This window comes from Streptomyces sp. NPDC020845 (assembly GCF_044334165.1).
GTDB lineage: Bacteria > Actinomycetota > Actinomycetes > Streptomycetales > Streptomycetaceae > Streptomyces.
This window is the reverse complement of the sequence record NZ_JBIRSJ010000025.1, coordinates 1-57671: the sequence shown is the minus strand read 5'-3', so window position 1 is coordinate 57671 and position 57671 is coordinate 1. Positions and strand designations below refer to the sequence as shown.

Genomic DNA, 57671 nt, shown 5'->3' with positions numbered 1-57671 from the left:
CGACCACGGCGCCAACCAAGCCTCCCTCGACGCGGTCAACGCCCCTGCCGGAACCGACGGCTACCCGCTGGGCGGTGACAAGAGCGGGCGTGACATCTTCGCCCGGCTGCTGGCCTCCATCAACACCAGCGTGGTCGCCGCCCTCATCGGCACCAGCATCGCCCTGGCCATCGGCGTCACCTTCGGGCTCGTCGGCGGCTACTACGGCCGCCGCGTCCGGGGCGTCACCGAATGGGTCTTCAGCCTCGTCATGACCTTCCCCGGGCTGCTGCTGCTCATCGTGCTGCTGCCGGTGACGGGCGGCGACTACCGCGCCACGATGCTGATCTTCGGGGTGCTGCTCTCGCCCGGGATCTACCGCCTCGTACGCAACCTCGTCCTCGGCGTGAAGAACGAGCTCTACGTGGACGCCGCCCGCGTCTCGGGCCTGTCCGACCGGCGCATTCTGTGGCGCCATGTGTTCTCCGTGGTCCGGGGCCCCGTCGTCATCGCCACCGCCTTCCTCGCCGGATCCTCCATTTCCGTCCAGTCGGGCCTCGCCTTCCTCGGCGTCGGATCGAGCACGGTCCCCAGCTTCGGCGCGATGATCTCCGAGCGCTTCAGCAACCTGTACGAGGAACCACTGCAGTTCCTCTGGCCGAGTCTGGCGCTCGGCATCATCACCGCGTCTCTGGTGCTGCTCGGCAACTCGCTCAGGGACGCGCTGGACGGCGGTCGGCCGGTGCCGTCTCGGATCGCCCCACCCGAGCGCCGGCCGACCGCGCAGCCGGCGCACACCGGGCCGGGCTCGACACCGACCGGGGCCCCTACGGGGACGGCTCCGGGCCTGCTCACCGTCGAGGACCTGGCCATCGCCTACCCGACACCGACGGGCGAGCTGAAGGAGGTCGTCAGCGGCGTCACCCTGACCCTGGAAGCGGGGCAGACCCTCGGTCTCGTCGGCGAGTCGGGGTCTGGGAAGACCCAGACCGCGTTCGCCGTCCTCGGTGTGCTGCCCGCCGAGGCGGTCGTCACCCGCGGTTCGATCCGGCTCGACGGACGCGAACTCCTCGGCCTGGACGAGCGCGCACTGCGCGCCGTACGCGGGACCTCCATCGCGTACGTGCCGCAGGAGCCCATGTCCAATCTCGACCCCAACTTCACGGTGGGAGCACAGCTCGTCGAGGGGCTGCGCGCGTCGTCGCCGATGACCCGGCGCGAAGCGCGGACACGCGTCCTCGCTCTGCTGGACCGGGTCGGCATCCCGGATCCGCGGGGCACCTTCTCCTCCTATCCGCACCAGATCTCCGGCGGCATGGCCCAGCGCGTGCTCATCGCCGGCGCGATCGCGAGCCGCCCGCTGCTGCTCATCGCCGACGAGCCGACGACGGCGCTCGACGTCACCGTGCAGGCGGAAATCCTCGACCTGCTGCGCGACCTGCAGACGGAAACGAACATGGCCGTGCTGCTGGTGACCCACAACTTCGGTGTGGTCGCCGACAGCTGCGACCGCGTCGCGGTCATGCGGACGGGCCGGATCGTCGAGACCGGTGACGCGCTCGACATCTTCAGCGCGCCGCGACAGGACTACACCCGGATGCTGCTGGATTCCATCCTCGACGAGCACACCCTGCGCGCCGATGGGCCCGGCGTGGACACGCGTAAGACGGACACGTTCGAGACGGAGGCGCGATGACGACGGCCCGGGCCCTGCTCGACGTGAGCGATCTGCGCGTGGCATACCCGGGGCGCGGAGTCCGCGCCCGCCCGCGGGAGGTGCTGCACGGGGTGTCCCTGGCGGTGGACGAGGGCGAGACGCTGGGCATCGTCGGCGAGTCCGGATCCGGCAAGACGACCATCGGCCGGGCGGTGCTCGGCCTGGTGAAGCCCAGTGGCGGACACATCGGCTTTCTCGGCCAGGACATCACCCACCGCACGGCGAAGGAGCGCCGCGCCCTCGCCCGCCACATCCAGGTCGTCTTCCAGGACCCCTACTCCTCGCTCAACCCGTCCCTCACGATCGGCGACACCCTCGCCGAGCCCCTGGTGGCGCAGGGCGCGCGCCCACGCAACGCCCGGACGCGCGTGCGCGAACTGCTGGACCACGTGGGGCTGCCGGCCGACGCCACCGAACGGCTGCCGCGCGAGTTCAGCGGCGGCCAGCGCCAGCGCGTCGCGATCGCCCGGGCCCTGGCCCCCGGGCCCAAACTGATCGTCTGCGACGAGCCGGTCTCCGCGCTCGACCTGTCGACGCAGGCACGCGTACTCGACCTCTTCGTGGACATCCAGCGGCGCACCGGCGTCGCGTATCTCTTCGTCTCGCACGACCTCGCGGTCATCCGGCGGGTGAGCCACCGGGTGAGCGTGGTCTACCGCGGCGACGTCATCGAGACCGGCCCGGCCGGCCGTGTCACCTCCACCCCCGAACACCCATACACCCGGCGCCTGTTGCTCGCCGCCCCGGTCGCGAACCCCGTCGAGCAGCGGGAGCGGCGCGAGGAGCGGCAACGGCGGAAGGCGGCGGAGCGCCCGGTCTCCAGCTCTACGGAAGAAGGAAAGTGACCATGACGACTCGACTCGTGCCCGGTTTTCTCTGGGGTGCGTCGACCGCCCCCCACCAGGTGGAGGGGAACAACCTCAACAGCGACTGGTGGGCCAGCGAGCAGCTGCTGCCCGGCATGGAACTCAGCGGCGACGCGATCGACAGCTATCACCGCTACGCGGAGGACATGCGGCTGCTGGCCGACGCGGGTCTGACCTCGTACCGCTTCGGTATCGAGTGGGCGCGTATCGAGCCCATTCCCGGCAAGTTCTCCCGCGCCGAACTGGCCCACTACCGCCGGATGATCGACACGGCCCGTCAGCTCGGCCTCGAACCGGTGGTCACGCTGCACCACTTCACCAACCCCAAGTGGTTCGTGGACGAAGGGGGCTGGGCGGGGGAGCGGGCCGTCGAGCGCTTCCAGGCGTATATCCGGGCGGCCACCAGCATCCTCGACGACGTCAAGTGGGTCTGCACCATGAACGAGCCCAACATGCTCGCCATCATGGTGACGATGAGCCGCCTCGTGCAGGCATCCGACGCGCCCGCGTCGACCAAGGAGTGGATGAGCCCGACGGTCGAGGGCGCCGCGCGACCGGTCCTGCCGAACCCCGACCCGCAGATCGGCCGGCGACTCGCCGAGGCGCACCATGCGGCCCGCGACATCCTGAAGAAGCACACCGATGCCGCCGTCGGCTGGACGGTGGCCTGCCAGGCCCTGACCCCGACCCCCGGCAACGAGGAAATACTCCGCGAGCTGCGGTACGTCCGCGAGGACCTGTACCTCGAAGCCGCCCGTGAGGACGACTTCATCGGGGTGCAGTCGTACTCCAGCCAGCCCGTCGACGAGAACGGCATCGTCCCGCATCCGCAGGGCCCGGACACCACGCTCACCGGCAACGCGTACCGGCCCGACGCGATCGGCATCGCGGTGCGGCACGTATGGGAGGCCACGGGCGGCATCCCGATCCTGGTCACCGAGAACGGGATCGCCACCGCCGACGACGAGCGGCGGATCGCCTACACCAAGGAGGCGATCGGACATCTCCTCGCGGCCGTCGACGACGGCATCGACATCCGCGGCTACCTCCACTGGAGCGCCCTGGACAACTTCGAGTGGGGCCACTGGGAGCCCACGTTCGGCCTCATCGCCGTCGACCGCGAGACGTATCAGCGCCACCCCAAGCCGAGCCTGGCATGGCTGGGCGAGGTCGCGCGCCGCGGGCGCCTGTGACGATCCGCCGCCACCCGTTTCCCCACCGGAGAGGAACCCCATGCTGAAGCCCCGTCCGACCGCCACCCGCGAACTGGTGAGTCTCGACGGAGTCTGGAAGTTCGCCGTCGAGGGGACCGTGGGCGACACCCCGTGGAACGGCCCGCTCGACACCTCGCTGGAGGCCGCGGTCCCGGCCAGCTACAACGACCTGTTCACCGACAGCGCCATCCGCGACCACGTCGGCTGGGTCTGGTACCAGCGCCAGGTGCGGGTGCCGCGCGGCTGGGAGGGCGACCGCGCCATCCTGCGGGTGGACGCCGCCACACACCGGGGGCGGGTCTACGTCGACGGCGCGCTGGTCGCCGAACACATCGGCGGCTACACCCCGTTCGAGGCCGACATCACCGACCACGTACGCCCCGGCCAGGAGTTCCGGCTCACCATCGGCGTCAACAACGAGCTGACCAACACCACCATCCCGCCCGGCAGGATCACCGTGAGTCAGGACGGCCGCCGGACCCAGACCTATCTGCACGACTTCTACAACTACGCCGGCCTCGCCCGCTCCGTATGGCTGTACAGCGTGCCCGCCGCGCACATCGCCGACATCACCGTGGTGACCGGCCTCGACGGCACCACCGGCACGGTCGATTACGAGGTCACCACCAGCACGACCGCCCCCGTACGCGTCCGTGTCCTGGACCCGTCGGGAGACGAGGTCGCGGTGTCCGACGGGGCGAGCGGAGCCCTGCGCATCGAGAACGTGACACCGTGGCGGCCGGGTGCGGCCCATCTGTACGACCTCGTCGCCGAGGTCATGGACGCCGGCGACGTGGTGGACACCTACGCCCAGCCCTTCGGCGTGCGCACGGTCGAGGTCCGCGGAGCGCGGTTCCTCATCAACGGCGAGCCGTTCTACTTCACCGGCTTCGGCAAGCACGAGGACACCCCGGTGCGCGGCAAGGGCCACGACGACGCCTATCTCGTTCATGACTTCCAGCTGATGGAGTGGGTCGGCGCCAACTCCTTCCGCACCTCGCACTACCCGTACGCCGAGGAGGTGCTGGACTTCGCCGACCGGCACGGCATCGTCGTCATCGACGAGACGGCGGCCGTCGGCCTCAACCTGGCCGTCGAAGGCGGACTGACCGGCGCACCGGTGCGCCCCACCTTCTCGCCCGACACCATCAACGACGACACCCGCGCCGCCCACGCCCAGGCCATCAGGGAGCTCATCGCCCGCGACAAGAACCATCCCAGCGTCGTGATGTGGTGCATCGCGAACGAGCCGTCCTCCAACGAGGAGGGCGCGCGCGAATACTTCGAACCGCTCCTCGAACTCACCCGCGAGCTCGACCCCACCCGTCCCGTCTGCTACGCGGCCGTGATGTTCGCGACCTCCGACAACGACCGCATCGCCGACCTGTTCGACGTCCTGTGCATCAACCGCTACTACGGCTGGTACATCGCGACGGGCGACCTGACCACCGCCGAGAGATACCTGGAAGGCGATCTGCGCGGCTGGGCCGCCAGGTTCGGCAAGCCGATCATCATGAGCGAGTACGGCGCCGACACCCTCCAGGGCCTGCACTCCGTATGGGACCAGCCGTGGACGGAGGAGTACCAGACCGCCTACCTGGCCGCGTACCACCGGACCTTCGACCGGATCGAGGAGGTCGTCGGCGAACACATCTGGAACTTCGCCGACTTCCAGACCGCGAACGGCATCCACCGGGTCGACGGCAACAGGAAGGGTGTCTTCACCCGCGACCGACGGCCCAAGGCGGCGGCCCGCGCGCTACGGGCGCGGTGGCGCGGGCTCGGCGGCGCCAAGCCGTCGAGCGAAGCATGACCCCGGTGTCCGGTCCGGACCGCCCGCCGAGCACAGTCCCCACCTGCCCGAGGAGAGGAATACCGGTTCCATGAGTGTGCAGTTGCGCGACGCCGTAGCGGTGGTCACCGGAGGAGGCAGCGGGATCGGCCGCGCCACCGCGCATTCGCTCGCCCGGCGCGGCGCCCGGGTCGTGGTCACCGACCGCGACGGCGACCGGGCCGACACCGTCGCCGGCGAACTCGGCGAGCGGGGCATCGCCGCGGTCTGCGACGTGACCCGCCTGGAAGACCTTCAGGCGGTCCGCGACCTGGCGCTGGAGCGGTTCGGCCGCGTGGACATCGTCATGAACAACGTGGGGATCCTCGCCGTCGGTCCCGTCCAGGACATCCCCCTCGACGCCTGGCAGCGTGTCATCGACGTCAACCTGCTGGGCATCGTGCGCAGCAACCTGGTCTTCCTGCCCGTACTCGTCGAGCAGGGGGCCGGCCATGTGGTGAACACCGCCTCCACGGCGGGACTGCTGCCCTACGGATATGAGCAGATGCCGTACACCGCGACCAAACACGCGGTGGTCGGGCTGTCCGAAGCGCTCGCCCTGTATCTGCGGCCACGGGGCATCGGGGTCTCCTGTCTGTGCCCCGGGATCGTGGCCACGAACATCGTGGAGCAGGTCACCTTCTACGGCGAGGCCTCGCCGCCGCGCGGACCGAACTCCCCGGTGCTCGACGCCGGCACGGTCGGCGAACTCGTCGCCGACGGCATCGCCGACGACCGCTTCCTCATTCTCACGGTGCCGGAAGTCGCCGACGAACTGCGCGAACGCGGGGCCGACATGGACGCCTATCTGTCGCGTCTGATCGCCGACGTCATGTGATCGAGCCGGGCCGCCGAAAATGCCGAAACGTCGCAGCACCTGAATCGCCGCAGAACCCGAAACATCGCACAACCTTGAAAGGAACTGAGCCGTGCCCGAGGAGAACAGAAGCGCGCTGAGCCGTCGACACATGCTCGGCATCGTGACGGCGGCGGCAGCCGGAGCCTCCCTCCCGCTCGCCACCGCACCCAGCGCCCGGGCGGCGAGCGCGACGACAACCGGCGGACACGGCTCCGCGCCCGTGGATCTGCAGATCAACTCCCGGATCCAGCCCCTGGGGACACAGACCGCGCCGACGTTCGGCTGGGTGCCCCCGGTGGACCGGCAGACCGCGTACGAGATCCAGGTCGGGACCGCACCCGGCCGGGCGGACGTCTGGCACAGCGGCAAGGTCGCAAGCCCACACAGCGTCGACGTGGCCTACGGCGGTGGCGCGCTGCGGTCGGAGCAGCCGTACTTCTGGCGGGTGCGGACCTGGGACGAGAAGGGCGCCCCCGGCCGCTGGAGCGAGCCCGCGAGGTGGGAAACCGGCCTGCTGAAGGGCGAGAAGGACTGGTCGGGCGCGCTGTGGATCGGCGGACGCCAGCCGCAGGACCACGACTGGAAGGACCTGACCGCCACCGTCGTCTTCCGCGGCGGCACGGACCCGACGAGCGGGCTGTCCCTGCTGCTGCGCGCCGAACCCATCGGCAAGACCTGGGGCGAAGGGCTCGACTGGACCATCCGCCAGAGTGGCGACGATATGCAGCTGACCATGAAGACCAGCCACTACGCCGGCAACACCTGGGTGGACGACGGCACATCCGAGCCCAACTGGGGCGTCGACTTCTACGACCCGCAGAGCGAGACCAACCCCACCACCGCCGGCACCCGCGGCGTCCCGGTCGGCACGGTCACCCTCCCCGCCTCGACCGGGCTGACGAAGGACACCTGGGCCTCCCGCGACCACACCGTGAAGGTCACGGCCCGCGGGCTCACCGTGACCACGGAGGTGGGCGGCGTCGAGGTGGACCGCCGCACGCTCACGAAGGACCAGATCCGTCGCCATGGCAGCTTCGGCTTCGGCGGAGCCACCTCCGCCACCGTCCGCAGCGTCACGGTGACGGGCACCGGCGCCCCCGACTTCTCCGCCGACCTCACCACCGGCGCCAACCCGTTCGAGAGCGGCATCGGCACCCTCGACGGCCTGACCTTCCCGCCCAAGAACCCCTACATCCCGGCCAAGAACGCCATGCTGCCCATCGCCAACCCGGCACCGGTGCTGCGCCGCGCGTTCACCCTGCCCCGCGGCCGGCGCATCGCCATGGCACGCCTCCACCTGAGCGCCGCGGGCAATGTCACCTTCACCGTCAACGGCGACCCGATCACCGTGGACGGCAAGCAGCCGGCCGGGGACCGGACCAACGTCCCCCGGCTGCTCACCGACCAGAGCACCTACGACCGTACGGTGCTCTACGACACCTTCGACGTCACCGCGCTGCTCCGGGCCGGCCGGGACAACGTCCTCGCCGCCGAACTCGGCCGCGGCTGGTACGGAGTGACCACGCCGCAGGAGTGGTACTGGCAGCTCGCCCCCTACGCCGGCCCGCCGCGCCTGCGGGCGAAGCTCGTCGTGTCGTACACGGACGGCTCGGCCACCACGCTCGTCACCGACCGGGACTGGCTCACCGCGGACGGGCCCACGACGTTCGACTCCGTTTACTCGGGTGAGAAGTACGACGCCCGGCGCGCGGACCAGCTCGGTGACTGGCGCTCCGTCGGCTACCGCGCCGGCGGTCAGTGGCGTCCGGCCACCGCGCTGATCCCGCCAGGCAGCTGCTCCGGCCCCGCACCGAAGCACCACGGAGCACTGCCTGCCACCACTGTCCCCGAGGGCTTCGAACCGGCCGTCCTACGGGCCCACGAGGCGGAACCGGTCCTGGTCAACCAGACGCTGCGCCCGGTCTCGCTCACCGAGACCGCGCCCGGCTCGGGCGTCTGGGTCCTGGACTACGGCCAGATCCTGACGGGCTTCGTCCGGCTGTCCCTCACCGATGTACACCCCGACAAGGAGGGCGTCACCCTGCGGATCCGCGGGGGCAACCGCATCTCGGGCGGCGACGGCAGCACCGGCTCCCCGCTGTCGGTCGAGGAGGAGAACTTCCAGCACGACGCCAACCTCCAGACGCATTACTACACCGTCGGCAGGCGGCCGGCGCAGATCTGGGAACAGCGGTTCAGCCACTTCGGCTTCCGCTACCTGGAAGTGCGGAACCTGGAAACCGTCCTCGGCCGGACACCCGACCTCAAGCGGGACGCGGACGTACTGACCGTCGGCGTCGCCCGCTCCGGCTTCGCCCGCACCGGCACGTTCACCACGGACAACGCCCTGCTCAACCGCCTCCAGCGCAATCTGGAGTGGGCCGAGCAGAACAACCTGGTCCAAAAGCCCACCGACACCCCCTCACGGGAGAAGAACGGCTGGACCGGCGACGCCATGGCCAGCTCCGAATCGCAGTCCCTCACCTGGGACGTGAACGCCGTCCTCACCAACTATCTGCGCCACTTCCCCGACACCCAGATCTCCACCGGCCAGCTGCCCATGTTCGTGCCCGTCGCCAAGGGCGGCTACGGCTACGACCACACCCCCGGCTGGAGCGCCGCGTGGAAGGCGGTGCCGGCCTGGGACTCGGCGTACTTCGTCATCCCGAGGGAGCTGTACGCGTACTACGGCAACAGCAGCCTGTTCGCCGAGCTCTACGACCACCAGGACACCCTTCTCAAGTACTACGAGACGCTGTTCACCGCCGAGAACCACTACATATTCGAAGCCTCCCTCGGCGCCTACTCCGGCGCCGAGCCCCCCGGCAGCAACGCCGTCATCAGCCTCGCCTTCTACATCCACTTCTGCGACTACATGGACGAGGTGGGCACCCGGCTCGGCCGCACCGAGCGCGCCGCACACTACGCGAAGCTGGCGCGCACCCTGCGCAGAGCGTTCATCGCCAACTACTGGGACACCTCCTCGGGACACTTCACCCAAGGCAGCATCTCCAGCGAGAACGCCCTGGCCATCGCCTTCGACCTGGTGCCCGGCTCCGACCTGGACCCCGATGACCCGCGCTATCTGGCCGGTACGAAGACGCTCGCCGAGAACAAGAAGGCCCTCGCGAAACTGCTCGCCGACCGCATCGTGGCAGCGGACCACCACATCCAGAACGACATGTACGGATCGCGCTACGAGTTCAACATCCTCAGCGAGTACGGCTACACGGACATCGCGCTGGGGGCCGTCACCCAGACCGGTACGCCCGGCTACGTCCACCAGATCGCCAAGGGCGCCACCTCGCTGTGGGAACAGTGGACCGACCGGCTCTCGGTCAACCACCACTACCGCTCCAACGTGGCCACCTGGTTCTACCAGAGCCTGGCCGGTATCAAGCCGACCGCCACCGCCTACGCGTCGCTGCGCATCCGCCCGTACATACCGTCAGTCGCGGTCAACAGCCGCGTCCCCAAGGACACGCAGGACACCGATCTGGCGCCCGCGACGCTCGATCACGTCAGCGCCTCCATCGACACCGTACGCGGAACGGCGTCCTCGCGGTGGCGGCGCCTGCCGGACGGCAGGATCGACCTCGCGGTCACCATCCCGTACAACACCGACGCCGAGATCTGGGTCCCCACCCGGAACAAGCCCGTCACCGCGCCCCGGGGTGTCGCCTTCGTCCGCGACGACACCTCGGGGGGAGCCCCCTACAAGGTCTACCGGGCCCGGGCCGGCTCGTATCGCTTCAACGCCGGATGACCGTGCGGTGATCAGCCCCCGGCCGGACACTCGGGGCGCTTGGCGGTCAGGACCACATAGCCGAGCTTGAGCGACGAGTTCATCCGCGCCCACTCCGCCACGAGCGTGTCGAACCGCTCGGTGTCGACGCCGAAGGCCGCCGCGTAGGCGGCGGAGTTGGCGGCGGCGGCACCGCCCAGGGCATCCATGGACGGGCGGATGATGTCGTCGCCCAGGTCGGCCAGCTCCTCCAGCCGCAGGCCCGCGCCGAGGATCAGCCGGGGGTACTCCACCAACTCGATATGGGCCGGGACCGCGAACATCGAACGGCCGCGCTCGACGGCGCCGCGATCTCGCCTCGCGACCGGCTCCCGCAGCACGACGTCCATGACGGCGAGCCGTCCGCCGGGGCGGAGCACCCGAGCGATCTCCCCCAGCACCTGTGCCGGGCTGGGCATATGGAACATGCACTCCAGCGCCCATACGGCATCGAACGAGGCGTCGGGGAACGGCAGCGTCATGGCGTCGGCGCGGACGAAACGCACCCGATCGGCCACTCCCTCCCGCTCGGCGAGCGCCGTCGCCCGCTCGATCTGTACGGGGCTGACGGTGACGCCGACGACCTCGGCCGGCCCGCTCCGCGCCAGTCGTACGGTCGGCCTGCCGGAGCCGCAGCCCACGTCCAGGACCCGGCGGCCCGCGATGTCGCCGAGTTTGCCGATGAGGTGGTCGGTCAGTCGGTCGGCGGCGACCCCGAGGGAGCTTCCGTCGTGCGGATGCGGCCAGTAGCCGAAGTGGAGGTTGCCGCCCGCCGCCTCGCCGATCAGGTCGGTGAGACGGTCGTAGTAGTCGGCCACGTGGTCGGGGGAGATGTTCTGCGATGCGATGGTCATGGCACTCCAGTCGTTCGTCCCTGGCTTCGAGCGTGTCGTCGTTCAGGAGAGGCCGAGGTCGTTTCTGATGAAATCCAGCACCTCGGCGGCCGTGGCGGACGCCAGCCTGCCCTCGCCCTCGCCGTCACCGCCCGCCGCCGGACCGTCGGACTCGTTCCACTTCAGGAGAAGGGCCTGCAACCGGGCCGTCACCCGTGCCCGGACCGCATCGTCCCCGTACACCCGGGACAGCGCCGCTTCCAGCCTGTCGAGTTCGGCCAGCACCGGGGCCACCCGCGCCGCTTCGCCGCCGCCCAGCACCTGCTCCCCGACGTGACGGGCGAGTTCGTCGGGCGTGGGGTGGTCGAAGACGAGTGTGGTGGACAGCCGGAGACCGGTGGCGGCGTTGAGCCGGTTGCGGAGCTCCACTGCGGTCAGGGAGTCGAAGCCCAGGCCGCGGAAGTGCGCGCCGGGATGGACGGTGTCCGGATCGTCGCGGCCCAGCACGAGGGCGGCGTGAGAGCGGACCAGCGAGAGCAGGATCTCGTGCTGCTCGGCCGGGCCGTGACCGTCGAGGCGGGTATGCAGGGGGGACGGCCCGGTGGTGGCGGACACGGGGCGTGTTCGCCGTGTCCTGGATCCGACCAGGCCCCGGTACAGGGGCGGCACGGTCGACGAACCGGGGTGCGGATCCGGGGTGTCGAGGCGGGCGGGGACGAGGACGGGGCGGTGGTGGCCGAGGGCGGCGTCGAAGAGGTCGAGCGCCTGCCCGGTCGTGAGGGGGCTGATACCGAGCCGGGCCAGCCGGGCGCGGTCGGCCTGGTCCAGGTGCTCGGTCATGCCGCTGCTCTGCTCCCACAGCCCCCACGCCAGCGACACCGCCGGAAGGCCCGAATCGCGGCGGTGGTGGGCGAGCGCGTCCAAGAAGGCGTTGGCCGCGGCGTAGTTGCCCTGCCCGGGCGAGCCGAGCAGACCGGCGACCGAGGAGAAGAGGACGAACGCGGCCACGTCGGCGTGGCGGGTGAGGGTGTGCAGATGCCAGGCGGCGTCGGCCTTGGCGGCCAGGGCGGCGTCCAGGTGGCGGGGGGTGAGGGACCCGAGGGTGGCATCGTCGACGACACCCGCCGCGTGAATGACGGCGGTCAGCGGTCGCTCGGCCGGGATCGCCCCCAGCAGCCGGGCGACCGCCGCCCGGTCGCCGAGATCGCAGGCGGCGATGGTGACCCGCACGCCCAGCTCGGTCAGCTCCCGCCGCAGCTCCTCGGCGCCCGGGGCGTCGGGGCCGCGCCGACCCGCCAGCAGCAGATGGCGGGCGCGTCCGGTGCCCGCCAGGTGGCGGGCGAGGGCTCCACCCAGGGTGCCCGTACCGCCGGTGATCAGCACGGTGCCCTCGGCATTCCAGCCGGCCGGGACGGTGAGCACGTTCTTTCCGATGTGGCGGCCCTGTTGCAGATGGCGGAAGGCGTGTTCCGCCTGCCGAATGTCCCAGCAGGTCATCGGCGGCGGCGCCAGGACACCGCGCTCGAACAGGTCCAGTACGGTGCGCAGGATCTGCCCGACCCGCTCCGGCCCGGCCTCCAGCAGGTCGAACGCCCGGTAGAGCACGCCCGGATGGTCCAGCGCCACCTGCCGCGGGTCACGGATATCGCTCTTGCCCATCTCCAGGAACCTGCCGCCGTCACGCGCCACCAGGCGCAGCGAGGCATCGACGAACTCATGGGCGAGGCAGTCCAGGACGACATCGATCCCGCGCCCGCCGTGGGTCGCCGCGAAGTGTTGCTCGAACTCCAGCGTGCGCGACGAGGCCAGATGGGCGTCGTCGATGCCCTGGGCGCGCAGGATGTGCCACTTGCCGGGGCCGGCGGTGGCGTACACCTCGGCACCCAGATGGCGCGCCAGTTGTACGGCGGCCATGCCCACCCCGCCGGCCGCGGCATGGATCAGCACCGATTCCCCCGGCTGCAACTGCGCCAGATCGACCAGGCCGTGGTACGCGGTGGCGAACACGATCGGGACCGACGCGGCCTGGGCGAACGACCAGCCGTCGGGGACCCGCGCCAGGGTCGCCCGCTCGGCCACGGCCACCGGGCCGAACGCCTCGGGGAAGATGCCCATCACCCGGTCCCCGGGCGCGAGATCGCGGACCTCCGCCCCGACCTCGAGGACGATCCCCGCCCCCTCACTGCCCAGCGCTGTCCGCCCGGGCACCACACCCAGCGCGATCAGCACATCGCGGAAGTTCAGCCCCGCGGCCCGCACCGCGACCCGTACCTCGCCCGGGCCGAGCGGCACCGCCGCGGCCGGGGCCGCGGCCGCCGTCAACCCGTCCAGGCTGCCCGTGCCGGGGCACTCCAAACGCCAGCCTTCTGGCCCCTGCGGCAGGGCCAGACCGCTGTCGTCGGCGGCGTCACCCGGGCGCACCAGGCGCGGCGCCAGCGCCCGGCCGCCGCGGACCGCCAGTTGCGGCTCGCCGAGGCCGAGCGAGCCGAGGCCGAGCGCGCCGAGCAGCGCCGCGCGGGACTCCTGGGCGCCGTCCATGTCCACCACGGTGAAGCTGTCCGGATGCTCCGACTGGCCGGAGCGCACCAGCCCCCAGACCGCCGCCCCCGCCAGATCCCGTACCGGCTCGCCCGGCCGGGTGGCGACCGCGCCGGAGGTGAGCAGCACCAGGTGTGCGTCGGCGAGCCCGTCCTCGCCGGGCCACCGCTGAAGCAGCTCCAGCACCTGCCCGGTCCTCGTGCGCACCGTCTGTGCCTGTTGGCTTGCGCTGTCGGCTCCCGGGGCTTCGTGGCAGGCCGCGATGACGAGGTCCGGGACGGGAGCGCCCGCCGCCACGGAGCGCACCAGCTCCTCCAAGTCCGTGTACCGGTCCACGCCGCCGAGCACGGGTGCCAGGCCGAAGGTGTCCGCTCCGATCAGCGCACATCGGGGCAGGGCCGGGGGCGGCGTCGGCAGCGGCACATCCGTCCAGGCCAGGCCGTACAACGAGGTGCGCACCGCCGCCTCGGCCCCGCGCAAGGCGCCTCGCGGCACCGGACGCAGCGTCAGCGACCCCACCGACGCGGCCGGCCGGCCGGCCGCGTCGGACACGGCGACGGCCACGGTGTCAGGACCGAGCCTTCGCAGCCGTACCCGCAGGGCCGACGGGCCCGCCGTACGCAGCGAGACCCCCTGCCAGGCGAACGGCAGGCCTCGATCCGGGCCGCCGAGGCCACCCGCCGGCCGTGTGCCGTCGGGCTCCACCAGCCACATGGTCTGCAGCGCCGCGTCGAGCAGCGCGGGGTGCAGCGCGAAGCGGGTTGCGTCACCGGCCAGTTGGTCGGGGAGGCAGACCTCCGCCAGCGTCTCGTCGCCGTGCCGCCATGCCGCGGTCAGCCCCTGGAAGGCTTCCCCGTACTCGAACTCGGCCTCGGCGAACCGGTCGTAGACCCCGGTGACGTCCAAGGGCTCGGCGCCGGCCGGCGGCCAGGCCGTGGCCCATGACCCGAACGGTTCGTCGCCCCCGGGGGCGACACCATTGTGCCCCGCGTCATCATCGAGGCCGACGTCGTGGACCGATGCCAGCGTGCCGATGGCGTGCCGTGTCCATGTGCCACCGTCTGTCGGCCGGGCGTGGATGCTCAGCTCACGGCGGCCGGACTCGTCGACCGCCCCCACCGCCACCTGTAGCACCACCTCGCCGTCGGCGGGCAGCGGCAGCGGTGCGTGCAGGGTCAGCTCCTCCACACGGTCGCAGCCCACGTACGCCCCGGCCCGCAGCGCCAGCTCCACGAACGCGGTACCCGGCAGCAGAGCGGTGCCGGCGATGACGTGGTCGGCCAGCCAGGGGTGCGTACGCGGCGAGATCCTGCCGGTCAGCAGACAGCCGTCGCCCTCCGCGAGCCCCACGGCGGCGCCGATCAGCGGGTGCTCCGGCGCGTCGAGCCCCGCGGCCGTCACATCGCCGACCGCCGCCGGGGCGGGCAGCCAGTAGCGCCGGTGCCGGAAGGCATAGGTGGGCACATCGATCTGGTGTGGCGTCGGCCGCGGCCGTGCGGTGTAGTGGCGCGTCCAGCCGATGGGGCGGCTGTGGGCGTGGACCGTGGCGAGCGCGCCGAGGACGCTGTGCGTCTCGCCCCGCTCCGGATGGAGCAGGGAGACGGCCACAGGATCGTGCGCGGCGAGGTTGTGGTGGACGAGGGCGGTGAGGGTGGCGTCGGGGCCGAGTTCCAGGAACGTGGTCACGCCGCGGGCGTGCAGCCGCTCCACAGCCCGCGCGTAGTGGACGGTGCGCCGGGCCTGGAGAGGCCAGAACGCGGCCGTGCCCGGGTCGGGTGTGTCGTCGCCGTTCGCCGACGCGGTGACCAGGGGAGTGTGGGGCCGGTGGTAGGTGAGGGTTTCGGCGGTGCGCCCGATCTCGTCGAGCAGGGGCTCCATATGGGGAGAGTGGAAGGCGCCGCTGACCTGGAGAGGGGTGACCTTCCTGCCCTGCGCGCGGAAACCGTCGGCGACCTGGTGCACGGCGTCGTGGTCGCCGGTGATGACCAGGGACTCGGGGGCGTTGATCGCGGCGATGTCGACCCGGTCCGCCGGTTCGGCGAGGCGGGGCCGCAGCTCGGCCTCGGTGGCCTCGACGGCGACCATGGCTCCGGCCGCAGGAAGGTCCCGCATGGCGCGGGCGCGGGCCGCCACCAGTGCCGCGGCGTCGGGCAGACTGAGGATGCCCGCCAGATGGGCGGCGGTCAGCTCGCCCAGGGAGTGGCCGGCCAGATAGTCGGGGGTGAGCCCGAACTCCTCGGTGACCATGCGGCGCAGCGCGGTCTGGAGGGCGAAGAGGGCCGGTTGGGCATAGGCGGTCCGGTGCAGCAGCTCCGACGTATCGCTCTTCTCGTCGGCGAACATCACCTCCATCAGAGGGTGTTCCAGATACGGGTCCAGATGGGCGCACACCTCCTCCAGCGCCTCGGCGAACGCCGCGGAAGAACGGTAGAGACCGCGGCCCATGCCGGGGCGCTGAGTGCCCTGCCCGGAGCACACAAAGGCGACCTTGCCCTGCCGCCCCACCGCCGCGCCCTGGACGACCGCGCTGTTGGGCGCGCCCGACACCAGGGCGTCCAGGGCGCGCCGGAAGTCGTCGTGGCCGGTGCCGAGGAGCACGGCCCGGTGCTCGAAGGTGGCCCGTCCGCGCGCGAGGGAGTACCCCACGTCGGCGGGTTCGACATCTGGATGCTCGGCCATATACGCCCGCAACTTCCCGGCCTGGGCCCGCAGGGCCTCCTCCGACCTGGCGGAAATGGGCCAGGGGAGCAGGGAGGGCTCGGGGGCTGTCGGTGCCGGGTCCGCCTCCGGCTGCGGCGCCTGCTCCAGGATCACATGGGCATTGGTGCCGCTCACGCCGAAGGACGACACCCCCGCCCGGCGGGGGCGCCCGGTGTCCGGCCACGGCTGGTCCTCGGTCAGCAGCCGCACCGCACCCGCCGACCAGTCCACATGCGGAGACGGCTCGGACACATGCAGGGTGCGCGGCAGCATCCCGTGTCGCAGGGCCAGCACCGTCTTGATGACCCCGGCGATACCGGCGGCCGACTGGGCGTGCCCGATGTTGGACTTGACCGTACCGAGCCACAGCGCCCGGTCCGCCGGCCGCCCCTGCCCGTAGGTGGCGAGCAGGGCCTGGGCCTCGATCGGATCGCCGAGCGTCGTCCCCGTGCCATGCGCCTCGACCGCGTCCACTTCGGCCGCGGCGACCCCGGCGGCGGCCAGGGCGGCCCGGATGACCCGCTGCTGCGAGGGGCCGTTGGGGGCGGTCAGCCCATTGCTGGCACCGTCCTGGTTGACGGCGCTGCCGCGTACAAGGGCCAGCACACGATGGCCGTTGCGCCGCGCATCCGACAGCCGCTCCACCACCACCATGCCCACGCCCTCGCCCCAGCCGGTGCCATCGGCCGTGGCGGAGAACGCCTTGCACCTGCCGTCCGCCGCCAGGCCCCGCTGACGGGAGAACTCCACGAAGTTGAACGGGGTCATCATGACCGTGACGCCGCCCGCCAGGGCCAGCGAGCATTCGCCGGCCCGGAGCGACTGGCAGGCCAGATGGAGCGCCACGAGCGAGGACGAGCAGGCGGTGTCGATGCTGACCGCCGGGCCTTCCAGGCCGAGCGCGTACGAGACACGCCCCGAGGCGACGCTGTTGTTGCTGCCCGTCAGCGCGTAGCCCTCGCACAGCTCCGCCAGCTCCGACGGCGTCTGCCGCAGCCGCGCGCTGAAGTCCTGGGCGTTGCTGCCGGTGAAGACGCCCGTCGGACTGCCCTGGAGGTCGTGGGGGTTGATCCCGGCGCGTTCGAGGGCTTCCCAGGACGTCTCCAGGAGCAGCCGCTGCTGAGGGTCCGTCGCCGTGGCCTCCCGCGGGCTGATCCCGAAGAACTCCGGGTCGAAGTCGCCCGCGTCGTGGAGGAAGGCGCCCTGTCGGCTGTACGAGGTGCCCGGCCGGTCCGGATCGGCGTCGAAGAGCCTCGCCAGGTCCCAGCCCCGGTCGGTCGGGAAGTCCCCGACGGCGTCCCCGTGTGCGGTGATGAACTCCCACAGGTCCTCGGGGGAGCCGATTCCACCGGGATAGCGACAGGCCCAGCCGACGATGGCGATGGGCTCGGCGGGATCCGGTGCGCCATGTGCCGTAGCGGACGAACTGCCGCTCGCGTCGGCCGTCACCCCGGTGACGTCCGGGCCCGTCGGCGCCGCGCAGCGCGCCAGCAGATCCGCTGCGAGCTTGTCCGGCGTCGGACGGTCGAAAGCGACGGTGGTCGGCAGGCGGAGCCCGGTGGCCGCCGCGAGGCGGTTGCGGAGCTCGATGGCCGTCAGCGAGGTGAAACCCAGGTCGCGGAAGGCCCGGTCCGTGGGGATTGCCTGGGGCGCGGCGTGGCCGAGGACGGCGGCCGTGTGCGAGCTGACGAGGTCGAGGAGCGTCTGGTGCCGCTCGGCCGGGCTCTGACCCGCCAGGCGGGCACGGAGGCTCGCGGTGGCGTCGGCCGTCTCGTCCGCGCCGTCGGTGGCGGCCGGGGCCGGGCGGCGGCTCCCCGGGATGTCGCGGGTGTGCGGCGCCGGCGTGAGCTTCTTCCAGTCGACATCGGCGACGACGAGTTGGGGGTGGGGCGAGACCATGGCGCGCTCCAGGGCGGCCAGCGCCAGGCGTGGCGGCATGGCAGGAAAGCCGCGGTTGCGCAGGTATGTCTGCGCGGACTGTGTGTTCGCGAGCCCGTCGCCGCCCCAGTTGCCCCAGGCGATGGAGGTGGCGGCCAGCCCTCGGGCCCGGCGGTGCTGCGCGAGGGCGTCGAGGTAGGCGTTGGCGGCCGCGTAGTTGGCCTGGCCCGCGGCGCCGAAGGGCGCCGCGACGGACGAGAAGAGGACGAACGCGTCGAGGGGGTGATGCCGCGCGAGGGCGTGCAGATGGTGTGCGGCGTGGGACTTGGGCCCCAGAACGGCGGCGAGGTGGTCGGGGGTCTGTACGGCGAGGGTGCTGTCGTCCAGGACGCCCGCGGTGTGGACGACCGCGGTGAGCGGGCGGTCCGAGGGGACATCGGCGAGGAGAACCGCGAGCGCGCCGGGGTCGGCCGTGTCACATGCGGCGAGGGTCACCGTGGCGCCGAGTTCGATGAGCTGGTCACGGAGCGCGGTGGCGCCGGGGGCGCTGGGCCCGCGCCGGCTCACCAGCAGCAGATGGCAGTCGGGGTGATGTTCGGCGATGCGGTGGGCGACGCGGGAGCCGAGGGCCCCGGTGCCGCCGGTGATGAGGACGGTGCCACGGGGCGTCCACGGCGGGGTGTCCTCTGCTGCGCCAGTGGACGGTGTCCGCACCAGGCGCCGGGTGCGCGGGCCGGTGGCACGCAGCGCGAGTTCGTCCTCGTCGTGACAGGTGGTCAGCGCGGTGACGAGGCCGCGGAGGACCCGTTCGGTGAGCGTGTCCGGAAGGTCGATGAGTCCGCCCCACAGATCGGGGTGTTCAAGGGCGGCGGTGCGTCCCAGCCCCCAGACCATCGCCTGGAGGGGGTGATCGAGCGTATCGGCGGACGAGGTGGCGACGGCCTCGTGGGTGGCCAGCCACAGCCGTGGCGCGATGTCCTCGCGTGCGATGAGCGCCTGGATCAGAGTGAGGGTGAGGGCGGTGCCGGCGGGCACCTCGGGGTGGCGCGGATGCGGCGCCTCGTCGAGGGCGAGCAGCGAGAGCACACCGCCGATGGCCGGCCCATCGCTCGCGATCGCCTGTGCGAGGTGCCGCTCCAGCAGGGGGAGATCGGTGTGGGTGTGGTCGAGGACGAGGGTGGCGATGGGCAGCCCCTGGCGTTCCAGCGCGGTCAGGACGCCGCTGACATGGGGGTGGTCGGTCAGCCCGGCGGAGATCGCGACAAGCCATCGGCCGGACGGCCGCGGGCGGGCGGCGGTGAGGTCGACCGGCTTCCAGATGTCGCGATAACACCAGGTGTCGGTGATGGCCTGATCGCGACGGCGACCGTGCCAGGCGGACAGGGCCGGTAGCAGCACGTCCAGCGAGGTGCCCGGCTCGACATCGAGGAGCGCGGCGACGGCGTTGGTGTCCTCGCCCTCGACCGCCTCCCAGAAGCGGGCCGCGGCGAGGTCCGTACCCACCGCCTTGTCCTCGGCGGAGTCGTGGAGCCAGTAGTGGTGATGTTGGAAGGGGTAGGTGGGCAGGTCGATGGCGTGTGGGGTGGGGCGCAGGGTCTGGTAGTGGTGTCGCCAGTCGATGGTATGGCCGTTGATGTGGGCCTGGGCGAGGTTGGCGAGGATGTGGTGGGTGTCGTCGTGGTCGCGATGGAGCGAGGCGATGACGGTGGTGGTGTGGTCGGTGGTTTCGGTGGTGGCCGTGATGGCGGGGATGAGTGTGGGGTGTGGGCTGACCTCGATATAGGTGTGGTGGTCGGTCTCGGTGAGGGCGTGGACGGCGTGGGCGAACCGTACGGGGCTGCGTAGGTTGCGGTACCAGTAGGCGGCGTCGAGCTCGGACGGCTCGGCCCATCGGCCGTCGACGGTGGAGTAGAAGGGGATGTCGGCGGCGCGCGGGGCGATGCCGTCCAGCAAATTGGGCAGCCGCTCGGCCACGGCGTCCATATGGGGGCAGTGGGAGGCGTAGTCGACCGGGATGCGCTTGGCCCGTACGTCGTGGGCGTGGTAATGGTCGAGCGCTTCGTCGAGTGCGTCGGTGTTCCCCGAGATGACCGTTGCCGTGGGCGAGTTGATGCCGGCCACCCATAGCCGGTCGGGCCAGTGGGTGTGCAGATCCTCGGTGACCTGGTCCGCGGGCAGGGGTACGGAGGCCATGCCCCCGGCGCCCCGTACGGCTTGGAGGGCCTGGCTGCGCAGGGCGATGACCTTGGCCGCGTCGTGGAGCGTCAGGGCGCCGCAGACGTGGGCCGCGGCGATCTCGCCCTGGGAGTGGCCGAGGACGGCGTCCGGTTCGATGCCGTAGGAGCGCCAGAGCGCGGCCAGGGACACCATGATCGAGAACAGGGCGGGCTGGACGATGTCCGCGCGCTGCCATACGGGGTCGTCGGCGGGCCGGTGGAGGATATCGGTGAGTGTCCAGTCCACGTAGGGAGAGAGGGCCTGTTCGCAGGCGGCCATCCGCTCGGCGAAGACGGGTGAGGCGTTCAGCAGCCGTAGGCCCATGCCCGCCCATTGGCCGCCTTGTCCGGGGAAGACGAAGACGATACGGCCGTCGGCGGTGGTGGGACGGTCCGCCGTCTGGTGGACCGCCGGGTCGGGTCGGCCGGTGGCGAGGGCGTCCAGGCCGTGGAGGAGTTCTTCGCGCTCGGAGCCGATGAGGACGGCGCGGTGGTCGAAGGTGGCGCGGCCGGTGGCGAGGGTGTGGCCGACGTCGGCGGGTTGGAGCTGTGGCTGGGCGGTGAGGTGTTCGTGCAGGCGGCGGGCCTGGTCGCGGAGTGCCTGGGGCGTCTTCGCAGAGACCGCCCAGGGCAGGGGAGGCCCGGCCTCGGCGGCATCCCCCTCGGGAGCCGTCGTGGACGACGGCGTTGCCTGCTCGAGGATGACATGGGCGTTGGTGCCGCTCACGCCGAAGGACGACACGCCCGCCCGGCGCGGGTGGCCTCGCTCTGGCCAGGGCACCGGCTCCGTCAACAGCCGTACTGCCCCCGCCGACCAGTCCACGTAATCCGACGGCTTGTCGACGTGCAGGGTGCGCGGCAGCACACCGTGCTGGAGCGCGAGCACCATTTTGATGACCCCGATGACGCCCGCGGCCCACTGGGTGTGTCCGATGTTCGACTTGATCGAGCCCAGCCACAGCGGCCGGTCGGCCGCCCGCCCCTGTCCGTAGGCGGCCAGCAGCGCCTGCGCCTCGATGGGATCGCCCAACCGGGTGCCGGTGCCGTGCCCCTCCACCGCGTCGACCTCCGGAGCCGACACCCCGGCATTGACCAGGGCCGCCCGGATGACCTGTTGCTGTGATGGACCGCTGGGCGCCGTGAAGCCGTTGCTGGCCCCGTCCTGGTTGACGGCGGAGCCCCGTACCACCGCCAGCACCTGGTGTCCGAGCCGTCGCGCGTCGGACAGCCGCTCGATGAGCAGCATGCCCACGCCCTCGGACCAGCCGGTGCCGTCCGCGGCGGCCGCGTACGCCTTGCAGCGGCCGTCCGGAGCCAGCCCGCGCTGCCGCGAGAACTCGATGAACATGCCAGGGGTCGAGAGGACCGTCGCCCCGCCGACCAGGGCCAGCGAGCACTCCCCGGCCCGCAGCGCCTGGGCCGCCAGGTGCAGGGCGACCAGGGACGAGGAGCACGCCGTGTCCACGGACACCGCCGGCCCCTCAAGACCGAGGACGTAGGAGATCCGCCCCGAGGACGCGGCGCCGATGTTGCCGGTCAGCAGATGGCCCTCCAGTTCGGGCGGCGCCTGGTGCATACGGGGGCTGTAGTCCAGCGGGGCCACGCCGACGAACACCCCGGTGCGGCTGCCGCGCAGCGTGGTCGGGTCGATCCGCGCCCGTTCAAGCGCCTCCCATGAGGTCTCGAGGAGCAGCCGCTGCTGGGGATCCATGGCCGTGGCCTCGCGGGGCGCGATACCGAAGAACTCGGCGTCGAACTTGTCGGCGTCGTGCAGGAATCCCGCTTCGCGCTGGTAGTACGTGCCGGGCCGCGCGGGGTCCGGATCGTAGAGCTGCGGATCCCAGCCCCGGCCCTCCGGGAAGGGGGAGAGGGCGTCGGTGCCCGTGGCGACCAGCTCCCACAGCTCCTCCGGGGTACGGGCATCTCCAGGGAAGCGGCCCGCCATGCCGATGACGGCGATCGGCTCGTCGTCGGCTCTGGCCGGACCGGCCGCCGCCGCGGGGTCGGGCCGGCCGTCGGCGCCCGGCGGTTGGCCGCCCTGGTGGTCGAAGAGCCGGGAGTGCAGATGGTCGGCGACGGCGACGGGCGTCGGATGGTCGAAGGCCAGGGTGAAGGGCAGCAGCAGCCCGGTGGCGTCGTTCAGGCGGTTGCGCAGCGCGACCGCGGCGGCGGAGTCGAAGCCCGAGGCGACGAAGTGCTCCTGCTCCGCGATGCCGCGGCCCGGCGCGTCCGCCCCGGCGACTTCTTCGAGGACCTTGGCCGCCTCGACGCCCACCAGCTCGCGCAGCCGCCGCTTCCGCTCCGCGGCGGAGAGCCGGGCAAGCCGCTCCACCAAGGGGGGCCGGCGGGCCTCCGCCGGGTCCGGGGCGTCGGTGAGCTCTACGGACGCGTCCGCCGGCGGTTCGAGGGGCAGGGCGATCAGGCGGCCGCCCGGCACCGAGAACGCCGCCCGGTGGTCGTCCAGCGCGCCCCGTACGTACAACTCGGCCAGCGCGGTGCGAAAGGACGCCACGGCGGCCTGCCCGCGATGCAGCGTCGGCACGATCACGACGCGCTCACCGCCGATCACCTCTTCGGCGGTGGCCTGCACACACATGGTCAGCATCGGGTGCGGGCTCAGCTCCACGAAGCAGCGTGTGCCCTGCCGCAGCAGCCCCGTGACGACGCTCTCGAAGCGGACCGGGTCGGCGAAGTTCCGGTACCAGTAGGCCGCGTCGAGCCCCTGGGTCTCCAGCGGACCCCCGATGACCGAGGAGTGGAACGGCACCCGCGACGCACCCGCGGTGACCGATGACAGCGACTCCAGCAGGTCGTCCTTGAGCGGGGCCATGAACGGCGAGTGCGCGGGGATGTCGATCGCCACCTCGCGGGCCCGGACACCGGCACGGGCGAGCTCCGCCAACAGCTCATCGGCGGCAGGCCGATCGCCGGAGACGACCGTCGCCATCGGGCCGTTGACCGCGGCGATCGTCAGCCTGCCCGGCCACCGCCGCAGCAACGGAAGCAGCTGCGCCTCGGACCGCGCGACCGCGATCAGTGCACCCGACCCGGAGAGCGTCGCCTGGGCCCGGCTGCTCTCGATCACCACGCGTGCCGCATCGGACAGCGACAGGGCGCCGCAGAGATGGGCCGCCGCGATCTCCCCGATGCAGTGCCCCACGATCGCCGCCGGGCTCACCCCATGAGTCCGCCACAGCTCGGCCAGCCCCACCATGACGGCGAACAGCGTCGGCTGCACCACGTCGGTCCCCTCCAGGGGCGGCGCGCCCGGCGCGCCCCGCAGCACCGCCTCCGGTGACCAGGGGACATACGGCTCGAACGCCCCGGCGCAGGCGTCGACCGCCCGACGGAACGCGGGGGAGACCGTCAGCAGGTCCGCGGCCATACCGGGCCAATGGGTGCCCTGGCCGGGGAAGACGAACGCGACCCCGTCGCCGGCCGCGGCCGCCGTGCCCCGTACGACACTGGGGGCGTCCTCACCCCGGGCCACCGCGTCGAGCCCCCGCAGATACCCCTCCCGGTCCGCCGCGACCACCGCCGCGCGATGGGTGAGCGCCGGGCCGCCGCTCGCCAGCGTGTGGCCGATGTCTTCCGGCCGGAGCCGAGGGTGGTCGGCGACATGGCCGTGGAGCCGCCGCGCCTGGGCCCGCAGCGCGGTTCCGGTGTGCCCGGAGAGGATCCACGGATGACCGGCCACTGCGAACTCATTCTGGGCTTTGGGCAACCGAACCGTCTCCAAACCGGACGAGGCAGCAGTTCTGCGGCAGAGCTGTTCGGTTTATAGAGCAAAGCGGCAGAGAGACGCTGGCATCCCACTTGACAGCGCCTCAGGTGACGGTCGAGGCCGCGGCGGCCGGCGCCCGGGGGAGGCTCCTACGCGCTGGGGGCGGGAGCGATGTTCTTGTTGTGGCGGAGCAGGTTCCGTGGATCCCACACCGCCTTGATCTCCGCGAGCCGCCGGTACTTGGCCTCGCTTCCGTACACGCCGCGAAGCCACGCCTCGCCCTGGTCCTCGGTGAGATTGATGTAGGCGTTGGGGAGGGTGTGCGGCCGCATGGCGAGCGCGGTCGCGTCGGCCCATGCGTCGAAGGGCCCGTCCTGCTCCGGTTCCGTCCACACGGTGGCGGTCTCCCACAGCCAGGTCGCGTCGGCGCGGGAGAAAGCGGTGGCGTCCTCGTCGACGTCCTCGGAGATCGCGCCGCCCAGCGACCAGATGTTGACCGCGGTGATCGTCCCCGGGGGGTTCGGCGAGGCGGTCACGCGCTCGACCAGCGTCTCGATCGCGGATGTGGTGAGCGAGGCGAGATAGCCGCCGCGCGCACCCGTGCGCAGTCCGTAGGGCGCCGTCGCGTCCAGCATGCTGTTCGTCTGGAGCCAGGTGGTGCGCCGCACCGTGTTGGCGACGGGCGTGCCCAGCGCGGCGAGCCTTCCGGTGATCTCCTCGGCGTCCGCGAAGTCACCGGTGTGGACCGGGATGAGGATCAGGACCAGCTTGCCGTGTGCCTCCTCGGGCAGCGTGGGGAGCGGCGGCGCGAAGGTGAGCGCGGTCGCCAGTCCGAGCTTGCGAGGGGCGTCGGCCATGAAGGCGGGCAGCTGGGCCAGGACGGCCGCGGCCTGGTCGCCGGGGAAGACGATCTGGCCGGAGACGACGTCCGGGCCCAGCGGGTGGGCGCGGTACTCGAAGGCGGTGACGACACCGAAGTTGCCGCCGCCTCCGCGCAGCGCCCAGAACAGGTCCGGGTTCTCCTTCTCGTCCGCGCGGACCTTCCGGCCGTCGACGGTGATCATGTCGCAGGCGAGCAGGTTGTCGACGGTGGCGCCGAAGCGGCGCATCAGGTGGCCGATGCCGCCGCCGAGGGTCAGCCCGGCCACGCCGGTGCTGGTGACGGTGCCGGACGGCACCACCAGGCCGTGCTCCTGCGTGGCCGCGTCCAGCTCGCCGAGCAGAACGCCGGCCTGGGCCCGTACGGTGCGGGTGTCCGGGTCGACGGAGATCTCGCGCATACCGGACAGATCGAGGACCAGGGCGCCGCCCGGCATGGCGTGGCCGTCGGAGCCGTGGCCGCCGCCACGCACCGCGACGGGCAGATCACGAGCGGATGCGTAGCGCAGGGCGGTGGCGACGTCCTCCTCGTCGGCGCAGCGGGCGATCAGTGCGGGGCGGGTGTCGGCGGTCCGGCCGTTGAAGACGACCCTGGCCTGGTCGTAGCCGTCCTGGCCGGGGCGCAGGACGGCGCCACGGAAATCGGCCGGGAAGTCGGCGTGGGCGGGGGATGCGGGGGAAGTGGGGGTCGAGCCGGTCGGGCTCATGTGTGTCTCCCTGGAGTCGGGCAGCCCGTGTCCGTGGGCAGCCCCGTCGGCTAACCGGAAATTCATTTTCCGTTACTGCTTCGGGAGCGTAACATCCCAGGCCATGAGAGAAATCGCCCCGTCCGGTGCCCGCCCCCAGCGGGCCGACGCACGCGAGAACGTCCAGCAGATCCTGCGGGCGGCCCGCGCCGTCTTCGCCGACCGCGGCTACGAGGTGTCCATCGAGGAGGTCGCCCGTCGCTCCGGCGTCGGCATGGGCACGATCTACCGGCACTTCCCCAACAAGCGCGCCCTCGTCGAGGAGGTCGCGATCGGCCAGATGCGGGAAACCTCGGACGTCGTCGCCCACGCCCTGGCCGAGGAGCCGGACGCCTGGTCCGCCTTCACCCGGGTGATGCGCCATATGGCCGAGGTCCGCAGCAGCCAGATGTTCCCCGTCTCCCGCAGGCGCACCACGGAGTCCGGCCCGGCCCTCGTCGCCACGCGCGAGGCGCTGCTGGCCGACCTGGACGACCTGGTGGCACGGGCCCAGCGGGAGGGGTCGCTCCGGGCGGACGTGAACACCTACGACCTGGTCCTGATGATGGTCTCGCTGCCCCCGCGGATCCCCGAGGACGGCGCCGGCGGCGGCCTGTCCGCCGACCTCACCGGCCGCCAGCTGTCCGTCCTCCTCGACGGCCTGCGCGCCCCCGGCGCGGAGCGGCTGCCCGGCTCCGCCGCCACTCGCCCGGACCTGGACGAGTTCTTCCGTACGCGGTTCGGAATCTGAACGCGCTCAAGGGCGTGGCGTGGACGCCGTGGAGCCGGTGAAGACGGACCGGCCGGCGACCAGGCCGACCGAGTCCAGGACGCGCATGGCGTGGTCGGAGCGGACGACGAAGCGCTCCTTGCCGTAGATGAGATACCGGTCGGCGTTGCGCCCGTGGGTGAAGTTAATCGTCAGGACATTGGCCCCGGCCAGGAAACCGCTGCGCTGGCCGTCCTTGCGGTTCTTGGCCAGGGCGCTCACCGCGGGGATCAGCCAGTCCGGCCGTACGATGCGGCAGACGGCCAGTGCGTTGAGCGTCGTGTCGACATCGCCGGGTTCCAGGTGCTCCAGCGGGGTGTGCGGCGCCGGTACGAACGGTGAGAAGCTGCACATATGCGCGCCCAGCTCCCGCGCCATGATGATGTCGTCCGCGATATGTGCCAGCGTCTGACCGGGCAGTCCGACGATTCCTCCGGTGCCCACCTTGAACCCCAGCTCGATGAGGTCGGTCAGACAGCGCAGCCGGCTCGCCAGGGTTTCGTGGCGCATCCGCAGATTGAGGTCCGGGTCGCTGGTCTCGTGTTTGAGGATGTAGCTGGTCGCCCCCTGTTCCCGCAGATACGCGTACTCGCTGCGCTTCTTGTTGCCCAGGTTCAGCAGAACTTCGACGTCGTTGTCGTACAACTCCCGGATCCGCGGCAGGGCTTCGCCCACCACACGGGTCGTCTGGGGTATCTCACCGGCCTGGAAGAAGACGACGTTGATGCCGTTGTCCTTGACGACCCGTGCGGCGTCCACGAGATCGTCGGGCCCGGCCAGGAAGGTGTCGTTCTCGCGGGTGTTGTCCCGGCGCATGGGGCAGAAGTCGCAGTTGACCCGGCAGGCGTTGCCGATCTCCGTCACACCGCGTACGACGACGTGGGTGCCGAAGACTTCTTCGCGGATCCGTCGGGCCCGCGCGAAGAGCTCTTCCTGTTCCTTTCCGCGTAAGGCGAGCAGTTCGACCATGTCCTGTTTAGTCAGCACTGAATTGCGCTCCCTTCGGGTGGGGGGTGAACTCGCGTCGCAATCGATCACGGAGCAGGAATTTCTGCACCTTGCCCGCCGGATTACGGGGCAGGGCACCGACCACCTCCACACGCTCGGGCCAGTAGTGCTTGGTCACCCGATGACCGTCCAGGAATTCCTGGACGTCGCTGAGCCTGAGGCTCTTTCCGGGATACAACGCGACGAACAGACAGGCGCGTTCGCCCAGTCGTGGATCGGGCATCGCGACGAGTGCGGATTCGCGTACGGAGGGATGGGCGGCCAGCAATTGCTCGACGGTGCCGACGGGGATCTTCTCCCCGCCCCGGTTGATCACGTCCTTCGCACGGCCGGTGATGCGCAGATACCCGGACGGCTCCAGGACCGCGAGGTCGCCCGTGCGGTACCAGCCGTCGGGGGTGAACGCCTCGGCCGTCTGGTCGTCCCGCCCGAGATAGCCGTCGAAGACGAGCGGGCCGGTCATCTCGAGATGGCCCTCGCATCCGGCGCCGAGCTCGGCGCCCGAGTCGTCGGTCACTCTGAGCCGTACGCCCTCCAGCGGGCGCCCGTCGGTCACCGCCACCGACTCCGCTTCGTCCTCGGGAGCGGACAGCGTGGCCATGCAGGTTTCCGTGCTGCCCCACGCCGCGCAGACCCGCACGCCGAGGCGGGCGCGGGCGCGGGCGAGCAGAGCGCGGGGTACGGACGCGCCGGTGATCACGAAGGTACGCAGTGCGGCGGGCGCCGTCGCACCGGCCTCGACCGCGTCGACCAGGTCGAGCAGAAACGGTGTGGACCCCTGCATAAAGGTGCCGCCCCATTCCCGGAACGCCCGCAGCGCGCGCTCGGCGTTCCAGGTCGGCTGCACGATCTGGGCGCTGCCGAGCAGCAGGGACAGCCACATTCCGTAGAGGAACCCGCTGTGGTGCGCCATGGGCGCGGCGATATGCACCCGGTCGCGCGACGTCAGGCCGAGCCGGTCGGCGGTGAGCAGGGCGGCCCGGTTGAGCGTGTCCATACGGTGCGGGACCCCCTTCGGCTCTCCCGTGGTGCCGGAGGTGAAGAGGAGATGCGCGACATCGTGGGGGGAGGCTCCGGCCGGACGGGCCGATGCTCCGGCGGGCCTGGCCGCGGCCACACATGCGGCGAGCCGGTGTGTGGCGGGGACGGTCGCCGAGGGCGCGGGTGAGTGTCCAGGAGCGATCAGAAGGTGACGCAGGCCCGGGGCCAGCCCCGCCTCCGCCATGGCGATGACTTCACCGGGGTGGCCACGGCCGCGGAACGACTCCGGTACGACCAGGACGTGTGCACCGGACCGGCGCAGCACATGGCCGAGTTCGTGTTCGCGCAGGCTCGGGAGCACCGGGCACACCACGGCTCCGATGCGCAGAAGCGCGAGCGAGACGGTCACGAGGTCGGCGGAGTTGGGGAGTGCGGCGACCACGGTCTGGCCGGGCCCGACGCCCAGACCGGTCAGCACGGTGGCCGTACGGTCTGCCAAGTCGACGAGTTCATGCCAACTCACGGTGAGATCGTCACCGGTGTCGCGCAGTTCGACGAGGGCGAGGCCATCGGGTTGCTCGCCCGCCCGCCGCCACACCACATCGGCAAGGGAGAGCGGTGCGGTGCCGGTTCGCGGGCTCATCTGAGGTCCCTCCCTTCGACGTGTTTGACCAGCCAGGCCACAATGCGGCGGCGGTAGTCCTCCTGGTGGCCGAGGGGGCCGTTGTGCATGAAGAGATGTCCGCCCCCGGGGTAGCGCACGAACTCGACCTCACATCCTTGGGCGCGCAGCGCGGTGAACCACTCCTCGCTCTGGCCGATGGGGTTCATGAGGTCGTCCTCGCCGTGCAGCAGAAGCGTGGGCGCCGTGACACCGCGGACGTACGTCAACGGCGAACTGGCGGCGTAGCGTTCCGGGACCTCCTGGGGGGTGCCGCCCAGGAGGACGGGCGCGGTCGTCGCGCCGAGCGACGACGTCCCGTACAGGCTCGACCAGTTGGCGACACCGGCGACGCTGATGCCCGCGGCGAACCGGTCGGTGCGGGCGGTCAGCCAGTTCGTCATGAACCCTCCGTGGCTGGAGCCCATGACGGCGACCTGGCCTTCGGAGGCGAGTCCGTCGCGCACCATGCGGTCGAGGACGAACAGGAAGTCCTCCTCCTCGCTGAAGCCCGGCCTGCCCAGCGGGGCGCGCATGAACGCTTCGCCGTAGCCGTCGCTGCCCCGCGGATTGAGCAACAGGACGTTCCAGCCACGGGCCGCCAGGGTCTGGTGGTAGAGGTGGCGCGGGGAGAGGCTGGGGCGCCATACGTAGTCGGGCCCGCTGTGAATGTCGAACAGCGTGGGTCCCCGGGTCCCGGCCGGGCGTCCCCGCAGCAGGTATCCGTGCAGTTCCGGGCGGCCCGGTGGGCTGAAGCGGATGTCCTCGGCCGCCGTGACCGCGAACCGCGCTGCCCATGGGCTGAGGTCGGTGAGCCTTCGGGGCCTCGGTTCGTCCGTCGGCGTCAGATATACGTCCCCCGGGGTGTGTGCGTCGCTGACGACCAGGGCCAAGGAGTCGGCGGCGGCCGATGCGCTCATGCCCATCACCACGGTGGAGTCGCCGCCGAACCAGGGCGTCGCCCGGCCGCTTCCCGCCGGGGCCCGGTACACCCGGGTGCCCCCGGCCTCCCGTGCGCAGAACAGGAAGTCCCCGGTGCCGAGGAAGAGCGCGGCGGGTGTGGTGCCGCGTGCGGAGGCGACCAGCCGCCGCCCGAATCCGGCGAGGAGGTCGACGGGTTCTCCGTGCGGGTCGTCAACGACGCGGTACAAGCTGGAATGCTGACAGGGGCCTGGGTGGCGCTGCCCCGCGAACACGATCTGACGCTCCGGGGTCCAGCCGGTCCACACCACCGTGCCGCCCCAGTCGACCAGGTGCCGCAGTTCTCCCGTGGCGGCGTCGGCGAGGCACACATCGGCGAGTGGCCAGGGGACATCGCCCGCCGGTCGGCTCACCCCGAGGCTCAGCGCCGCTCCGTCCGGCGACCACGCGGGGCCGTGGACGTCGAACGCGCCCCGGGTGAGCTGTCTGACGTCCCCCGTGGCGATATCGGCGGTATGCAGATGGCGCCGGGCCTTCGGCACCAGCCCCACGCCGTCGATCTTGTAGCCGAGGTCCCTGACGACATGGGGAGCGCGCCCCGGGGCCTCGCCGCCGTTGTCCTCGGCCGCGACAAAGGCCACCCGCGTGCCGTCCGGCGACCACATCGGGTGCCCGGCGGCCCGCAGGCCCCGGGCGAGCGGACGTACGGTGCGGTCGGCGGCGGACCACAGCGCCAGCGAGACACCGGGTTGCCCCGGCTCCCGGAGGAGATGGGCGAGCCACCTGCCGTCCGGCGACCAGGCGGGGGCGTCCGCCCCTGCCTGTGCCACGACTTCGGGCTCCTTGGCTCCCTCGGTGGTGTCCCGGACGATCAGCGCGGAGGTCCAGCGATCCCGCGCGGTGTCGGCCCAGCGGACCACGATGGCCACGCTGTCGCCACGGGAGCTCAGGGCGACCTGCTCCGCGGTGCGGAAGCGATGGGCATCGGCACTGCCGAGATGGGGTGGGCCCTCCGCCGGGCGCGCTGCTCGCCCGTCCACAGGTATGGCTGATGTGTCCACGCTGCTCCAAGAAGTCAGAGAGGTACAACACGGTCGATTCAGGGGGCTGTCGGGCTGGAGGGGCGCGGAGCGGGCGAGGCCCGGGCCAGCGCCGCGTCGATCTTGCGGTTGGTCGTCATGGCCATGCTGCCGAGGGTGGCGACGGCCAGGACCGCCGCACCGATCAGATACGGGGCGCGCAGCCCGGCCTCGGTCGCCAGCCAGCCGCCCAGCAGCGCGCCGAGCGGGGCGGGGGCGACGGCCATGAGACGGGCGGCGGCGGAGACCCGGCCCATGAGGTCGTTGGGCACGATGGCCTGACGTACCGAAGGCCCCAGGACCATCGTGATGCCGAACGCGGCGGCGCGTACGACGATCGCCGCCCCCGCCGCCCCCGGTCCGTCGCTGAGACCGAGGGCCAGTTGGGCACCGACCAGGAGGAAGGCGCTCAGCGTGAGCGCGCCACCGATGCCGATCCGGTCGGCGAGCCGCCCGGCCAGCGCGGCGCCCGCCAGACCGCCGACCGCCTCGGTGGCCAGCAGCAGTCCGTACCCCGTCGGGCCGAGGCGCAGTTCCTCCTGGGCGAACAGGACGAAGACCGCCGTGCCTGCGCCGAAGGCCAGGTTTCCGACGGCGGGGCGCAGCGACAGCCCGAGCAGCACGGGGTTGCGCACCAAGTAGGCGGCCCCGGCCCGCGCTTCGGCGAGCAACGGACCCTTTTCGGTAGCTGGCTTGGGAGGTGTTCTCGGCAGCGAGCGGATGGTCAGGGCGCTGAAGAGGAACGTCAGGGCGTCCGCGAGCAGGGGTACGGCACGGCCGAGGGAGAACATGGCGGCCCCCGCCGGCGGGCCGAGGAAGCCGTTCACGGCGGTCTGTGTGCCCTGTAATCGCGTGTTGGCCCGCTTCAGCAACTCGGTGTCCCGGTCGAGCAGTTCGGGCAGATAGGCGGAGGCGGCGGTGTCGTACAGGATCTGGCCGATGCACAGGAGCAACGCGAGCGCGATGAGCAGTGGGACGCCGATGAGCCCGGCGCATACACCGGCCACCGCCGCGAGGAGCAGCGCGGCGCGTGCGGCGTCCGAGATCCACAGGGTGCGGCGGCGGTCCCAGCGGTCGACGAGCGCGCCGCCGATCAGGCCGAAGAGCAGCCAGGGCACCCGGGTCGCGGCGGCGACCACGGAGATCACCACCGGGTCGCGCGTCACGCTCGCCGCGAGCAGGGGGAGGGCGGCCAGATGGACGCCGTCGCCGAACGCCGAAACGCCCGAGGCGGCCCATAACCACCGGAACGCCTTCGGCAGTGTCGCCGGGCCGCGACACCCCGGCGTCATACGCATGGCGGGTCGGCGAGCAGGTCGAGTAACTGTGTTCTGAGCTCCGGTGAGCCCAGGAGATCCCGTCGGGCCGAGGCCGTCTGCCGGTGGCCCACCGATGGCAGGCCGGGCCAGTCGGGCGGCATCGTATGGCCGGTCGAGGAGAGGGCCACGCAACGGCCGGGGTAGGGGGAGAAGTCGGCGGATCTGGTGGCGAGCACGAAGTCCAGATAGGCGGTGTACCGGCTCGACAGCCCCACCACGGTCTCGTCGTCGGTGGCACAGCCCAGCGCCTCGGCCAACGCCGCCCGTACGGTGCGCAGCACCCGGTCACGCCACAGCTCCGGCTCTGCGTCCAGGCTGTCGTCCCTGATCAGCGCCTCGATCAGGTCCTCCACATCGTCCCGGCCGATCTGCCCCAGCGTGTTCACGAGCGCGTCGCGGAGGGTGAACTCGCCCGGGACAACGGGATCCGCGAGCAGCAGCCCCAGGGTCGGGACACCGCACGCGGCGAGTTGCGCGATCGCGTCCTGGGCCAGCGGAGCCGCGGAGCAGAAGGCCGCGGCCAGCACGACCGCCCCGTCCGGGACCGCCGATACGGCCGCGTCCACGTAGCAGGCGGCGGTGAAGGGGCGTACCGCGTCCGGCACCGTCACCAACCGACCCGCCACTTCGGGAAGTGGAAGTTGCTTGAACAACAGGTCGAAGCCGCTCGCGACCCGGCGGCCCGGGAAGTCGAACGCGAGCACCACGGCGGATGGGTCGGGCCTCATTCACGTCCTCCGGGGTGGATACACATGGCGTCGGCCGCGCCGCGCCCGGTCGCGTGGCGCGTCGTCCACGGCGGCAGCGGCCGTGGCGGCGAGCGCCGACTTGTCGGTCTTGCCGTTCGGCCCGAGCGGCAGGTGGGGAATCTTCCGCAGCCGCTGGGGCCGCAGATGGGCGGGGAGCGTCGCGGCGAGGTGTCTGTTCAGCGCGGCCGGATCGACCGGGGCCCGGTCGTCCGCGTCCACGACATAGGCGACCAGGATGGTGTACCCGGACGCGATGACCTCCGTGGCACACGCGGCGTGGCGGACCCCGGGGAAGGCACGTACGGCCGATTCCACCTCGCCCAGCTCGATACGGAAGCCACGCAACTTCACCTGGTCGTCGCGGCGTCCGATGTAGTGCAGATCGCCCTCCGCGTCCCGCACGGCCCAATCGCCGCTGCGGTAGTGGCGGACCTCTCCCTCCCCGGGCCCTCCCTCCCCGGGCCCTCCCTCCCCGGGCCCGCCACCCACGAACCGCTCGGCCGTCAGCTCGGGCCGACCCAGGTAGCAGGCGCAGACACCCTCGCCCGCCACCCAGATCTCACCGGGTGTCCCGGGTGGCGCGGGGTAGCCGTCCTCGTCCCGCAGGGACACCTCGAGATGGGGCAGTGGCCGTCCGATGGGGCTGCGGCCCGGCTGTACGGACTCCAGCAGCTGAGGTGTCAGCCGGCAGAAGGTGACATGGACCGTGGTCTCCGTGATGCCGTACATGTTGATGAGCGCGGCCCCGGGCGCGATGCCCCGGCGCAGCCAGGCGAGCAGGTTCTCGGACTGCAGCCCCTCGCCGCCGAAGATCAGATAGCGCAGGGACGGCCAGGCCGGCCCCTCGTCGGACACCTGGTCGAGTCGGCTGAAGACCGACGGCACCTGGTTGAGCACGGTGACGCCCTCAGTCGCGACGAGAGCCTTGAACGCATCGGGATCCGCCGAGGTCTCCTTGTCCACCACGACCAGCCGCGCGCCGTACAGCAGCGCGCCCCAGATCTCCCAGACGCTGAAGTCGAAGCTCATCGAGTGGGAGAGCGTCCAGACGTCGGCGGACCGGAAGCGGAACAGCGACCGCGTATGGTCCATCAGGCTCAGCACGTTGTGGTGGCGGACCACGCACCCTTTGGGGAAACCGGTCGAGCCCGAGGTGTAGATGACGTACGCCACATCGTCGGGCACCCGCGGTGCGGGGCCCGCCGGGCGGGCCGCGACGGTCAGGGCTCCGGCCGTGGCCACGGCCTCCTCACCGGGGTCGCACGGTCCGTCGGTGACGATCAGCCGGGCCGCGGAGTCGTCGAGGATGTAGCGCCGGCGGGCCTCCGGGTAGTCCGGGTCCACCGGCACATATCCGCGACCAGCCTTCAGCACTCCCAGCACCGCGACGAGGAGCTGCGCCCCGCGCCCCACCCGTATCGCGACCAGCCGGTCCTCCCGCAGCACCGGGGAGAGTGCGGCGGCGAGTTCGTCGCTGAGCCGGTCGAGTGTGCGATAGGTCAGGGGCCCGCCGGTCCCGGTGACGGCCGTGTGGTCGGGGTGGGCCCTGGCGACGGCCTCGAATCTCGTGTGCAGGGTGTCGGACGGCACGGCGCTGACTCCTGGTCTTAACGGGACACGACGTTCATATACGGAGGGAAGCCCTGCAGATTCGTGAAGTCGTGCTCCAGGATCACCAGGTCCCCCTCCGTGCGGGACTCGACGAAGCCGGAGAACTTGTACGTCACATACATCGCCCGGTTGCGATCGGTGGGCAGGAACTCGGCGAACAGCCGGACACCGGCCCCGCGCGCCTCGTGGACCAGGTGGTTGAGCAGCACGGAACCCACCCCGCGCGACATCACCCGGCACGACATGAGCAGCAGCTTCACGGTCCAGGCGGCCGAGGTCCGCTCGACGAGCGCGAGACCGATCTTCCCGTAACCGCCGTAGCGGTCGGTCAGTTCGGTGATCAGGAGCAGATGGTCCGGTGATGTGCGCAGCGTGTCGAGTTCGTCGTACGAGTAGGTGTAGCCGGTCGAATTCAGCTGGTGGGTGCGCACGGTGAGCTCTTCGAGCCGGCGAAGGTCCTCCTCGCGCGCGGGGGAGATGGTGAACGTCATGTCCAGCGAGGCAAGGAACTCGTCCGCCGTCCCCGAGTGGCGCTCCTCGGCCTGCTTGCGCCGTTCGTCGGCCCGGTAGAGCAGCCGCCGGTTTCTGGCGTCCGCGGTGACGTCGCGCACCTGGAATTCGGGGAGGTCGGGCAGGAGTGGTATCTGCGTGGCGTCGAAGCACCGCACCTCGGGCAGGGCGAAGGCGACCTCGTCGCGCTCGAACGGCTGATCGTCGACGAAGGCGAGGGCGTCCGCGCCGATGTTGAGCGCCGCCGCGATGGCCTTCAGCGACTCCGACTTGCTGCCCCAGGTGATCTGGGGGTGCAGGAAGTACTCGTCCAGGCCGAGTTCGCGCAGCTTCGCCCGGGCGGTCCCGGCGTCGTTGCGGCTCGCGACGGAGTGCAGGATCCCCCGCTCGTCCAAGGCCTCGATGACCAGCGGGACATCGGGGCGCAGCCGGACCTCGGGGTCTTCGAGGAGCACCCCGTCCCACAGCGTGTTGTCCAGATCCCAGACCACGCACTTGACCGTCATATGCCGCTCCTCTCCGCCGCGGGGGCCGGCCGGTGCCGTCCCGGTGAGAACTCCTGGAAGGCGTACTCCGCCAGGTTGATCTCGTGGATCTGGGAACTTCCCTCAATGATCTCCATGACCTTGGCGTCGCCGTAGTGGCGCCTGACCGGATGGCCGGCGGCACAGCCGTTCGCCCCGTGGATCTGCACCGCGTCCGAGGCGCAGCGCACGGCGGCGGTGGACGCGAAGTACTTGGCGAGCGAGGTGGCCGCCAGGGCGTCGGGGGCGCGCTGGTCACGCAGCCGGGCCGCGTCCAGACACAGCAGCTCGGCGGCCCGGTGATCGGTGAACATCCGGCTGATCATCTGCCGGACCAGCTGATGCTCCTTGAGGGGCGCGCCGAACTGCTCGCGCCCGCCCGCATAGCCGACGGAGGCCGTAAGACAGGCGTCGATGATGCCGAGGCAGCCCCAGGCCACGGTGTACCGACCGAGGTCGAGGGCGGCTCCGGCGATATGGGACACCCCCAGGCCCGGCCGGCCGAGAAGGTTCTCATCGGCCACCGTGCACCCGTCGAGGCGCACCTCGGCGGTCATCGAGGCCCGGATCCCCATCAGCTCGGTGATCGGTTCGGTGGTCAGCCCCTCCGTGTCGCGCTCCACGAGGAAGGCGGTCGGCCCCTGCTCCGTACGCCCGATCACGAGGAACACATCGGCGATCTGCCCGTAGGTGATCCACTTCTTGCGGCCCCGCAGCAGCCACCCACGGCCGTCCGGAACGGCGCGCGTGGTGACGCCCGCCGCATCGCTGCCGACCTCGGGTTCGGACAGGGCGAACGCCCCGATCCGCTCGCCCGTGGCAAGGAGCGGAAGCCACCGCTGCCTCTGCGCCCCGCTGCCCCACCGCGCGATCGCGTGCGCCACCATGGTGTGCACGGTGAACAGGCTGCGCACCGACGAACAGGCCCGGCCCAGTTCCGTGGCGAGCAGTCCCACCGTAACCGCGTCACCTCCGCCCCCGCCGAACTCCTCGGGGATCGGCAGCCCCAGGTAGCCGCGGTCGGCCAGCGCCTTGATCACCGCGTCCGGGGTGTGCTGGTCGCGGTGGAAGTCTTCGGCGTACGGAGCGACGACACGGTCGGTGAACTCCCGGAACTCCGCACGGACGGCCTGGTGGCCCGCGCTGACGCTCACTGCGCGGCGGATGTGCTGAGCTTGCCGCTGACGAAGAGATCCAGCGCCTGTACGGATCGGAAGTTGTCCGGGTGCAGATCGTCGTTCTCCACGGTGATGCCGAACTCGTGCTCCACGAATGCGACGATCTGCATGGCGAACAAGGAGTTCACCAAGCCGAGTTTGAAGAAGTCCTCCTCGGGCCGCAGTTCTCCCACCGGAAAGAAGCGGGAGAGATAGTCGGTGATACGGCTGCGCACATCACTTTCCATGATCACTGTCCCCTCTGGATACGCTCGATTTCCCGGGCGAGCCGCGCGACCGTGGCCGGCTGGTCGAAGATGTGGCGCAGGGGGAGGTCGATGCCCAGCTCCCTGCGCAGGCGCCCGATCACGGCGGCGCCCTGGAACGAGTTGCCGCCGAGTTCGAAGAAGTCGGTGTCCATGTCGAGCACGTCGACGTCGAGCTCCGCGGCCCAGACGGCGGCGACGCGCGCCTCGAGGTCGGACGGGGCCCTCGACGGCCCGGCCTGCGGCAGCAGCCGGAACACCGGTTCGCCCGGGGAGGCCACGGCGTTGGCGAGGACGTCCCGGAGGGCGTCGAGCATCCGGTCGGCCGCGTCCTCGCCGAGCACATCCTCGCGCCATCCCACGGTCAGGCCGAGGGCGGACTCCTTTTCCGTAAAGGCGAACTCCAGCGGGGAACGGCTCGTGGCGACGCCGAGATCGAGGACGTCCAGGGCCAGCCCCGGCACCCGCGGAAGGCGCAACTCCCGGCGCCAGCGGAGCGTTACGCGGCCCTCCTCCGGGGGTTCACCGCCCGGCCCCAGGGCCAAGGTTTTGCCGATGTGGTCGAGGACGTCGGCGAAGGGCGGGTCGCCCGCCAGATCGACCCGTACGGGCAGCGCCTCCTCGAAGGGACCGACAGTCCGGTCCAGCCCGGGCCGCGGCCGTTCGTCCGTGACAAGGTCGACGACGTGCTCGCGCCCCCGGTCCGTGGGCGCGTCGGCGTCCACGCGGTCCAGGAGCACGGCGACGGCCGCGACGGCCACGGCGGAGCACGGCACGTCCGCCGCGCGCGCCATGCTGTGGATCCCCGCCGCCGTCGCCCCGGGCAGATCGGCGGACACTGTCCTGATGCGGTGCACCGGGCGGGCCGGCCGGCCCACCTGGCTTCCGGCCGCCGGGGCTGCGGCCGGTAGCGACTCGGGGGCGTCGGCGGCGAAGGCCCCGTACGCCTGCCACAACTCCTCGGTCAGAATGTCCAGCGAGCGGGTGTCCACACGGTCGCGATGCACGGAGGCGAGGACGGCGAACCAGTCCTCGTCGACCTGGAGCGCGGTCAGCCGGACCAGCGGGTGCGTGGCCGTGTCGTACGGCAGCCACATCCGCTCCAGGAGCCGGTCGACGGCCGCCGCGGAGCGTTCCTCGGGCGGCAGGTTCCGCAGATCGACGACGTCCACCGGCGCGGCGGCGCCCGGCTCCCCGTGTCGCTCCGTCAACCAGTCGGCGGCCTGCCGCAGAACAGCCAGGTCGAGCGTCCCCTCCACATCGACCACGACGGTCGCGACATCGTCGCCGGGCCGTACGAGGCGACTGTTCATCTGTCCTCCTCACAGGACCGCGGCGCCGGGCGCCGACGGGTAGACGGCTTCAGGGGCTGCTCAGGCGCCGGACGATCTGCTCGACCACCGCTTCGCGTGACTCGGCCAGGAAGAGATGGCTTCCCGTGAACTCCTCCCAGTCGAAGGCCGCTTCGGTGAGTGCTCCCCAATGCCGCAGCCGGTCCAGGGGCACATGGACATCGCCACTGCCGCGGAACGCGGTAGTGGGACAGGTCAGCCGTCTGCCCGGCGGGCTCTGGTAGGACTCGGCGATGGTGAGATCGGCACGGATGGTGGGCAGGAACAGCCGGCGCAGCTCGGGGTCGGTGAGGATCACGTCCGGCGTGGCCTCCATCCGGCGGAGCTCCGCGATCAGCTCCTCGTCGGGCATGTGGTGCCATGGACGGCGAGGCGCGCCGAGGTTGGGTGGCCTACAGCCGGAGACGAAGAGGTGGTCGGGCTGCACCCGGTGTTTTTCGCGCATCCGGTCGGCCAGGGACCAGGACACGATGGCGCCCATGCTGTGGCCGAAGAACACGAACGGCCGGTCGAGCAGGGGCAGCAGAGCACGCTCCAGGGCGTCGAGCAGCGGATCCAGCAGGCTCGTCGGGGGTTCGAGGAGGCGGTCCTCGCGCCCGGGGAGCTGTACGGCCCACAGCTCGATATGCGCGGGGAGCAGGCGTCCCCACTCCTGGAAGACGGAGGCGCCGCCACCTGCGTACGGGAAACAGAGCAGCCGCGGCCCGGTGTCGCGGCGCGGCCCCAACTGCCTCAGCAGCGGCGGGGGACCGGCCCCGGGCGAGGGTTCGGCCCGGGTGGCCGAGGGCGCGCCGGACGCGTCGGGCACCGGTGAGATCAGCCTGGCGACCCGTTCGGCGAAACCAGCGACGGTGGGCGCGCCGAACAGGCTGACCAGCGGGATGTCCAGGTCGAAGAGCGACCTCACCCGGGCCACGACCTGGGTCGCGAGAAGCGAATGCCCTCCCAGGGCGTAGAAGTTGTCGTCGCGGCCGATGCCCTCGATGCCGAGCACGTCCTGCCAGACGGTGGCGATCGTCGTCTCGCGCTCGCCGTCTGGCGCGACGAACGCCGTGTCCAGAGGGGGGCGCGGATGGCGAGGGGACTCGGGCGCGAGGGAGCGGGCGGGCTCGTGGCCGGGGTGCCTGACCCAGCGGTCGAGGCGCGCTTCCAGATCACTCGTGACCACGCTGACCTGCGGCTCGTCGCACCATTCCATGAGGCGCCGCACCACGCGGACACCGTCGTCGGGTGCGATGGCATAGCGCGGTGTGCCATCGGGCCGCCGCGAGGTGTCCGGCTCCGCCCACTCCTCCAGATTGACGCTGATCCAGCGCCTGCCCGTGAGCGCCCGTTGCCGGCAGGCGGTGGCGTCCAGGTACGCGCTGCCCGCGCTGTGGCCGGTGAGACCGATACCCCCGAGCAGGGCCGCGTTGGACGAGACGAGGAGGCAGAAGTCCAGGTCCGCGTCGCCGAACAGATCCACCAGGACCCGGCAGCCCGCGACCTGCGCGCGCGGTACGGCCTCGGCGCAGTCCTGCCCCGTGGCGAGTTCCCCGAGCGGTGCGACGGCCTCGCGAGCGGGTGCGCCCTCGGCCTGCACCACGGCGTTGACCTGGCCGAACGCCTTCTCCACCGCGTCGATGGCGGCATGTGTCGAGGTGCGGTCGGTGGTGTCGGCCCGCACCACGAGGACGTCCGCGCCACGGTCCCGCATCGCGCGCAGCCGCACGATGAGCCTGCTCGTGGGATCGTCCGGACCGTACTCGGCCAGCCAGTCGGGCCACTGCTCCGCTGCCGGGAAGGAGACACCGGTGGCCAGAGCGAGTCTGGCCCGGGCGCGGGTGGCGAGTTCATCGGCGATGTCCAGGCCGATCCGGGACAGTCCGCCGGTGATCAGACAGACCCCGCCCGGCCGCAGCGGGTAGGGGGCGGGTCCGGTGTCGGACAGCGGCAGCGGTTCGAGCCCCGGCAGCCAGCGGCGGTCGCCGCGGAAGGCGGTCAGCCGCTGGGTGGCCCGCGGGCGCGTGGGTTCCCTGACGACCGTAAGGAGCCGTTCGGCCAGGGCCGCAGGGCGCTCGGCCCATGTACCGGCATCGACGATGTCGACGCTCACCTTCGGGTATTCCTGGGGGGCGCACAGCGCGGGACCTCGCAGGGCGGCCGTTTCCGGGCGGAGTGCGTCACCGCTCTCGACCGTGGCGATCCCGCTCGTCACCACCCAGATCCGCAGTGGCTCGTCCTCGGTACGGGAGGCCGGCGCGCGGCCGTCGGTACGAGGGGCCAGCGCGCGGGCCGTGTACGCCAGGCTCCGGAAGCCAAGGGTCAGGGCCCGTGCCGGATCCTCCTGCGGCCCGTGGCCCGGGTCCAGGCTCCACAGATGCGCGACATGGGTGCAGCCGAAACCGGTCCGGGTGAGGTGGTCCGCGAGTGCGTCGTAGTCCTCGGAGCGCGCCGGGTCGATCCGTATCCGCTCCTCGTCGACCGGCTCGAACCCCGTACCGGGTTCGACCAGGAGCGCCGCCCCGCCGTTGTCGAGGATGCGGCGGGCCAGGGCCCGCGCCACTCCGTCGCCGTCCGCGAGGATCAGCCAACGCTCCCCGGCGGCCGTGGTGTTCGGCGGATCGGCCACCGGAAAGGGAAGCGAGCGCCACGACGGGGCGAAGACCCGCTCCCCGGTGTCCGCGCCGGAAGCGGGGACGGCGCCCGGCGCAGGCGGGTCCACCCAGGCGCGGGTGCGCTCGAACGGATAGCTCGGCAGGGGCACCCGGCCCGGTTTCCGCGGTGCGTGCACGGCGGGCCAGTCGACATCGGCGCCCGCCAGCCACAGCCGGCCCAGGACGTCCTGGAGGAGTGAGGTGTCGCTCTCCCGGTGGTCGTACCAGGTGCGTACGGAAGGGAGGACCAGCCCGTCCACGGGCCGGTCCGCGTCGAGCAGATGCTCGGCGGCCAGCGAGCACAGAGCCTGGCCGGGGCCGACCTCGAGGAGGACGTGATCGCGGTCCGCGCACAACTCCCGCAGCCCGCCCGCGAAGTCGACGGTGCGCGCGCTCTGCCTGCCCCAGTACTCGGGGTCGGTGGCCTCGGCGGCGGTCAGCCACGTCCCCGTCATATTGGAGAGCAGCGGAGTCACCGGCGGCGACAGCTCGACCGTGCGCAGCGCCTCGGTGAACGGGGCGACCATCGGCTCAAGCGACGGGGTGTGAAAGGCGTGCCGGGTCCCGAGGGGCCGACAGGCGATCTCCTCGGCCGACAGCTCCCGCGCCAGTGCGTCCACCGCCTCGGAAGGACCGGCCACCACGGTCAGCCGCAGGCCGTTGAGAAGCGCGATGGAGAGCCCGCTGCCGGTCAGGCGCGGGCGGAGCGCGTCCGGTGACAGCGACACGGCCAGCATCGCCCCACCGGGCAGCTCGTCGATCAGCCGCGCCCGGTGCACGATCAGGCGCAGCGCGTCGTGGAGGGTGAACACCCCGGCGACGGTCGCGGCCACATACTCGCCGAGGCTGTGTCCGATGAGGGCGGCGGGCCGTACCCCCCAGGCGGTCAGCTGCCGGGCAAGCGCGTACTCGACGCAGAAGACGGCCGGATAGGCCAGCGTGGTGGCGCGCAGCACGTCCTCCGGCGGGGCGCCGCTGAACATCCCGGCCATATCGAGCCGGCCGCGTGCGCGGGGCCCCTCGACTCGCGGGGCGCCGCGCTCCGGGTAGAGCACATCGCGCAGATCGAGGCCCAGGTGCGGGCCCAGGGACTCGGCGCACTCGTCGATGGCGGCGGCGAAGACGGGCTCGTCCTCGTAGAGGTCCTGGGTCATGCCGACGTACTGGTCACCGACGCCGGAGAACATGAACGCCACCGTGCGTTCCTGTCTGGCCTCGCGCAGCTTCCGCCAGCGCGGGTCCCCCGGGGCGGACAGCAACTCCACCGCGTCCTTGTGGTCCCGGCAGACCACACTCCTGCGATGGGCGAACCTCGCCCGGCCCACCTGTGTGGTGTACGCGATGTCGACGAGGGACTGGTCCGGGTGGTCGCGCAACTGGTCGGCGAGCTTGCTGGTGGCGTGTTCGAGCGCGTCGGCGGTCTTGGCGGAGAGCACCAGCACCTGGGGGCGCGCCCCGGCGGGTGTCGGCGCCCGTCGGGGCGGTTCCTCCAGTACGACATGGGCGTTCGTGCCGCCGAAGCCGAAGGCGCTGACCCCGGCCCTGCGCGGTGTCGCGCCTCGCGGCCACGCGCGCAACTCGGTGTTCACATAGAACGGGCTGCGCTCGAAGTCGATCTCCGGGTTGGGGGTCGTGAAGTGGAGCGACGCGGGGATCTGCCCGTGGCTCAGCGCCAAGGCGGCTTTGATCAGCCCGGTGACCCCGGCCGCCGTGTCGAGATGGCCGACGTTGGTCTTCACCGACCCCAGGGCGCAGTAGCCCACCTGGTCCGTGCTGTCGCGGAACGCGCGGGTGAGCGCCGCCACTTCGGCGGGGTCGCCGAGCCGCGTGGCCGTCCCGTGGGCCTCGACGTAGCTCACCGTATCGGCCGTGACCTCGGCGACCCGCTGCGCGCGTACGATCACCTCGGCCTGGCCGCTGATCCCCGGTGCCGCGAAGCCGACCTTGCCGGCGCCGTCGTTGTTGACGGCGGACCCCTTGATCACCGCGTGAATGGTGTCCCGGTCGGCGACCGCCTCCGGGAGGCGTTTGAGTACGACCGCCGCCACGCCGTTGCCGAACACCGTTCCGGCGGCCTCCGCGTCAAAGGCCCGGCTGTGCCCGTCGGGGGACGCGGTGCTGCCCGGCATTCTGAGGTATCCGGTCAGCTGCGGCGGGGTGACGGTGGCGCCGCCGACGAGCGCCAGATCGCACTGGTAGCTCAGCAGCGCGTCGACGGCCAGATGCGTGGCGACCAGGGAGGTGGAGCAGCCCGTCTGCACGGCCAGACTCGGCCCGCGCAGATTCAGATGGTAGGAGACCCGGGTGGCGAGGAAGTCCTTGTCGTTTCCCATCAGAAGCATCGGGGAATCGGCGTCCGACACGTCCGGATTTCCGAGGAGATTGCGCAGAAGATAGCGGCTCAGTCCCATACCGGCATAGACACCGATGGCGCCGTCGTAGGCGAACGGATCGTAGCCCGCGTGCTCCAGCGACTCCCATGCGGTTTCCAGGAAGAGCCGTTGTTGCGGATCAAGCAGTGCGGCCTCTCTCGGAGAGTAGCCCCAGAACTGGTGGTCGAAGAGCGATACTCCTGGTATGAGGCCCGCGGCGTTCACGAAATGAGGGTGATGGCGCCGCTCGGCCGAAACTCCGAGGCTGTCCAACTCTTGTTCCGTGCACGGCTTTATGGACTCGACTCCGTCGCGCAGATTCTCCCAGAAGGTGTCGATGTCGTCCGCGCCGGGCACATGGAGAGCCATTCCGATCACAGCGATGTCATCGGCTCCGTACGGCTGCTCGGTCATAGGCGGTCCCCTGGGTCCGGGCCGCGAAAGGTACGGCGGTGCCGTCGCTGCTGCTGGGCGCGGAGCCGGCTCTCGTCGAGCGCGCCCGCTTCCCGGTCCGGTGAGCTGCTGAGATAGGACACCAGCGCGGAAACGGTGGGAAGATCGAAGAGCGCCGTCAGGGGGAGGTCGGGGGCGATCGATTCGCGTAATCGCATATGTACTCGGGCCAGTTGTAACGAGTTTCCCCCCAGGTCGAAGAAGTTGTCGTAGAGCCCGACAGAATCGATCTTCAGCACCTCACGCCATATGGCCACGATGTGCTGCTCGATTTCGGGTGGGGGAGGAACCCGCATTCCTTGCAGCCTCTCCGTCGGAAGGTGTTTCGGCCCGGGTGCCGACCGGTGTCGGTCTCACTCCTCGCGCGCGCGATGCCGTGCGTCGATAAGGCGCTGCAGCCGGCTGCCGCGCGTAACCGCTGCCTGCGAAACCGCCGGCGCTGCCGGACGCAGTTCGGCGAGGGGCACGGACGGATCGGCGGTCACGCGGGCGACGACCGTCCGGAAGGCGGCCGCCAGGGCGGCGGCCCGTTCGGGGGTCAGCCGACCCGTGTCGTAGTTGACGCGGAACGCGAAGCGGTCGGCGTCCGGCTTTCCGTAGAACCCGACGTCGACCTGTGGAGCCATATGCTCGGGCGGCAGGAAGGCGGCCACCTGGAAGATGGTCAGAAAGGTGGGGTTCCGCCCGCCGTCGCGCCGGGGGTTGGCCTGTTCGACCGCCAGGTCGAAGGGGTAGCGGCTGTGCTCGTACGCCCGCAGACTCTTCTCGTTGACCAGCGCCGTCGCGTCGGCAAAGGTGACGGCGCCCGACAGATCGGCCCTGACCGCCACCATATTGGCGAAGAGCCCGACGAGCTCCATCAGCTCCATGGAGTGGCGCCCGGAGAACGGCACGCCGATGATCAGGTCGTCGTCGCCGGTCAGCTGGGTGAGGGCGACGGCGTAAGCGCTCATGAACAGGGTGTTGACCGTGACGCGCACACCGCGCGCCGCCGCCCGGGCCGCCGCGGTGGTCTCCGCGTCGAGATGGAACGTCATGGAGGCGAAGGCGGTGCCTCCCGGCGAGGTGGCGGGGCGCCCGCCGTCGGCGAGGCGCAGCCGGGGCAGCGGAGGGTGTAACTCCGCACGCCAATACGCGGCCGAAGCGGCGCCTTCCGGGCTCGCGAGCCATGCCGGCTCCTCGCGGACATGGCTTTCGTAGGACGTCGGCAGCGCCGGCAGGTCAGGGGGCGCGCCCTTGTCGAGCATGTCGACGAGGGCTATCAGCTCACGCTGCACAATCGCGTTGCTGAGGCCGTCCGATATCAGATGGTGCACATTCAGATAGAGCCGGAATTGGTCACCGGCAAGCTTGAACAGACAACCTCTCAGGAGGGGGCGGGAAAAGTCGAAGGGCTTCGCGTTGTCAGCGCGTACCTGGCGGTCGAACTCTTCCGCTGGATCGGCGTATGACGTGAGATCGGACAGCGGCAGTTCGAACCGGTAGTGGGGGAGTATGGATTGGCGGGGCCCGTCGGGCCCGGTGCTGAATACGAGTCGAAGCGTGTCGTGCCGGGCGATCAGAAAATTTAGCGCAAATTCCGTGCGTTCGCGGTTTGTTCCGGGACCGAGATCGGTCCACATCGGAAGGTTCTGTTCTGTCCCGGTGCCATCGAGCAGTTTGAGGAGCCAGAGTCCGCGTTGCGCGTGTGACAGTGAGAAAGCCGTCCCTTCAGGGCTCGGCGTCGCGGCATCTTTCATCACCCATCCCCGTCTGCAGTCGCACGGTTGAGAGATGCTGCTGCACTGGTTCGGTTGTGGTCATATGCCGCACGTTATTATTGCTTCATGGTGGGCTCATGTCAACTAGTGTGTGTGCGGTGAGGAAATCTGACACGGACCCTGGGGTTCCGGACTCTCGCAGCGCGGGGCGTTACCTATGGTGGCTGATCACCAGCCAGCGCCATCGCATTGTCACCGGCTCGCTATTGGGCAGTTTATGGATGGTTGGACTGACCCTTCCGCCGTATCTGCTGTCCCGGGCGATTGACGACGGCCTCGTGCCCGGCCGTTCGGGGGCGTTCATGGGCTGGGTCGCGGCCCTGCTCGGAGTCGGCGTCCTCAACGCCTGGCTGGGCATCATGCGGCACCGCACGATGACGAAGGTCAGGATGGACGCCGTCTTCCGTACGGTCCGCAGTGTGGTCGGACAGGCCACCCGGCTGGGCGCGGAACTGCCCCGTCATGTCACCGCCGGAGAAGTCGTCACCATCGGCATCTCCGATGTCTGGCGGATCAGCCAGACCTTGACCATCACCGGGCCCGGTGTCGGCGCCGCACTCGCCTATGGCGTGGTCGCCGGGCTGCTCTTCTCCGTCTCCGTGCTGCTCGCCGTCGTGGTGCTGCTCGGTGTGCCGCTGCTGGCCGTGCTGGTCGGCCCACTCCTCGGCCGACTCCAGAGCGTGGAAACGGCGTACCGCGCCCACCAGGGCACCCTCACCGCCCGATTCGTGGACATGGCCGGCGGACTGCGCGTCCTGAACGGGCTGGGCGGCAAGAGCATGTACGCCCAGCGCTACGGGCGCGAATCGCGGCAGCTCATGGCCGAGGGATACCGGGTCGGCGCGGTGACCAGTTGGATCCAGGCGCTCGGACTCGGCCTGCCCACGCTGTTCCTGGCGGCGGTGACCTGGCTGGCGGCCCGGCTCGCGGCCCAGGGGAGCATCAGCGTGGGCGAACTCGTCGCGGTCTACGGCTATGTCGCGGTCCTCGTCGTGCCCGTGTCCTTCTTCATCGAAGGAGGCTACGACCTCGGCCGCGGGCTGGTCGCCGCCCGCCAGGTGATCCGCTTCCTCAATCTGCGCCCCGAACGGCCCGACCCCACCCCCGCCGCCGCCCCGCCTCCGACCCCGTCCGAGCTCCACGACCCGGACTCCGGCGTCACGGTCGCCCCCGGTGAACTGACCGCACTGGTCGGCGCCGTCGCCGCGGAGACCTCGCTGGTGGTCGACCGGCTCGCCGGGTTCGTCGACTCGGCGGCCGTGTGGGGCGGCACCCGCCTCGACACCTTCGCCCGCGCGGATCTGCGCGACCGGATCGTGGTCGCGGACAACGATGCCGACCTCTTCTCCGGCCCGCTGCGCGAGGTCATCTCGGGGCGGCACGACCGGGACGAGCGGACCCTCACCTCGGCGGTGCACACCGCGGCCGCGCAGGACATCGTGCACGCGCTGCCCGACGGGCACGAAGCGGCTATCACCGCGCAGGGCGGCAACCTCTCCGGCGGCCAGCGCCAGCGCGTACGCCTCGCCCGCGCCCTGGCGGCCGACCCCGAGGTGCTGTTGGCCACCGAACCCACCTCGGCGGTCGATGCGCACACCGAAGCGGTCGTCGCGGCCCGGCTGCGCGCCGCGAGGTCCGGCCGTACCACCCTCGTCACCACCACCTCGCCACTCCTCCTCGACCACGCGGACACCGTGTACTACCTGGTCGATGGCGTCGCCGCCGCCGTCGGCGGCCACCGCGAACTGCTCTGCTCACAGCCCGGCTACCGCCGGCTCGTCTCCCGGGGCGGGGAGGACGAGGACGGCGACGAGGGCGGGGACGGGGACACGACTCACGACGACCGGAGACCTGGACCGTCCGCCCGTCCCTCCGAAAGGACCGCCCGATGAAGACCGGGACCAAGGCGGCGTCCTCGCCCGAACCCGAACCCGAACCCGAACCCGAATCCGGACCGGGTTCCGGGCTGCTGCCCGTAGCAGACCCTCGCCGGGCCCGCCGGGCCGCGTTCGGGCTGATCAAAGCGGACGGCCGCGCCTTCACCGTGGTGGTCCTCCTCAACGCGCTGGCCGCGGCCGCCGGTCTCGTCGGGCCCTGGCTGCTCGGCCGCATCGTCGACACTGTCAAACGCGGCGGCACCGTGGCCGACGTGGACCGCCTCGCCGTCACCATGCTCGTCTGCTCGCTGGCCCAGCTGCTCCTCTCCCGGTACGCCCGGTACGCCGGCCACCGCTTCGGCGAACGGACATCGGCGCGGATCCGCGAGCAGTTCGTCGACCGGGTGCTCGCGCTGCCCGCGTCAGCCGCCGAACGCGGTGGCACCGGCGACCTCACCGCCCGCGGCACCAATGACATCGCCACCGTGGGCACGACGCTGCGCGACGCGGGGCCCGAGGTGTCCATGGCCATGGTCCAGGTGCTCTTCGTCCTCGGGGCGGCCTTCGCTCTCGACCCGATCCTCGGCGGCATCGGGGTCGTCGCGCTGCTCGGCATCTGGTTCGCGGCCCGGTGGTATCTGCGCCGCGCCCACCCCGCTTATCTCGCCGAGGGGGCGGCCGACTCCGCACTGGCGGAAGTACTCGTCACCACGGCGGCAGGCGCCCGCACCGTGGAGGCCCTTGGCCTCCAGGAACGCCGCGTCGCGGCTTGTGTGGCGGCCATCGAGCGGGTCCGGAGTGCTCAGCACCGGACCCTGTTCCTGCGCAGCGTGCTGTTTCCCGCCATCGACGTCTCCCAGGTCCTGCCGGTGGTCGCGGTGCTGATGGCGGGCAGCGCGCTGCTCGAACAGAAGGCGGTGAGCCTGGGCACGGTGGTGGCCATGGCGATGTACTTCCGGCAGCTGTCCACACCGATGGACACGGTCCTCCTGTGGATGGAGCAACTGCAGGGCAGCGGGGCGTCCTTCGCCCGTATCGAGGGCGTCGGCCTGGTGGCGAGGGAGCGGCGGACCGATGCCGACGCGCCCACCCCGGCCGACGACCGCATCGAGGTACGGGATGTCCGCTACGCCTATGACGGCGGCGGTGAGGACGTGCTGCACGGCGTGGACTTCAGCGTCCGCCCCGGCGAGCGCATCGCCGTCGTCGGTCCGTCGGGGGCGGGCAAGACCACGCTCGGCCGACTGCTCGCCGGCGTCGACGAGCCGCGGACCGGCGCGGTGACGGTGGGCGGTGTTCCGGTCGCCACCCTCGCCCCGGACAGACTGCGCAGACAGATCGTCCTCGTGACCCAGGAACACCATGTGTTCGCCGGTACGGTGCGCGACAACCTGCTGCTCGCGGCTCCGGCCGCGACCGACGACGAGTTGCGGCAGGCGCTGGCCGTCGTGGGCGCCGAATGGGCGGCAGGGCTGCCCGACGGGCTCGACACACAGGTGGGCGCCGACGGACACCGGATCGACGGCGCCCAGGCCCAGCAACTGGCCCTGGCCCGAGTGGTCCTGGCCGATCCGCACACCTTGATACTCGACGAGGCCACCGCGCTCCTTGACCCCACGACCGCCCGCCACACCGAACGTGCCCTGGCCGCGGTGCTGGAAGGACGTACGGTCATCGCCATCGCGCATCGACTGCACACCGCACACGACGCCGACCGGGTCGCCGTGATGGCCGACGGGCGGCTCACCGAGTTGGGCACCCATGATGAGCTCGTGGCCCACGGCGGCGCCTACGCCCGGCTCTGGAGTTCCTGGCACGGCGGATCCTGACTTGCCACTTCCCCATCCGTCCCCATCCCCCCTTTTTTGAGGCTCGCCTGTCTCCGGGCGCTCAGGTCCCCTGTAGACGCTCCTCGACACTGCGCTCTGTCGCTCGTACCTCGCTCCGACGCTTGGTCTCTCCCCCGCTACCGCTGGGAGGTGCCCCCTCTCCCGACAGGGGCGCGTCCTTTGGCGCTCGCCACTTCGACACCGAGCCGCGCGAGGGCGCCCAGGGCCTCCCGTACTCCGGTCCTGTCGTCCTCCGCACGGCGCATCGTCGACAGGACGGCGGCCGCCGTGGCGCCGTCCGCCACGCTCTGCCGCAGCGCGGGCACCAGCACCGGGTGTGCGCTGATCTCGACCAGGACGTTGTACTTCTCCGTCAGCAGGCGCCTGGTCGCCGCGGCGAGCTCCACCGGCCGACGGAGGTTTCTGACGAAGTAGTCCGGGGTGATGTCCGTCCAGTCGAGCCAGTCGCCCGTCACCGACGACACCATCGGAAGGTGCCCGGGACGCGCCGTGATCCCCTCGACGGCCTTCCTGAGATCATCCGCGATCAGGTCGATGGCCGGGCTGTGGGCGGGAAGGTCGACACGGATCATGGCGCATGGCACATCGCGTTCGGTCAGCTCCGCGACGATCGCCTCCAGCTCGGTCCGGTCCCCGGCCAGCCCCGTGGTCCGCGGCCCGTTCTTCGTCGCCACATGGACCCGGTCGCCGCCGCGCTCCGCCAGATACGCGTCGAGCTCGGCCGCCGACAGCTCGATGGCCGCCATGCCGCGGTCAGGGCCCGCCACGCGGCGCTGCTGACCGCTGTAGTGGCAGATCAGCAGCGCCGCGTCCGCGACGTCGAGGGTCCCCGCGATCACACACGCCGCGATCTCCCCGACGCTGTGTCCGACAACCGCCTCCGGGCGGGCCCCGGCGGCCTCCAGAGCGCGCGCGATGCCGACCTGCAGCGCGAAGACGACCGGCTGCATGACCCCCACGTCACCGGTTCTGGCCTCCGGCTCGTCGAGAAACAGCTCCCGCACCAGGGACCAGCCCGTATGCCGGGCCAGCTCGTGGTCGCACTCGTCGAGGGCGTCGCGGAACACCGGGTCGGCGGCGTACAGCCGGCGCCCCATGCCCACCCACTGCTGACCGTACGGCGAGCAGACGAAGGCCAGCCGGGGGCCACCCGTGAGGTCGGCCGCCGACACCGCCGGCGTGGCGGTGGGACGGCGATCGCGCCGCCGTGCCGGGCGCTGCCGAGCCGAGAGGCGTACGTCGGCTCCGCCGAGCGCGCTGAGCGGCAGGTCGGGCTCGTCGGCCACCGTGTCGAGCAGGGCGATGAACTCGGCCGTCAGCCGCCGCGCCTCCTCGGGCGGGAACAGATCGAGGGCGTACGTGAGCGTGGTGTGCACACCGTCCGGCGCCCGGCCGTCCGAGAAGGCCTCGACCAGCTCGAAACGCAGGTCGAAGCGGGTCCTCTCCTCGTAGACCGGCTCGGCCCGCACCGTCAGCTCCGGCAGCCGGAACTCGGGGGCCGCGTTGTTCTGGAACGCGAGCATGACCTGGAAGAACGGATGCCAGGCCGGCGACCGTGGCGGATTGAGCACCTGGACCAGCTGGTCGAACGGCACTTCCTGATGGGCGAACGCGGCCAGGTCCACATTCCGCACCCGGGCCAGCAGCTCCCGGAAGGTCGGGTCACCGCCCGTCCTGGTCCGCAGCACCAGGGTGTTGACGAAAAAGCCGACCAGATCGTCCAGCATCTCGTCAGTACGTCCCGCCGTGGGCGTGCCGATGGCGATGTCGGAGCCGGCCCCGCGCGCGGTGAGCAGTGTCGCCAGCGCCGCGTGGACGACCATGAACACGCTGGTGCCGGTCTCACGGGCCAGGTCGTACAGGGCCTGATGCGTGGTGGCGCAGACCCTGGCGGTGACGCGGCCACCCCGATGGGAGGGGGTGTCGGGGCGGGGGCGCGGTGTGGGGAGCCCCAGCCGGTCCGGCATACCCGCCAGTTCACGCTGCCAGAAACGCGACTGGCGGCTGAGCTCGCTGTCCGGGTCGTCGGCCCTGCCCAGGACCTCGTGCTGCCACAGACTGTAGTCGGCGTACTGGACGGGCAGCGGGCTCCACGGCGGTGGCGCACCGCCGCGCCGGTGCGTATAGGCCTCGGCGAGATCCCGCAGCAGTGGCACCGTCGACCAGCCGTCGCAGGCGATGTGGTGGATGACGAGGAGCAGCACATGCTCGTGGTCGGAGAGCCGGAACAACCGGGCGCGCACCGGCGTCGTGGTGGTGAGGTCGAAGGCATGACGGGCCTCGGCGGCCAAGGCGGCGGACAGCGCGTCCTCCGTGACCGGGACGACCGGCAACTCCACCGGGGCCTCGTCGGGGTCGAGGACGACCTGCTGAGCCCGGCCGTCCCAGTCGGGGCAGGCCGTACGCAGCGACTCGTGCCGGTCGACCAGGTCCCCCAGGGCGCTGCGCAGGGCGGCGATGTCCACGGGACCGCTCAGCCGATGGGCCAGCGGCATGTTGTAGTTCCCCGTCTCCCCGTGCAGCAGATTCAGGAACCACAGTCGGCGCTGCGTCGGCGACAGCGGAACCTCGTCGCCACGCTCCATGGGGCGCATCCTGGGCAGCGGGGCGCGGTTCACCCGGCCCACGCGCTCGGCCAGCAGCGCCACCGTCGGGGCCTCGAACACTGTGCGCGGGGCGACGCTGATGCCAAGGGTGCTCCTGATCCGGTTCCGCAGCCGGGTCGCGAGCAGCGAGTTGCCACCGAGATCGAAGAACGACGCGTCGGCCGACACCTGGTCGGCACCCAACACCTCCGCGAACACCGCACAGAGGATTTCCTCCCGCTGGGTACGCGGGGCCCGGCCGCCGGCCTGGGCATCGGCCATCTCAGCCTCCGTCCACGGACCGTACGCCCTCGCGCACGGTGGCGGGCCACTCGGCGGTGTCGGTGCCGAACTGGCACAGGAACGCATAGACCAGACGCTCCAGACCGAATCCCACGCATCCGCTGCGCACGGGGCCGTCCGTGCCGTGGTCGATGCCGAAACGGCGTCCGAACAGGTCGTCGTGGAAATTGAAGGAGCCGACGGCGATGGACCGGTCCGGAGCGACATCGAGCCGCAGTTCGTACTTGAGCTCCAGCAGCCGCTGGGACCAGATCTGCTCGGAGGCATCCGTACCGCCGAAGAACGGGTCGTTGCCGACCTCGCAGCACCCCGACAGCCCAAGCTCTTCCATGAACCCGAAGATCTTCCGCATAAAGCGGTCACGCGCCTCGATGACCTGCTGACGCGCCCCCATGAACACGATCTCGCGAATGGTGAAGTCCCACAGGCGCTCCAGCGTCGTCGCATAGCCCGCCTCGAACCGGAACGACTTCCCCCGTGACGTCACCACATGGAGGCGGTCGCCGTCCAGAGTCCGCCCGCTGTGCTGCTGGAAGGTGTGGTAGCACATCGTGGGCGGCAGACAATAGTCCACATTCGCACAGGACCCGAGCACTGCGGAGTCGAGCCCCCTGCCGCCGTATTGCTCCAGGAAATCCCGGTAGACATCAATGTCGTTGTGCAGACGCGTCACGAACATCAAATGCTGGGGGAACGAGGCGAAGTAACCGGCGGTCGCCAGCGCCTCGGCCTTGACGAGCGTCGGATAGCGGTAGGCACGCGCCTGGAAGTCCTGGGCGAGGATGTCTCGTATCGCCCGGTCGAAGTACGCGAACAGCGACAGCAGCGGCTCGCCGATGGCGACCTGACCCTCGCCCGTCTCGCTCACCGCGCCCTCGCGCACCAGCCGGTCGAACAGGTCGGGACGGGTCTGGCGATGGTGCGGCGAGGCCCAGATCGCCTTGGGCCGTGTCGCCAGCTGTGGCCGCACCTCGCTGTCGACCACATGGTTGACCTTCTCGGTCAGGGCGGCCCGGTCCAGCGGCACCGGGGAGTACACGGTGAGCCCCGCTATCTCACCGTCCGCCGCCGTCACCTCGTATCCGGTGATATCCGGGGACACGAAGAAGAGGCGGCGCTCGATCTCCGCAGCCAACCGCTCCGGCACGGGCGTACGCAGCTCGATCCTCATGCCAAGGGGCCTGTCGGGACGGTTCACGCGGCGGTCGCCGTCTTGGACGTGATCAGCCGGACCAGGCCCCCGGTCGTGCGGAAGTTCTCGAAGTCCATGTCGTCGGGGCCGAGTTCCGTTCCGGTCGCCTTTTCCACGAAGACCGCGAGCTGCACGGCGAACAGGGAATTGACATACCCGAGGGCGAATATGTCGTCGTCTTCGGCCGGTGTGTGCCCACCGAGCTGAGGTGCCAGGAAATTCAGGACCAGTTTCCTCGCCTCGTCGTGGTTCATCGCTGCTCCCTGAGTGAAGTGACGGTGCGCTCTGCGTGCTGAGCCGACGGTGCGCCCTGCGTGCTGAAGTGGCGGTGTGGCAGCGGGGGTCAGTACACGTAGAAGCCCTGGCCGCTCTTGCGGCCCAGCAGCCCGGCGTCGACCATCTTCTGCAGCAGCGGGGCCGGCCGGTACTTGCTGTCCTTGAAGCTGTCGTACAGGACGTTGATCGAGTTGAGGATGGTGTCCAGGCCGATCAGGTCGCCGGTCTCCAGCGGGCCCATCTTGTGGCTGAAACACCCCTTGAACATGCGGTCGACCTGTGAGGCGGTGGCCACCTGGTCCTGGACGCAGTAGATGGCCTCGTTGATGGTCAGCATGAGCACCCGGTTGGTGATGAAACCGGGTGAGTCCTGGACCACGATGCCTTCCTTGTCCAGGTTTTTGAGCAGGTCGAGAGCGGTGTCGAGGGTGGCATCGGAGGTGAAGTGTCCTCGGACCACCTCGACCGTCCCGATGAGCGGGACGGGGTTCATGAAGTGCATGCCGAGGACTTCGGCCGGCCGGGAGGTCACCGAGGCGACCCGGGTGATCGGCACCGCCGAGGTGTTCACCCCGAAGATCACCCCGGGGCGGCAGACGGTGTCGATCTCCTCGTAGACGGCGCGCTTGATGTCCCAGTTCTCGGTGACGTTCTCCACGATGAAGTCGGCATCGGCCAGCTTTGCCAGTTCCGTCCCCGTGGTGATCCGGGCGAGAATCGTCTCGGGGCTGCTCTCGAGCTCCTGGGCGCTCAACACCTTCTGGAACCGCAGCTCGCGTTCCATCTGCTTCAGCGCGCCGTCGAGCTGGCTCTGCGCGATATCGACGAGCACCACCTCGTACGCCCCCGCTTGTGCGAGCGACTGCGCGACACTGCGGCCGATCGTGCCGGCGCCGATGACACCCACCGTGCGAATGCTCATGAACTGCCACCTTTTCGTTTGTCGTCGGTCAGGTACGCGGAGAGTTCGGCGATGCTGGCGTAACGGAACAGATCGGCCATCGAAACCCGCAGGGCCAGGCGCTTCTCGATGTTCTGAGCCATGCGCAACGCGTTGAGCGAGTCGATGCCGAGATCGAAGAAGCTGGCGTGGATGTTCAGCTCGGACAGCCCGAGTTCCTTGGCCCAGATCCGGGTGAGTCCGATCTCCAGCTCGCTGTACCGGCCGTTCTCCCTGCCCAGGAGGGTGACGTCGGGGTCCGCAGCCGATTGCCCACGGGGGCCGGCCGTGGATGGACCGTCGCTCTCCGGGGCCGCCGGCCTGCCGTGGTTGATCTCGCCGACGATCACGCGCGTACAGCGGGAGACAAGGACCTCCTCGAAGCTCCCGATTCCGTCCTCGATGGACAGAGAACGGAAGAAGCCCTGGTCCCGCTGGACCCCGTGATCGCTCGCCATGCCCACCCCGATCCAGTCGGACCAGCCGACCGTCACGGTCGGCCGTCCACGCGCCGTGCGGTGTTCGGCGAAGTGGTCGAGATAGCTGTTGGCGGCCGTGTAGTCGCTCTGTCCCGCCACCCCGAACACCGAGGCGGTCGAGCCGAAGTTGACCATCAGCGCAGGGGGTTCGTCGTCGGTGACGAGATCGAGCACGGTGGCGCCCAGCACCTTGGGCGCCAGCGTCTGCCGGAAGGTGTCCCAGTCCTTACGGAAGAGAAAGCCGTTGCCCGCCACTCCGGCCGCGTGCACCACACAGCCGATGGCCCCCCACTCGTCCCGCACTGCACGCACGACCGCCGCCATCTGCGCGAGGTCGGTGACATCCGCACGGTACGTACGCACCCGCGCGCCGTTCGTCGACAGCTCACGCAGCGTTTCGATCCGCGCGCGCAACCGGTCGTCGGCCTCCGGTGTCCCGTCCCAGCGGCCGGGCGGTGGCACCGGGGTCCGGCCGACGAGCGCCAACCGGATCCCGGGGACGCTACGGCTCAGCTGCCGGGCCACTTCCAGGCCCAGCCCGCCCAGGCCACCGGTGATCAGATACACCCCGTCCGGGCGGGGCGCTCCTGGCGGCGCGGTCGCCGTGAGATCCACGGGTACGAGCTCCGCCACATGGCGTCGGCCGTCACGCAGCGCGACCGCGCCGGGCACACGAGCGCCGAGCAGTTCCGAGCATACGGCCTCGAGGGAGGTGTCCGGCGCGATGTCGAGGCAGAGAACGTCCGTATGACCGTTCTCCAGGCCGACCGATTTCGCGATGCCGAACAGCGTGGCGTGAACGGGATGTGTGTCCGCCTCATGCCCGGTGACACGGGATACGCAGGGCGCGACGACGCTCAGTCTGCCCGGTGGGGCGCCATGCTCGGAGAGGGTCTTCACGAGGTGGAAGAAGCCTTCGACACTGTGCCCGAGATGACCGGCCAGCGCCGACGGCTCCCTCTGTACGTCATCGGGGGCCGCCCCGGCGATGTACACGACCTCGTCGAGCCGGCTGAGCTCATCCGGTGAGAGTGTGTCGATCAGCCGACCGAACCCCTGCGCCGTGGGCGGCACGCGGAAGCGCTCGGCCCGAGCGTCCGCGTCCCAGGTCTCGGCGAGGGTCACCTCCGTGACGTCCACGCCACGTGTCCGCAGCCGCGCGCTCAATTCATCGGTGGCCCCCGGGTGGTCGCCGACGACCAGGGCCCTGCGGGGCGGCGGTGGTTGCTCCGGTCCGCCGGGTGTGGCCGGTGAGGCGACCCAGCGCAGCGTATGGTGGCGGGCGGCGCCACTGAGCCGGGCCACGGTCCGGTGCGGGTCCGAGACGCGTTTGACGGTGAACCCGCTGATGTCGATGGCGGTGTTCCCCGCCTCGTCGCAGATCACCACGTCGACCTTGCGGACCTCCTGGGCTCCCTCGTATCCGGGGTGCGGCTGGATGAAGCTCACGCCCCGGGGTGGCAGGGGAGCGTGGATGCGCAGGGAGTCGTATCCGACGGGAAGGAAGAACCCCCGGTCCTCGCGGGCCCGTTGACGGTCGACCTCACTGTCGAGCACGGCGAATCCGCCGAATCCGGTGGCCAGGTCGAGCAGTGCCGGGTGCAGCGGCATATCCGCGCAGTCCGACAGATACGCATCGGGCAGGCACAGGAGACCGAGCGCGCCTCGCACACCGATGTGCACCTCGGTCAGGCTCTTCTGCCAGCGCGGCCCGAACCACATGGACTGGTGCTCGGCCTGGCGCACGCCGACATCGACGACCTCCAGGGCGCAGCGGGCCCGCAACTCCGCAAGGTCCCGGCTCGGGGCCGGCTGCGGCAGAGGGTTGACGCTGACGCTCCCCTGGACGTGCATCGTCCACTGACCGCCGCCGGGCCCTTGGCTGGCGACGGCGAATTCGACGATTCCGTTGCCCGTCTCCCGGATGGTCGTATGCGCTGTCCTGCGCTCCTCGGCACGTACCAGCATGGGGGTGAGGAAGTGTACGTCCTTGATTTCGGTCGCGGGTCGGCCGAAATGCTCCGAAACCGCCGCGCGTGCCATTTCGAGATAGGTGGTGCCGGGGACGATGGATTCGTTGAGTAATTTGTGCTCGGAGAGCACCCACTGCCGTTCCGGTGTGAATTCCGTGAGGAACACCGATTGACCCATACTCTTGAGCAGGGCTTGGTCGAGAAGCGGATGGATTCCGGGTTGATCTGATGCTGTGGTGGTTTTGGTGGGGTGGGGGAGCCAGTGGTGTTGGTGTTGGAAGGGGTAGGTGGGGAGGGGGATGCGTCGGGGGTGTTGGGTTTGTGG

30 protein-coding genes (1 of these 30 running past the window's edge) are annotated in these 57671 nt (G+C 71.0%); 9 read left to right on the top strand and 21 right to left on the bottom strand.

The features are described 5' to 3' along the window. From ACH4U7_RS46945 to ACH4U7_RS46920, 6 genes are all read left to right on the top strand, one after another. A protein-coding gene (locus ACH4U7_RS46945; RefSeq protein ID WP_398533902.1) for an ATP-binding cassette domain-containing protein crosses the window boundary here: on the top strand, window positions 1–1675 show its 3' portion. It extends 197 nt beyond the left edge of the window; 1675 of the gene's 1872 nt are visible here — the last part of the coding sequence; its start codon lies beyond the left edge, outside the window; it ends in the stop codon at window positions 1673–1675. Continuing rightward, window positions 1672–2541 (top strand): ATP-binding cassette domain-containing protein, encoded by an 870-nt coding sequence (locus ACH4U7_RS46940; RefSeq protein WP_398533901.1) that lies wholly within the window; start codon window positions 1672–1674, stop codon window positions 2539–2541. The genes ACH4U7_RS46945 and ACH4U7_RS46940 overlap by 4 nt, the downstream gene beginning before the upstream one ends. Before the next feature lie 2 nt (window positions 2542–2543). Beyond that, window positions 2544–3755, top strand: a complete 1212-nt coding sequence (locus ACH4U7_RS46935; RefSeq protein WP_398533900.1) for a family 1 glycosylhydrolase — start codon at window positions 2544–2546, stop codon at window positions 3753–3755. 40 nt (window positions 3756–3795) lie between these two features. Then, a complete protein-coding gene (gene uidA, locus ACH4U7_RS46930; protein ID WP_398533899.1) occupies window positions 3796–5589 on the top strand; it encodes a beta-glucuronidase in 1794 nt (597 codons plus the stop codon). Between the two features lie 70 nt (window positions 5590–5659). Then, complete coding sequence (locus ACH4U7_RS46925) at window positions 5660–6445, top strand: SDR family oxidoreductase (protein WP_398533898.1); 786 nt, start codon at window positions 5660–5662, stop codon at window positions 6443–6445. A 91-nt stretch (window positions 6446–6536) separates the two neighbouring features. Continuing rightward, window positions 6537–10232: a family 78 glycoside hydrolase catalytic domain gene (locus ACH4U7_RS46920; protein WP_398533897.1), complete on the top strand. Its 3696-nt coding sequence runs from the start codon at window positions 6537–6539 to the stop codon at window positions 10230–10232. 11 nt (window positions 10233–10243) lie between these two features. Here the strand turns inward: ACH4U7_RS46920 and ACH4U7_RS46915 are convergent, their stop codons facing one another. The 3 genes from ACH4U7_RS46915 to ACH4U7_RS46905 all read right to left on the bottom strand — a co-directional run bounded on the left by ACH4U7_RS46915 (window position 10244) and on the right by ACH4U7_RS46905 (window position 25725). After that, a complete protein-coding gene (locus ACH4U7_RS46915; RefSeq protein ID WP_398533896.1) occupies window positions 10244–11104 on the bottom strand; it encodes an SAM-dependent methyltransferase in 861 nt (286 codons plus the stop codon). Between the two features lie 42 nt (window positions 11105–11146). Beyond that, a complete protein-coding gene (locus ACH4U7_RS46910) occupies window positions 11147–24112 on the bottom strand; it encodes a type I polyketide synthase (protein WP_398533895.1) in 12966 nt (4321 codons plus the stop codon). A 176-nt stretch (window positions 24113–24288) separates the two neighbouring features. Then, entirely contained in the window at window positions 24289–25725 is a 1437-nt protein-coding gene (locus ACH4U7_RS46905) for an FAD-binding oxidoreductase (protein WP_398533894.1), read from the bottom strand. A 103-nt stretch (window positions 25726–25828) separates the two neighbouring features. Between ACH4U7_RS46905 and ACH4U7_RS46900 the strand changes: the two genes are divergently transcribed. Beyond that, window positions 25829–26494 (top strand): TetR/AcrR family transcriptional regulator, encoded by a 666-nt coding sequence (locus ACH4U7_RS46900; protein WP_398533893.1) that lies wholly within the window; start codon window positions 25829–25831, stop codon window positions 26492–26494. A gap of 6 nt (window positions 26495–26500) precedes the next feature. On the opposite strand, the gene ACH4U7_RS46895 is transcribed toward ACH4U7_RS46900, so the two are convergent. Genes ACH4U7_RS46895 through ACH4U7_RS46835 form a run of 13 tightly spaced genes read right to left on the bottom strand, consistent with a single transcriptional unit; the run spans window position 26501 to window position 45850 of the window. Beyond that, a complete protein-coding gene (locus ACH4U7_RS46895; protein ID WP_398533892.1) occupies window positions 26501–27499 on the bottom strand; it encodes a radical SAM protein in 999 nt (332 codons plus the stop codon). After that, window positions 27489–29144 (bottom strand): AMP-binding protein, encoded by a 1656-nt coding sequence (locus ACH4U7_RS46890; RefSeq protein ID WP_398533891.1) that lies wholly within the window; start codon window positions 29142–29144, stop codon window positions 27489–27491. Before ACH4U7_RS46890 ends, ACH4U7_RS46895 begins: the two co-directional genes overlap by 11 nt. After that, a complete protein-coding gene (locus ACH4U7_RS46885) occupies window positions 29141–31144 on the bottom strand; it encodes a S9 family peptidase (protein ID WP_398533890.1) in 2004 nt (667 codons plus the stop codon). Before ACH4U7_RS46885 ends, ACH4U7_RS46890 begins: the two co-directional genes overlap by 4 nt. A 38-nt stretch (window positions 31145–31182) precedes the next feature. After that, window positions 31183–32454 carry an MFS transporter gene (locus ACH4U7_RS46880; RefSeq protein ID WP_398533889.1) on the bottom strand — a complete coding sequence of 424 codons (1272 nt, stop codon included), beginning with the start codon at window positions 32452–32454 and terminating at the stop codon, window positions 31183–31185. Continuing rightward, entirely contained in the window at window positions 32451–33209 is a 759-nt protein-coding gene (locus tag ACH4U7_RS46875) for a hypothetical protein (RefSeq protein WP_398533888.1), read from the bottom strand. Before ACH4U7_RS46875 ends, ACH4U7_RS46880 begins: the two co-directional genes overlap by 4 nt. Further along, on the bottom strand, window positions 33210–34820 hold the full coding sequence (locus ACH4U7_RS46870) for an amino acid adenylation domain-containing protein (protein WP_398533887.1): 1611 nt from the start codon (window positions 34818–34820) through the stop codon (window positions 33210–33212). Window positions 34821–34837: 17 nt separating this feature from the next. Then, window positions 34838–35857 (bottom strand): HAD-IIIC family phosphatase, encoded by a 1020-nt coding sequence (locus tag ACH4U7_RS46865; RefSeq protein WP_398533886.1) that lies wholly within the window; start codon window positions 35855–35857, stop codon window positions 34838–34840. Beyond that, window positions 35854–37029 carry an acyl-CoA dehydrogenase family protein gene (locus ACH4U7_RS46860; protein WP_398533885.1) on the bottom strand — a complete coding sequence of 392 codons (1176 nt, stop codon included), beginning with the start codon at window positions 37027–37029 and terminating at the stop codon, window positions 35854–35856. Before ACH4U7_RS46860 ends, ACH4U7_RS46865 begins: the two co-directional genes overlap by 4 nt. After that, complete coding sequence (locus ACH4U7_RS46855; protein WP_398533884.1) at window positions 37026–37280, bottom strand: acyl carrier protein; 255 nt, start codon at window positions 37278–37280, stop codon at window positions 37026–37028. Before ACH4U7_RS46855 ends, ACH4U7_RS46860 begins: the two co-directional genes overlap by 4 nt. A gap of 2 nt (window positions 37281–37282) precedes the next feature. Next, window positions 37283–38611: a phosphopantetheine-binding protein gene (locus tag ACH4U7_RS46850; protein ID WP_398533883.1), complete on the bottom strand. Its 1329-nt coding sequence runs from the start codon at window positions 38609–38611 to the stop codon at window positions 37283–37285. Between the two features lie 49 nt (window positions 38612–38660). After that, entirely contained in the window at window positions 38661–44072 is a 5412-nt protein-coding gene (locus ACH4U7_RS46845) for a beta-ketoacyl synthase N-terminal-like domain-containing protein (RefSeq protein WP_398533882.1), read from the bottom strand. Next, window positions 44069–44407: a phosphopantetheine-binding protein gene (locus tag ACH4U7_RS46840; protein ID WP_398533881.1), complete on the bottom strand. Its 339-nt coding sequence runs from the start codon at window positions 44405–44407 to the stop codon at window positions 44069–44071. Before ACH4U7_RS46840 ends, ACH4U7_RS46845 begins: the two co-directional genes overlap by 4 nt. Window positions 44408–44464: 57 nt before the next feature. Further along, window positions 44465–45850 carry a condensation domain-containing protein gene (locus ACH4U7_RS46835; RefSeq protein ID WP_398533880.1) on the bottom strand — a complete coding sequence of 462 codons (1386 nt, stop codon included), beginning with the start codon at window positions 45848–45850 and terminating at the stop codon, window positions 44465–44467. Between the two features lie 98 nt (window positions 45851–45948). Here ACH4U7_RS46835 and ACH4U7_RS46830 point away from each other — a divergent pair, with 98 nt between their 5' ends. Beyond that, on the top strand, window positions 45949–47763 hold the full coding sequence (locus ACH4U7_RS46830) for an ABC transporter transmembrane domain-containing protein (RefSeq protein WP_398533879.1): 1815 nt from the start codon (window positions 45949–45951) through the stop codon (window positions 47761–47763). Continuing rightward, window positions 47760–49577: an ABC transporter ATP-binding protein gene (locus ACH4U7_RS46825; RefSeq protein ID WP_398533878.1), complete on the top strand. Its 1818-nt coding sequence runs from the start codon at window positions 47760–47762 to the stop codon at window positions 49575–49577. The genes ACH4U7_RS46830 and ACH4U7_RS46825 overlap by 4 nt, the downstream gene beginning before the upstream one ends. Before the next feature lie 137 nt (window positions 49578–49714). Here the strand turns inward: ACH4U7_RS46825 and ACH4U7_RS46820 are convergent, their stop codons facing one another. The 5 genes from ACH4U7_RS46820 to ACH4U7_RS46800 form a co-directional block, all read right to left on the bottom strand. Beyond that, window positions 49715–52465 carry a condensation domain-containing protein gene (locus ACH4U7_RS46820; protein ID WP_398533877.1) on the bottom strand — a complete coding sequence of 917 codons (2751 nt, stop codon included), beginning with the start codon at window positions 52463–52465 and terminating at the stop codon, window positions 49715–49717. A gap of 1 nt (window position 52466) precedes the next feature. Continuing rightward, window positions 52467–53657 carry a hypothetical protein gene (locus ACH4U7_RS46815; protein ID WP_398533876.1) on the bottom strand — a complete coding sequence of 397 codons (1191 nt, stop codon included), beginning with the start codon at window positions 53655–53657 and terminating at the stop codon, window positions 52467–52469. Between the two features lie 23 nt (window positions 53658–53680). Further along, window positions 53681–53932 (bottom strand): acyl carrier protein, encoded by a 252-nt coding sequence (locus ACH4U7_RS46810; protein WP_385616475.1) that lies wholly within the window; start codon window positions 53930–53932, stop codon window positions 53681–53683. 89 nt (window positions 53933–54021) lie between these two features. Further along, on the bottom strand, window positions 54022–54876 hold the full coding sequence (locus tag ACH4U7_RS46805) for a 3-hydroxyacyl-CoA dehydrogenase family protein (protein ID WP_398533875.1): 855 nt from the start codon (window positions 54874–54876) through the stop codon (window positions 54022–54024). Next, complete coding sequence (locus ACH4U7_RS46800; RefSeq protein ID WP_398533956.1) at window positions 54873–57560, bottom strand: SDR family NAD(P)-dependent oxidoreductase; 2688 nt, start codon at window positions 57558–57560, stop codon at window positions 54873–54875. The genes ACH4U7_RS46805 and ACH4U7_RS46800 overlap by 4 nt, the downstream gene beginning before the upstream one ends. Between the last annotated feature and the right edge of the window lie 111 nt (window positions 57561–57671).

Bases quoted from the DNA above. Each gene is read 5' to 3' on its own strand.
- ACH4U7_RS46900 (WP_398533893.1), top strand. From the start codon at position 25,829: ATGAGAGAAATCGCCCCGTCCGGTGCCCGCCCCCAGCGGGCCGACGCA.
- ACH4U7_RS46875 (WP_398533888.1), bottom strand. From the start codon at position 33,209: ATGAGGCCCGACCCATCCGCCGTGGTGCTCGCGTTCGACTTCCCGGGC.
- ACH4U7_RS46905 (WP_398533894.1), bottom strand. From the start codon at position 25,725: ATGAGCCCGACCGGCTCGACCCCCACTTCCCCCGCATCCCCCGCCCAC.
- ACH4U7_RS46855 (WP_398533884.1), bottom strand. From the start codon at position 37,280: ATGGAAAGTGATGTGCGCAGCCGTATCACCGACTATCTCTCCCGCTTC.
- ACH4U7_RS46935 (WP_398533900.1), top strand. From the start codon at position 2,544: ATGACGACTCGACTCGTGCCCGGTTTTCTCTGGGGTGCGTCGACCGCC.
- ACH4U7_RS46820 (WP_398533877.1), bottom strand. From the start codon at position 52,465: ATGGCCGATGCCCAGGCCGGCGGCCGGGCCCCGCGTACCCAGCGGGAG.
- ACH4U7_RS46815 (WP_398533876.1), bottom strand. From the start codon at position 53,657: ATGAGGATCGAGCTGCGTACGCCCGTGCCGGAGCGGTTGGCTGCGGAG.
- ACH4U7_RS46925 (WP_398533898.1), top strand. From the start codon at position 5,660: ATGAGTGTGCAGTTGCGCGACGCCGTAGCGGTGGTCACCGGAGGAGGC.
- ACH4U7_RS46865 (WP_398533886.1), bottom strand. From the start codon at position 35,857: ATGACGGTCAAGTGCGTGGTCTGGGATCTGGACAACACGCTGTGGGAC.
- ACH4U7_RS46810 (WP_385616475.1), bottom strand. From the start codon at position 53,932: ATGAACCACGACGAGGCGAGGAAACTGGTCCTGAATTTCCTGGCACCT.
- ACH4U7_RS46805 (WP_398533875.1), bottom strand. From the start codon at position 54,876: ATGAGCATTCGCACGGTGGGTGTCATCGGCGCCGGCACGATCGGCCGC.
- ACH4U7_RS46850 (WP_398533883.1), bottom strand. From the start codon at position 38,611: ATGAACAGTCGCCTCGTACGGCCCGGCGACGATGTCGCGACCGTCGTG.
- ACH4U7_RS46940 (WP_398533901.1), top strand. From the start codon at position 1,672: ATGACGACGGCCCGGGCCCTGCTCGACGTGAGCGATCTGCGCGTGGCA.
- ACH4U7_RS46890 (WP_398533891.1), bottom strand. From the start codon at position 29,144: ATGAGCCCGCGAACCGGCACCGCACCGCTCTCCCTTGCCGATGTGGTG.
- ACH4U7_RS46835 (WP_398533880.1), bottom strand. From the start codon at position 45,850: ATGAAAGATGCCGCGACGCCGAGCCCTGAAGGGACGGCTTTCTCACTG.
- ACH4U7_RS46840 (WP_398533881.1), bottom strand. From the start codon at position 44,407: ATGCGGGTTCCTCCCCCACCCGAAATCGAGCAGCACATCGTGGCCATA.
- uidA (WP_398533899.1), top strand. From the start codon at position 3,796: ATGCTGAAGCCCCGTCCGACCGCCACCCGCGAACTGGTGAGTCTCGAC.
- ACH4U7_RS46880 (WP_398533889.1), bottom strand. From the start codon at position 32,454: ATGACGCCGGGGTGTCGCGGCCCGGCGACACTGCCGAAGGCGTTCCGG.
- ACH4U7_RS46915 (WP_398533896.1), bottom strand. From the start codon at position 11,104: ATGACCATCGCATCGCAGAACATCTCCCCCGACCACGTGGCCGACTAC.
- ACH4U7_RS46845 (WP_398533882.1), bottom strand. From the start codon at position 44,072: ATGACCGAGCAGCCGTACGGAGCCGATGACATCGCTGTGATCGGAATG.
- ACH4U7_RS46830 (WP_398533879.1), top strand. From the start codon at position 45,949: ATGTCAACTAGTGTGTGTGCGGTGAGGAAATCTGACACGGACCCTGGG.
- ACH4U7_RS46825 (WP_398533878.1), top strand. From the start codon at position 47,760: ATGAAGACCGGGACCAAGGCGGCGTCCTCGCCCGAACCCGAACCCGAA.